Source organism: Streptomyces sp. MI02-7b (genome assembly GCF_033793585.1).
GTDB lineage: Bacteria > Actinomycetota > Actinomycetes > Streptomycetales > Streptomycetaceae > Actinacidiphila.
On sequence record NZ_JARAWX010000026.1, the window covers coordinates 1 to 56,711 of the forward strand.

Annotated in this window: 49 protein-coding genes and 2 pseudogenes; 27 read left to right on the top strand and 24 right to left on the bottom strand. The window is 73.1% G+C overall.

From position 1 onward, the window contains the following. From PV364_RS32580 to PV364_RS32590, 3 genes and pseudogenes are all read left to right on the top strand, one after another. Positions 1-240 (top strand): annotated as a pseudogene (locus tag PV364_RS32580) (electron transfer flavoprotein subunit beta); the annotation flags it as partial. Positions 241-286: 46 nt separating this feature from the next. Continuing rightward, positions 287-1,249 (top strand): electron transfer flavoprotein subunit alpha/FixB family protein, encoded by a 963-nt coding sequence (locus PV364_RS32585; protein WP_319664150.1) that lies wholly within the window; start codon positions 287-289, stop codon positions 1,247-1,249. Between the two features lie 124 nt (positions 1,250-1,373). Next, positions 1,374-2,654, top strand: a complete 1,281-nt coding sequence (locus PV364_RS32590) for a DUF6986 family protein (protein ID WP_319664152.1) — start codon at positions 1,374-1,376, stop codon at positions 2,652-2,654. A gap of 893 nt (positions 2,655-3,547) precedes the next feature. Here the strand turns inward: PV364_RS32590 and PV364_RS32595 are convergent. Next, positions 3,548-4,557, bottom strand: a pseudogene (locus PV364_RS32595) (acetylxylan esterase). A gap of 61 nt (positions 4,558-4,618) precedes the next feature. Further along, a complete protein-coding gene (locus PV364_RS32600; RefSeq protein ID WP_319664261.1) occupies positions 4,619-5,605 on the bottom strand; it encodes a LacI family DNA-binding transcriptional regulator in 987 nt (328 codons plus the stop codon). A gap of 86 nt (positions 5,606-5,691) precedes the next feature. Between PV364_RS32600 and PV364_RS32605 the strand changes: the two genes are divergently transcribed. Beyond that, entirely contained in the window at positions 5,692-6,699 is a 1,008-nt protein-coding gene (locus PV364_RS32605) for an ROK family protein (protein ID WP_319664153.1), read from the top strand. A gap of 539 nt (positions 6,700-7,238) precedes the next feature. After that, positions 7,239-8,279: an NUDIX hydrolase gene (locus PV364_RS32610; RefSeq protein ID WP_319664155.1), complete on the top strand. Its 1,041-nt coding sequence runs from the start codon at positions 7,239-7,241 to the stop codon at positions 8,277-8,279. 122 nt (positions 8,280-8,401) lie between these two features. Here PV364_RS32610 and PV364_RS32615 read toward each other — a convergent pair whose 3' ends face one another. After that, the gene (locus tag PV364_RS32615; protein WP_319664156.1) at positions 8,402-9,763 is read right to left on the bottom strand and encodes a dipeptidase; all 1,362 of its coding nucleotides are present in this window, start codon (positions 9,761-9,763) and stop codon (positions 8,402-8,404) included. A gap of 101 nt (positions 9,764-9,864) precedes the next feature. Here PV364_RS32615 and PV364_RS32620 point away from each other — a divergent pair, with 101 nt between their 5' ends. Next, the gene (locus tag PV364_RS32620; RefSeq protein ID WP_401977428.1) at positions 9,865-11,148 is read left to right on the top strand and encodes a geranylgeranyl reductase family protein; all 1,284 of its coding nucleotides are present in this window, start codon (positions 9,865-9,867) and stop codon (positions 11,146-11,148) included. Positions 11,149-11,223: 75 nt separating this feature from the next. Next, a complete protein-coding gene (locus tag PV364_RS32625) occupies positions 11,224-11,877 on the top strand; it encodes a DUF4230 domain-containing protein (protein ID WP_319664158.1) in 654 nt (217 codons plus the stop codon). Here the strand turns inward: PV364_RS32625 and PV364_RS32630 are convergent. Beyond that, the gene (locus tag PV364_RS32630) at positions 11,870-12,319 is read right to left on the bottom strand and encodes a nitroreductase family deazaflavin-dependent oxidoreductase (RefSeq protein WP_319664262.1); all 450 of its coding nucleotides are present in this window, start codon (positions 12,317-12,319) and stop codon (positions 11,870-11,872) included. The two genes, PV364_RS32625 and PV364_RS32630, sit on opposite strands and share 8 nt — an antisense overlap. Before the next feature lie 135 nt (positions 12,320-12,454). Here PV364_RS32630 and PV364_RS32635 point away from each other — a divergent pair, with 135 nt between their 5' ends. The 3 genes from PV364_RS32635 to PV364_RS32645 are packed head-to-tail and all read left to right on the top strand — an operon-like array spanning position 12,455 to position 15,178. Further along, positions 12,455-13,177: a TetR/AcrR family transcriptional regulator gene (locus tag PV364_RS32635; protein ID WP_319664159.1), complete on the top strand. Its 723-nt coding sequence runs from the start codon at positions 12,455-12,457 to the stop codon at positions 13,175-13,177. A gap of 58 nt (positions 13,178-13,235) precedes the next feature. Then, positions 13,236-14,516: a sensor histidine kinase gene (locus tag PV364_RS32640; protein WP_319664161.1), complete on the top strand. Its 1,281-nt coding sequence runs from the start codon at positions 13,236-13,238 to the stop codon at positions 14,514-14,516. Continuing rightward, entirely contained in the window at positions 14,513-15,178 is a 666-nt protein-coding gene (locus PV364_RS32645; RefSeq protein WP_319664162.1) for a response regulator transcription factor, read from the top strand. Before PV364_RS32640 ends, PV364_RS32645 begins: the two co-directional genes overlap by 4 nt. A 55-nt stretch (positions 15,179-15,233) precedes the next feature. Here the strand turns inward: PV364_RS32645 and PV364_RS32650 are convergent, their stop codons facing one another. Beyond that, positions 15,234-16,727, bottom strand: a complete 1,494-nt coding sequence (locus PV364_RS32650; RefSeq protein WP_319664163.1) for an MFS transporter — start codon at positions 16,725-16,727, stop codon at positions 15,234-15,236. Between the two features lie 86 nt (positions 16,728-16,813). Here PV364_RS32650 and PV364_RS32655 point away from each other — a divergent pair, with 86 nt between their 5' ends. Further along, positions 16,814-17,206, top strand: coding sequence for a MarR family transcriptional regulator (locus tag PV364_RS32655; RefSeq protein ID WP_319664164.1), 393 nt, complete (start codon positions 16,814-16,816; stop codon positions 17,204-17,206). Between the two features lie 35 nt (positions 17,207-17,241). Here PV364_RS32655 and PV364_RS32660 read toward each other — a convergent pair whose 3' ends face one another. The 4 genes from PV364_RS32660 to PV364_RS32675 all read right to left on the bottom strand — a co-directional run bounded on the left by PV364_RS32660 (position 17,242) and on the right by PV364_RS32675 (position 20,256). Then, positions 17,242-17,658 (bottom strand): DUF4442 domain-containing protein, encoded by a 417-nt coding sequence (locus PV364_RS32660; protein WP_319664165.1) that lies wholly within the window; start codon positions 17,656-17,658, stop codon positions 17,242-17,244. Between the two features lie 108 nt (positions 17,659-17,766). Next, positions 17,767-18,513 (bottom strand): maleylpyruvate isomerase family mycothiol-dependent enzyme, encoded by a 747-nt coding sequence (locus PV364_RS32665; protein ID WP_319664166.1) that lies wholly within the window; start codon positions 18,511-18,513, stop codon positions 17,767-17,769. Positions 18,514-18,561: 48 nt separating this feature from the next. Next, positions 18,562-18,918 carry an SCO4225 family membrane protein gene (locus PV364_RS32670; protein ID WP_319664167.1) on the bottom strand — a complete coding sequence of 119 codons (357 nt, stop codon included), beginning with the start codon at positions 18,916-18,918 and terminating at the stop codon, positions 18,562-18,564. Between the two features lie 84 nt (positions 18,919-19,002). Then, positions 19,003-20,256, bottom strand: a complete 1,254-nt coding sequence (locus PV364_RS32675) for an MFS transporter (protein ID WP_319664169.1) — start codon at positions 20,254-20,256, stop codon at positions 19,003-19,005. Positions 20,257-20,273: 17 nt separating this feature from the next. Here PV364_RS32675 and PV364_RS32680 point away from each other — a divergent pair, with 17 nt between their 5' ends. Next, complete coding sequence (locus PV364_RS32680) at positions 20,274-21,497, top strand: ROK family protein (RefSeq protein ID WP_319664170.1); 1,224 nt, start codon at positions 20,274-20,276, stop codon at positions 21,495-21,497. A gap of 14 nt (positions 21,498-21,511) precedes the next feature. Here PV364_RS32680 and PV364_RS32685 read toward each other — a convergent pair whose 3' ends face one another. Next, positions 21,512-22,321 (bottom strand): DUF2797 domain-containing protein, encoded by an 810-nt coding sequence (locus PV364_RS32685; RefSeq protein ID WP_319664171.1) that lies wholly within the window; start codon positions 22,319-22,321, stop codon positions 21,512-21,514. Positions 22,322-22,557: 236 nt separating this feature from the next. On the opposite strand from PV364_RS32685, the gene PV364_RS32690 reads away from it, so the two are divergent. The 3 genes from PV364_RS32690 to PV364_RS32700 are packed head-to-tail and all read left to right on the top strand — an operon-like array spanning position 22,558 to position 26,194. Continuing rightward, entirely contained in the window at positions 22,558-22,863 is a 306-nt protein-coding gene (locus PV364_RS32690) for an SHOCT domain-containing protein (RefSeq protein ID WP_319664172.1), read from the top strand. Continuing rightward, positions 22,860-23,630: an ABC transporter ATP-binding protein gene (locus PV364_RS32695; RefSeq protein WP_319664174.1), complete on the top strand. Its 771-nt coding sequence runs from the start codon at positions 22,860-22,862 to the stop codon at positions 23,628-23,630. The genes PV364_RS32690 and PV364_RS32695 overlap by 4 nt, the downstream gene beginning before the upstream one ends. Further along, positions 23,627-26,194 (top strand): ABC transporter permease, encoded by a 2,568-nt coding sequence (locus tag PV364_RS32700; RefSeq protein ID WP_319664175.1) that lies wholly within the window; start codon positions 23,627-23,629, stop codon positions 26,192-26,194. The genes PV364_RS32695 and PV364_RS32700 overlap by 4 nt, the downstream gene beginning before the upstream one ends. 67 nt (positions 26,195-26,261) lie before the next feature. Here the strand turns inward: PV364_RS32700 and PV364_RS32705 are convergent, their stop codons facing one another. Together PV364_RS32705 and PV364_RS32710 are read right to left on the bottom strand one after the other, a co-directional pair. After that, positions 26,262-26,813: an ATP-binding protein gene (locus PV364_RS32705; RefSeq protein WP_319664176.1), complete on the bottom strand. Its 552-nt coding sequence runs from the start codon at positions 26,811-26,813 to the stop codon at positions 26,262-26,264. A gap of 202 nt (positions 26,814-27,015) precedes the next feature. Continuing rightward, a complete protein-coding gene (locus PV364_RS32710) occupies positions 27,016-27,327 on the bottom strand; it encodes a hypothetical protein (protein WP_319664177.1) in 312 nt (103 codons plus the stop codon). Positions 27,328-27,439: 112 nt separating this feature from the next. Between PV364_RS32710 and PV364_RS32715 the strand changes: the two genes are divergently transcribed. The 3 genes from PV364_RS32715 to PV364_RS32725 all read left to right on the top strand — a co-directional run bounded on the left by PV364_RS32715 (position 27,440) and on the right by PV364_RS32725 (position 30,541). Next, positions 27,440-28,591, top strand: coding sequence for a PLP-dependent cysteine synthase family protein (locus tag PV364_RS32715; protein ID WP_319664263.1), 1,152 nt, complete (start codon positions 27,440-27,442; stop codon positions 28,589-28,591). Positions 28,592-28,683: 92 nt separating this feature from the next. Next, entirely contained in the window at positions 28,684-30,066 is a 1,383-nt protein-coding gene (locus PV364_RS32720; RefSeq protein WP_319664178.1) for a hypothetical protein, read from the top strand. 136 nt (positions 30,067-30,202) lie between these two features. After that, positions 30,203-30,541: a hypothetical protein gene (locus PV364_RS32725; protein WP_319664179.1), complete on the top strand. Its 339-nt coding sequence runs from the start codon at positions 30,203-30,205 to the stop codon at positions 30,539-30,541. A 265-nt stretch (positions 30,542-30,806) separates the two neighbouring features. On the opposite strand, the gene PV364_RS32730 is transcribed toward PV364_RS32725, so the two are convergent. Beyond that, complete coding sequence (locus PV364_RS32730) at positions 30,807-31,679, bottom strand: DeoR/GlpR family DNA-binding transcription regulator (protein ID WP_319664180.1); 873 nt, start codon at positions 31,677-31,679, stop codon at positions 30,807-30,809. 283 nt (positions 31,680-31,962) lie between these two features. Here PV364_RS32730 and PV364_RS32735 point away from each other — a divergent pair, with 283 nt between their 5' ends. After that, on the top strand, positions 31,963-34,269 hold the full coding sequence (locus PV364_RS32735; protein WP_319664181.1) for a hypothetical protein: 2,307 nt from the start codon (positions 31,963-31,965) through the stop codon (positions 34,267-34,269). On the opposite strand, the gene PV364_RS32740 is transcribed toward PV364_RS32735, so the two are convergent. From PV364_RS32740 to PV364_RS32755, 4 genes are all read right to left on the bottom strand, one after another. After that, a complete protein-coding gene (locus PV364_RS32740) occupies positions 34,239-36,671 on the bottom strand; it encodes a right-handed parallel beta-helix repeat-containing protein (RefSeq protein WP_319664182.1) in 2,433 nt (810 codons plus the stop codon). The genes PV364_RS32735 and PV364_RS32740 overlap by 31 nt on opposite strands. A 111-nt stretch (positions 36,672-36,782) precedes the next feature. Then, the gene (locus PV364_RS32745) at positions 36,783-37,388 is read right to left on the bottom strand and encodes a hypothetical protein (protein WP_319664183.1); all 606 of its coding nucleotides are present in this window, start codon (positions 37,386-37,388) and stop codon (positions 36,783-36,785) included. A gap of 148 nt (positions 37,389-37,536) precedes the next feature. Further along, positions 37,537-38,373, bottom strand: coding sequence for an MOSC domain-containing protein (locus tag PV364_RS32750; RefSeq protein ID WP_319664184.1), 837 nt, complete (start codon positions 38,371-38,373; stop codon positions 37,537-37,539). A 64-nt stretch (positions 38,374-38,437) separates the two neighbouring features. Next, on the bottom strand, positions 38,438-38,965 hold the full coding sequence (locus PV364_RS32755) for a DUF6643 family protein (protein WP_319664185.1): 528 nt from the start codon (positions 38,963-38,965) through the stop codon (positions 38,438-38,440). Between the two features lie 350 nt (positions 38,966-39,315). Here PV364_RS32755 and PV364_RS32760 point away from each other — a divergent pair, with 350 nt between their 5' ends. Further along, positions 39,316-40,431 carry a glycosyltransferase gene (locus PV364_RS32760; protein ID WP_319664187.1) on the top strand — a complete coding sequence of 372 codons (1,116 nt, stop codon included), beginning with the start codon at positions 39,316-39,318 and terminating at the stop codon, positions 40,429-40,431. Here the strand turns inward: PV364_RS32760 and PV364_RS32765 are convergent. Continuing rightward, positions 40,404-41,600, bottom strand: a complete 1,197-nt coding sequence (locus tag PV364_RS32765; RefSeq protein ID WP_319664188.1) for a glycosyltransferase — start codon at positions 41,598-41,600, stop codon at positions 40,404-40,406. The genes PV364_RS32760 and PV364_RS32765 overlap by 28 nt on opposite strands. A 135-nt stretch (positions 41,601-41,735) precedes the next feature. Between PV364_RS32765 and PV364_RS32770 the strand changes: the two genes are divergently transcribed. Further along, the gene (locus tag PV364_RS32770) at positions 41,736-42,530 is read left to right on the top strand and encodes a glutamate racemase (RefSeq protein WP_319664189.1); all 795 of its coding nucleotides are present in this window, start codon (positions 41,736-41,738) and stop codon (positions 42,528-42,530) included. A gap of 66 nt (positions 42,531-42,596) precedes the next feature. Then, positions 42,597-43,124 (top strand): hypothetical protein, encoded by a 528-nt coding sequence (locus PV364_RS32775; RefSeq protein WP_319664190.1) that lies wholly within the window; start codon positions 42,597-42,599, stop codon positions 43,122-43,124. A 57-nt stretch (positions 43,125-43,181) separates the two neighbouring features. Here the strand turns inward: PV364_RS32775 and PV364_RS32780 are convergent, their stop codons facing one another. Next, positions 43,182-44,582 carry a GH1 family beta-glucosidase gene (locus tag PV364_RS32780; protein WP_319664191.1) on the bottom strand — a complete coding sequence of 467 codons (1,401 nt, stop codon included), beginning with the start codon at positions 44,580-44,582 and terminating at the stop codon, positions 43,182-43,184. A 126-nt stretch (positions 44,583-44,708) separates the two neighbouring features. Then, complete coding sequence (locus tag PV364_RS32785; protein ID WP_319664192.1) at positions 44,709-45,752, bottom strand: LacI family DNA-binding transcriptional regulator; 1,044 nt, start codon at positions 45,750-45,752, stop codon at positions 44,709-44,711. Positions 45,753-45,916: 164 nt separating this feature from the next. On the opposite strand from PV364_RS32785, the gene PV364_RS32790 reads away from it, so the two are divergent. Further along, on the top strand, positions 45,917-46,408 hold the full coding sequence (locus PV364_RS32790; RefSeq protein ID WP_319664193.1) for a hypothetical protein: 492 nt from the start codon (positions 45,917-45,919) through the stop codon (positions 46,406-46,408). 79 nt (positions 46,409-46,487) lie between these two features. On the opposite strand, the gene PV364_RS32795 is transcribed toward PV364_RS32790, so the two are convergent. Further along, positions 46,488-47,555 (bottom strand): O-antigen ligase family protein, encoded by a 1,068-nt coding sequence (locus PV364_RS32795; RefSeq protein ID WP_319664194.1) that lies wholly within the window; start codon positions 47,553-47,555, stop codon positions 46,488-46,490. A 162-nt stretch (positions 47,556-47,717) separates the two neighbouring features. Between PV364_RS32795 and PV364_RS32800 the strand changes: the two genes are divergently transcribed. From PV364_RS32800 to PV364_RS32810, 3 genes are all read left to right on the top strand, one after another. Then, entirely contained in the window at positions 47,718-48,203 is a 486-nt protein-coding gene (locus tag PV364_RS32800; protein WP_319664195.1) for an NUDIX domain-containing protein, read from the top strand. An 85-nt stretch (positions 48,204-48,288) separates the two neighbouring features. After that, positions 48,289-49,083, top strand: coding sequence for a 3-hydroxybutyrate dehydrogenase (locus PV364_RS32805; RefSeq protein WP_319664196.1), 795 nt, complete (start codon positions 48,289-48,291; stop codon positions 49,081-49,083). Between the two features lie 132 nt (positions 49,084-49,215). After that, positions 49,216-51,114 (top strand): helix-turn-helix domain-containing protein, encoded by a 1,899-nt coding sequence (locus PV364_RS32810; protein WP_319664264.1) that lies wholly within the window; start codon positions 49,216-49,218, stop codon positions 51,112-51,114. Between the two features lie 87 nt (positions 51,115-51,201). Here PV364_RS32810 and PV364_RS32815 read toward each other — a convergent pair whose 3' ends face one another. Beyond that, a complete protein-coding gene (locus PV364_RS32815) occupies positions 51,202-52,578 on the bottom strand; it encodes an MFS transporter (RefSeq protein ID WP_319664197.1) in 1,377 nt (458 codons plus the stop codon). A gap of 333 nt (positions 52,579-52,911) precedes the next feature. On the opposite strand from PV364_RS32815, the gene PV364_RS32820 reads away from it, so the two are divergent. Next, on the top strand, positions 52,912-55,131 hold the full coding sequence (locus tag PV364_RS32820; protein ID WP_319664198.1) for an NADP-dependent isocitrate dehydrogenase: 2,220 nt from the start codon (positions 52,912-52,914) through the stop codon (positions 55,129-55,131). Positions 55,132-55,229: 98 nt separating this feature from the next. On the opposite strand, the gene PV364_RS32825 is transcribed toward PV364_RS32820, so the two are convergent. Beyond that, positions 55,230-55,961, bottom strand: coding sequence for an SRPBCC domain-containing protein (locus PV364_RS32825; RefSeq protein ID WP_319664199.1), 732 nt, complete (start codon positions 55,959-55,961; stop codon positions 55,230-55,232). Between the two features lie 83 nt (positions 55,962-56,044). Continuing rightward, positions 56,045-56,698 carry a helix-turn-helix domain-containing protein gene (locus PV364_RS32830; RefSeq protein ID WP_319664200.1) on the bottom strand — a complete coding sequence of 218 codons (654 nt, stop codon included), beginning with the start codon at positions 56,696-56,698 and terminating at the stop codon, positions 56,045-56,047. Between the last annotated feature and the right edge of the window lie 13 nt (positions 56,699-56,711).

Below are 56,711 nucleotides of genomic sequence, written 5' to 3' on the forward strand. Positions count from 1 at the left end.
TCGGGTGAGGCGCGGTATCCGTCGTTCAAGGGGATCATGGCGGCGAAGAAGAAGCCGGTGGAGTCGTTGGGTCTGTCGGATCTGGGTGTGGATGCGGGGGTGGTGGGTCTGGCGGGTGCGTGGTCGGTGGTGGACGAGGTGGTGGCGCGTCCGGCGCGGACGGCTGGTGTGATCGTGAAGGACGAGGGTGAGGGCGGCCGGCAGCTCGCGGAGTTCCTGGCGGGTCAGAAGTTCATCTGAGCAGTTTTCGCAGTCTTCGTTTTCCGATCCGCTGGGAGTGTTTCTGATGGGTGATGTTCTGGTCTTTGTGGACCATGTCGGTGGTGTGGTGCGTAAGCCGTCGCTGGAGTTGCTGACGATTGCGCGTCGGCTGGGTGAGCCGGTGGCGGTGGTGTTGGGTGTGGGTGCGTCTGCGGCGGCGGGTGTGCTGGGTGAGCATGGTGCGGTGCGGGTGTTGGTCAATGAGGGGGCGGAGTTCGCGCAGTATTCGGTGGTGCCGAAGGTGGATGCGCTGGAGGCGGCTGCTGGGGTGGTGAGTCCGGTGGCGGTGTTGGTGCCGACGTCGGGTGAGGGCAAGGAGGTTGCGGCGCGGTTGGCGTTGCGGCTGGGTTCGGGTCTGATCACGGATGCGGTGGATGTGGTGGCCGGTGATGGGGGTCCGGTGGCGACGCAGTCGGTGTTCGCGGCGTCGTTCACGACGAGGTCGCGGGTGACGTCGGGGGTGCCGGTGATCACGGTGAAGCCGAATGCGGCGCCGGTGGAGGCGGTGGCGGCCGGTGGTGTGGTGGAGGAGTTGGTGGTGGAGTTCGGTGCGTTGGCCAGGGGGACGAGGGTGGTGTCGCGGACGCCGCGGGAGTCGACGGGTCGTCCGGATCTGACGGAGGCGGCGGTCGTGGTGTCCGGTGGCCGGGGTGTCAATGGTGCGGAGAATTTCGTGGTGATCGAGGCGCTGGCTGATGCGCTGGGTGCGGCGGTGGGTGCGTCGCGGGCGGCGGTGGACGCGGGTTGGTATCCGCATGCCAATCAGGTGGGTCAGACGGGTAAGTCGGTGTCGCCGCAGTTGTATGTCGCGGCGGGTATCTCGGGTGCGATTCAGCATCGGGCGGGGATGCAGACGTCGAAGACGATTGTGGCGGTGAACAAGGATCCGGAGGCGCCGATCTTCGAGTTGGTCGATTTCGGCGTGGTCGGTGACCTGTTCAGTGTGGTGCCGCAGCTGACCGAGGAGGTCACGGCCCGCAAGGGCTGACCCCGACGGAGCCCCGCCGTGCCACGCAGGCACCGCGGGGCTCCGCGCGTCATTGACGGCCCGGCTGGACGGCCTTAGCGTTGTTTCAACGGTTTGTTGAATATGGAACGCTGGAGGGCGGCAGATGGCCCAGGACGGGACGGTCCGCACCTCACTCGGCGACGCGGTGCGCCAGGACATCGGCGCGTCCCTGGCCGGTGTCGACGCCGAACTCGCCCGCCGCTACCCCGGGGACCCCGGCACCCGGCAGCCCGTGCACACGGTCTACGTCCCCGCCGACGCCTTCGCGCACGACACCGTGCGGACCTGGGGCGACCGCGCCCTCGCCGCCCTCGACGAGCACGCGCCGGACGCCGCCTCCCTCGCCGAAGTCCTCGGTCTGCCGCCCGGGTCCGCGGCGGCGGTCCACGACCGCGTCCGCGCCAAGCTGCGGCGGGAGCCCGTCGAGGATCTGCGCATCGACTTCGAGGACGGCTACGGTCCCCGGCCCGACGCGGAGGAGGACGCGGCGGCGGCCGCCGCGGCACGCCTCGTGAACGCCGCCGTGGCGGACGGCAGCGCGCCCCCGTACCTCGGCATCCGTATGAAGTGCCTGGAGGCGGCGGTCCGGGACCGGGGCATCCGTACCCTGGACGTCTTCCTCACCGGCCTCATGGACGCCGGGGACCTGCCGCGCGGGCTCGTGCTCACCCTGCCCAAGGTGACGTTCCCTCAGCAGGTCACGGCGATGGTGCGGTTGGTGGAGGAGTTCGAGAAGGCCCGCGGGCTGGACGCGGGACGGATCGGCTTCGAGATCCAGATCGAGACGACGCAGTCCGTGCTGGGTCCCGACGGCACCGCCACCGTCGCCCGGTTCATCGACGCGGCCGGGGGCCGGGTCACCGGACTGCACTACGGCACCTTCGACTACAGCGCCGCCTGCGGCGTGAGTGCGGCGTACCAGTCGATGGACCACCCCGTCGCGGACCACGCCAAGGCCGTCATGCAGGTGGCCGCCGCCGGCACGGGCGTCCGGCTCTCCGACGGCGCGACGAACGTCCTCCCGGTCGGGCCCACCGCGCAGGTCCACGACGCCTGGCGCCTGCACTACGGGCTCGTCCGCCGCTCCCTCGCCCGCGCCTACTACCAGGGCTGGGACATGCACCCCGGCCAGCTGCCCACCCGCTACGCCGCCGTCTACGCCTTCTACCGCGAGGGCCTCCCCGCGGCCGCCGCCCGCCTCGCCGCGTACGTCGCCCGGGCCGGCGGCGACGTCATGGACGAGCCCGCCACCGCCAGGGCGCTGAGCGGCTACCTCCTGCGCGGCCTCGACTGCGGCGCCGTCGACCCGGACGAGGTCACCGCCGCCACCGGCCTCTCGCGAAGCGACCTCGACGCGCTGGCGGGAGTGCCCGGCCGGGGCTAGCCGTCGCTCCGGCCGTGGACGGCGCCCGCGCGCCCGACTGGCCGAGCTCTCGCGGCACTCGGCGACGTCGGCCGGGTAGGTCTGCAGCGCCCGCGGCCCGGCGGCGCGGCGGTCGCGGCGCAGGGCGATGTCCTCGGTCTGCTCCCGTACCCGTACGTCGTGCCGGACCTCGGCCGTACGGAGGCGGCGCTCGCAGGCGTCGTCCGTGAAGGCCGCGACGAGGTCGGGCCGGCGGGTGAATCCTGCGTCCGCCACGCAGCGGGACCACCTGTCCCAGGCCGCGCGGAGACGGGGTCGCGCTCGACAGCCTTGCCGACCTCGGGCGCCCGCTTGCGCGTAGAGCAGGTCCCGCCCGAGGCCGATGCCGCGCTTCAGCCGCCGGGCCGCGTCGGTGTCGCACGCGGGCAGGTCCGCGTACTCGGTGACGGTCATCCGGCGCCCCTCCGGCTCGGCGGTCGGGTGCCGTGCCGGGTACCAGCCGCGCCCCCGGCGGCGGACGGTGTCGAGGGCCGAGAACGCCGTAGCCGGTGACGACCGCGATGCCGACGACGGTGGTGGCGCCGGGGGAGCGTGGGTAGTGGGGGTGAGTGGGAAGTCCGGGTGGCCGTGGTCCGCCGTGCACGGCCGGACCGGCAACGCCGATGTCGGCCTGTACCGCCGGTGGTCCGCCGGCGTGATGTCGTACCGCGCGGTCGGGAGGGGGCCGAGGTCCGACGCCGCCCTGACGAACTCCTGGCGTTCGGGGCCCGAGGCCCAGATCGGCACCCGCACCGCCGCCTCCGGCCGCCGTCCCCGCCTCGCTGATGCCGACGGACACCGGCGGGCGGCGGTACGTCATCGGCCACCCCCCCCGATCGGGAGGGGCGTAGGCACGGCAACACGCGGACGGGTGGCTAGCGCACCGGGCCGTCCGGGGCGAGGCCGCGCCCGCTCAGCCAGCGCATCTGCTCCAGCGGCTGCGAACCACGGCCCCCGGCGTGGTCGCCGAACTGCCAGACGCGGATGTCCTTCTCGCCGGCGTAGCGGTTGTACGCCGCGTACACGGTCGAGGGCGGGCAGATCGGGTCCATCAGGCCCACGCTGAACAGCGCTGGGGCGCTCGCGCGCGGCGCGAAGTGGACGCCGTCGAAGTAGGAGAGCGTGCCGAACACCTCCTGGGGTCCACCCGCCGGTGCACCCCGAGATACTGCGCGAGCTCGGGATACGGGCCGTCGGCGGCCGTGTCCGCGCCGCGCCGGAAGTGGCACAGGAACGGCACGTCCACGAGCGCCGCCGCGACCGCGCCGCCCGTCAGCCCGGCGACCGCCAGTGCGAGCCCGCCGCCCTGGCTGACGCCGGAGACGACCACGCGCCGCGGATCGACGCGCGGGTGCTTGCGCAGGGCGTCGACCGCCCGCACGCAGTCCGCCATCAGGCGTCGGTAGTAGTAGTGCTCGGGGTCCTCGATGCCCCGCGTCATGAAGCCCCCGACGTACTGCGGCCCGGGCATCGCGTCCGGATCCGGGGTGTCGTGACCCTGGCCGCGGCTGTCCACGACGAGGTGGGCGTACCCGGCGGCACTCCACAGCAAGTGCTCGTGGTGCAGGCCGCGTCCACCGCTGTAGCCGATGTAGGTGACGACGCCGGGCAGCGGCTCCGTCGCCCCGCGCGGCAGCAGCAGCCACGCGGCGACGGGCTGACCGCCCCAGCCCGGGAAGCGCACGTCGAAGACCTCGACCGTCCGCAACGGCGAATCCGCCACGGGCCGGTACTCGGCGTCGCCCCCGGCGGCCTCCCGGGCGGTGGTGATGGTCTTGGTCCAGAAAGCGTCGAAGTCCTCCGGCTCCGCTGTCTCCGGTGCGTAGGTGCGCAGTACGTCCAACGGCAGGTCGGTGAGCGCATGGCGGTACGTCCCCTCCTTGATCGGCGGCCATCGGGCCGCCCGGCACCCGAGGTGTCAACGGCCCGTCGTCGCGGTGGGGCCGTCAGGTCATGGGCGGGAGTTCGCCCGAGCCGCGTGCGACGAGCCGGCAGGGGAGTACCAGGCGGTCGGGCGCACCGGCGGCGCCGTCGAGCCGCTGGAAGAGCAACCGCGCCGCCGTGCGGCCGAGTTGTGCCGGGTCCTGGGCGACGACGGTGATCGCGGGCCGGAGGAGGTCGGCGAGCTCGAAGTCGTCGAAGCCGACGAGCGCGACGAGCTGCGGGCGGTCGGCCAGCACCCGTACCGCGGTCACGGTGATCCGGTTGTTGCCCGCGAAGATCGCCGTGACGGGCTCCGGCCCGGCCAGCATCCGGTCGAGTTCCGAACGCACGCGGTCCGGCGCGGTCGTGCCGCAGGAGACCCAGCCGTCGTGGACGGGGAGGCCGGCGTCGGCCATCGCCTCGCGGTAGCCGCGCAGGCGCTCGGCGGCGGTGTGGATGCGGGGGAGGTCACCGATGAAGCCGATGCGCCGGTGCCCGTGGGCGATGAGGTGCGCGACGCCTTCACGGGTGCCGCCGGCGTTGTCGCTGACGACCACGTCCGCGTGGATGCCCCCGGCGGGCCGGTCGACGAAGACCGTGGCGACCCCTGCCGCTATCTCCGGTTCCAGGTAGCGGTGGTCCTCGCTCGCCGGGACGATGACCAGGCCGTCGACGCGCCGGGCACAGAACGCCAGCACCAGCTCCTGTTCGCGTTCGGCGTCCTCCGCGCTCGACCCCGTGAACAGCAGCGTGCCGTGCGCCCGGGCCAGGTCCTCGACGGCCCGGCTGAGCGGGGAGTAGAAGGGGTCCGCGAGGTCCTCCAGGACGAGCCCGATGCTGGCGGTCCGGCCCTTGCGCAGCAGGCGGGCGCTGTCGTTGCGGCGGAAGCCGAGGGCGTCGATGGCGGCCTGCACGCGGGCGATCGTGTCGTCGGTGACCCCCGGCTCCTCGTTGACGACGCGGGAGACGGTCTTCAGGCCGACACCGGCCCGAGCGGCGACGTCCTTCATGGTGGGCCGGGCGGTACGCGGAATATCGGTCACGCCGGGATCCTATGGGCTGGACAACGTTGTCAACAAAGGGCGACACTACGCCCATGCCGTTCGAGAGCACAGCTGAACCCATCGCACCGCCGTCGCAGGCCGCAGACCGGGGTCCCCTGGTCGCCGCCGTGGACGTCGGGGGCACGAAGATCGCGGGCGCCCTGGTGGACCCGCATGGGCGGCTGCTGCTGCGCGCCCTGCGTCCCACGAGGGCGGACCGGGACGCGGAGACCGTGATGGGATCGGTCGCCGAAGTGCTGGACGAACTGCGCGCGGCGGCCGAGTGGTCGCGCGTCGTCGCCGTCGGCATCGGCAGCGCCGGACCCATCGACGCCTCGCGTGGCACGGTCAGCCCGGTCAACATCGGCGCTTGGCGCGACTACCCGCTGGTGGCGGAGGTCGCCGCACGGGTGGACGGACTGCCCGTGGTACTGACCGGCGACGGCATGGCGATCACCGCCGCCGAGCACTGGCAGGGTGCGGCCCGCGGCCATGACAACGCGCTCTGCATGGTGGTCTCCACCGGCGTCGGCGGCGGCCTCGTCCTCGGTGGCGCACTGCATCCCGGACCGACCGGCAACGCCGGCCACATCGGCCACATCAGCGTGGACCTCGACGGCGACCTGTGCCCCTGCGGCGGCCGGGGCTGCGTCGAGCGGCTGGCGAGCGGCCCCAACATCGTGCGGCGTGCCCAGGAGGCCGGCTGGCTCCCCGCCGCGGGGGAGGCGGCCGACGCCGCCGCCGTGGCCCGTGCCGCCCGCGCCGGGGACGCGGTGGCGCTGGCGTCCTTCGACCGCGCCGCGCAGGCACTGGCCGCGGGCATCGCCGCGACGGCGACGCTGGTGGAGATCGACATCGCCGTGATCGGCGGAGGCGTCGCCGGCTCGGGCCCGCTGCTCTTCGATCCCCTGCGCACCCATCTGCGCCGGTACGCCACCCTGTCGTTCGCGGCCGGGGTGAAGGTCGTCCCCGCGGTGCTCGGCACGGACGCGGGCCTGGTCGGCGCCGCCGCGGCGGCCGGCGAGGCGCTGGGCCTGGAGGCGTTCGGCGCGGCCCGCTAGACGCGGGCCCAGTTGTCCGCGGGCGTCCGGCTCCCCCGAGCCGCCGGACGTCCGGGTCGGCGTGCGGCACGCCGGCAACGCCCGGCCGCGGGTCGTGGCGCTCACCCCCCGGCGCGGCGGCCGCCCCGTTCGTCAGGAAGCGGACGACGGGCCGCCCCCGGCGGGCGCGGTCGCGTGACGGGCGCCGGGAACGACCAGGAGCGCGTGGATCCCCGGTATCCGGGCCCGCGCGCGGTCCGGCATGCGCCGGGAACGTAACTGCGCTGTCCCGGGACACCCGGAGCGGTCCGGACCGAGGTCCTCCGACAGGTCGCGCTCGTGGCCGGATCGGCACTCTTGACGCTGCCGCGTTCCTGGTCCGCGCGCTGCCGTGCGATCGGTTCACAGCCCGTTCGCCCGGGACGCCGACACGGGCTGAGCTCGGGGTACGCGGGTTCTGAAGCCACCGGTATGCGCCGATGGCCGGGTCTGTGCGTTTGCCGACGCCGATGATCCGGGCAATTCGTAGGGGGCTACCGGGCAACGGAAGAGGGGGCACCGTGATCGTCTGGCTCAACGGCACGTTCGGCGCGGGCAAGACCACTGCGGCACGCGAACTGCTCGATCTGCTGCCGGGAAGCGTGCTCTACGACCCGGAACTCATCGGCACCGGGCTGCGGCTCATGCTCCCCGAGAAGCGGCTGGGCGAGGTCTCCGACTACCAGGACCTGCCCTGCTGGCGGCGGCTGGTGGTCGACACGGCGGCCGCGCTGCTGAGCGAGATCGGCGGCGGGCCGCTCGTCGTGCCGATGACCCTGCTGCGGCAGGAGTACCGCGACGAGATCTTCGGGGGCCTGGCAGCCCGCAGAATCGCGGTGCGGCACTTCGTGCTCGACGCTGAGGAAACGGTTCTGCGCGAGCGGATCGAGCAGCGTGCGGACATCCCCGGCGACCCGGTGGCGAACGCGGAGGTCCGCGGCTGGTGCCTGGAGCAGCTCGCCGCCTACCGAGAGGCGCTGCCCTGGCTGACCGCCGACGCCCATGTCGTCGACACCACCGGCATGGGCCCGCGCGCCACCGCGGAGCGCGTCGCCGAGGCGATACGCGAGGGCGCCGGCGTCTGCGACATCGTGCAGACCCCGGAGCCCACGGCGGAGACGCTCGCCGCGGGCGTGCTCCTCTTCGACGAGGAGGACCGCGTCCTGCTGGTCGACCCCACCTACAAGCCCGGCTGGGAGTTCCCCGGCGGGGTCGTCGAGCCCGGTGAGGCCCCCGCCCGGGCCGGGATGCGCGAGGTCGCCGAGGAACTCGGCCTGCACCTGCCGACCGTTCCCCGGCTGCTCGTCGTCGACTGGGAACCGCCCCTGCCGCCCGGCTACGGGGGCCTGCGGCTGCTCTTCGACGGCGGCCGTCTCGGGGCCGCCGAGGCCGAACGCCTCCTCCTGCCGGGGGCCGAACTGCGCGGCTGGCGCTTCGCCAGCGAGGACGAGGCCGCCGCCATGCTGCCGCCGGTCCGTCTCACGCGCCTGCGGTGGGCCCTGCGCGCCCGTGAGCGCGCCACCGTCCTCAACCTGGAGGCGGGCGTGCCCGTGGGCAGCTGATCGCTGATCGATGCCGGTGCGCGGCCTGCCCGGACGGTCGACCGGTCGACCGTCCGGGCAGGCCGCCGGAGAGGCGTGCCGACACCCGGCCGCACGGGCACCGGGTGTCGGCGGCCGGGGTGTCAGACGGCCTTGCTCTCGGCATAGCCGCGGAGGAACAGCGCCTCGGCGAGCGAGAGCTTCTCCAGCTCCGCCGGGGAGACGCTCTCGTTGACCGCGTGGATCTGCGCCTCGGGCTCGCTCAGCCCGATGAGGAGCATCTCCGCCTCGGGGTACAGCGTGGCAAGGGTGTTGCACAGCGGGATGGAGCCGCCCATGCCGGCGATCTCGAGCTCCTTGCCGTAGGCGGCGCGCATGGCCTCCGCCATGGCGGAGTACGCCGGGCTGGAGGTGTCGGCGCGGAAGGCCTGGCCCAAGCCGGTCTGGGTGACCTCGACGTGGGCGCCCCAGGGGGCGGCGGCCTTGAGGTGGGCGATGAGGAGATCGGCGGCCTCCTGGGCGTCCACGCCCGGCGGGACCCGGAGGCTGACCTTGGCGCCCGCGGTGGCCTGGACGGACGGCGTGGCGCCCACGACGGGCGGGGCGTCGATGCCGAGCACGGTGACCGAGGGACGGGCCCAGACGCGGTCGGCGACCGTGCCGCCGCCGACGAGGGAGACACCGTCCAGGACCTTGGCGTCGCCGCGGAAGTCCTCCTCCGGGTACTGCAGCCCCTGCCACGAGGCGTCCATGGCGAGCCCCTGGACCGCGGCGGCCCCGGTCTCGTCGTGCAGGGTGTGCAGGATGCGGATCAGGGCGCTGAGCGCGTCGGGCGCGGCGCCTCCGAACTGACCGGAGTGCAGGTTGCCCTGCAGCGTGCTCACCTTGACCTCGACCATCGCCATGCCGCGCAGCGTGGCCGTGGCGGTGGGCAGCCCGCAGCGGAAGTTGCCCGTGTCGCCGATGACGATCGCGTCGGCGGCGAGCAGCTCGGGGTGCTCCTCCGCGTAACGCTCCAGGCCGCCCGTGCCCTGCTCCTCGGATCCCTCGGCGATGATCTTCACGCCGACCGGCACCCCGCCGTTGTCGCGCAGCGCGCGCAGCGCCGTGAGGTGCATGATCAGACCGCCCTTGCAGTCGGCCGCACCGCGCCCGTACCACCTGCCGTCGCGCTCGGTCAGCTCGAAGGGCGGGGACAGCCAGCCGGCCTCGTCCAGCGGCGGCTGAACGTCGTAGTGCGCGTAGAGCAGCACGGTGGGCGCGCCCTCGGGGCCGGGCAGGTATCCGTAGACCGACTGCGTGCCATCGGGGGTGTCGAGCAGCGCGACGTCCTGGAAACCCTCTCCGGTCAGAGCGTCCGCGACCCACTGCGCGGCCTTCTCGCACTCGCTCCTCGGGAACTGCCTCGGGTCCGCCACCGAGCGGAACGACACCAGCTCGGCCAGCTCGGTCCGGGCCCGCGGCATCAGGGCGGCGACGGTTGCGGCGAGTGGTGCGGCGGACATGGGCGCTCCTGGTGGGTGCGTGTTCGGTCGAACGCGTGGTTCGTGTACTGGTGCTCGGGATCGATGGTGCCACAGCCGTGTCCGCGCACCCGCGGATTAGTATGCGGCTGAGCAGGGGTGACAGCAGCCTGCGGGTCGGACGGGAGCGGGAGCACGTGAGCAGCGAGTACCAGGCGCAGGACGGCGGTTCGGCGGACGGCGCCGAGGACGCATCGGTGTGGGATGTCGTCGTGGTCGGGGCGGGGCCCGCCGGGGCATCGGCGGCCTATGCCGCGGCCGCGGCCGGACGCAGTGTCCTGCTGTTGGAGAAGGCCGAGCTGCCCCGCTACAAGACGTGCGGCGGCGGCATCATCGGGCCGTCCCGGGACGCACTCCCGCCGGGCTTCGAACTTCCGCTCCGTGATCGCGTGCACGCGGTCACCTTCAGCCTCAACGGGCGCCTCACCCGGACCCGCCGGTCCCGGCACATGCTCTTCGGCCTGATCAACCGGCCCGAGTTCGACGCCCAGCTCGTCGAGGCGGCCGTTGCCGCGGGCGCCAAGCTGCGCACCGGTGCCGCCGTCTCGCGGGTCGAGCAGCACGGCACCTCCGTCCCCGACCGGCGCACGGTGGCGGTGGTCCTCAACAACGGCGAGACGGTGCTCGCGCGGGCGGTCGTCGGCGCCGACGGCTCCGCCAGCCGCATAGGCGCCCATGTCGGGGTCAAGATGGACCAGGTCGACCTGGGCCTCGAGGCCGAGATCCCGGTCCCCCCGGAGGTGGCCGAGGACTGGACAGGCCGGGTCCTGATCGACTGGGGCCCGCTGCCCGGCAGTTACGGCTGGGTCTTCCCCAAGGGCGAGACGCTGACGGTCGGAGTGATCTCCGCGCGCGGCGACGGCGGCGCCACCAAGCGCTATCTGGAGGACTTCATCGGCCGGCTCGGTCTGGCCGGGTTCGAACCGAGCATCTCCTCGGGCCACCTGACGCGTTGCCGTGCCGACGACTCCCCGCTGTCCCGCGGCCGGGTGCTCGTCTGCGGGGATGCCGCCGGCCTGCTGGAGCCGTGGACCCGCGAGGGCATTTCCTTCGCCTTGCGCTCGGGCCGTCTCGCGGGGGAGTGGGCGGTGCGGATCTCCGAGTCGCACGACGCGGTCGACGCCCGGCGTCAGGCGCTCAACTACGCCTTCGCGGTCAAGGCCGGTCTCGGTGTGGAGATGGGGGTGGGCCGCCGCATGCTCGGCATCTTCGAGAAGCGCCCCGGTCTGCTGCACGCGGTCCTCACCACCCTCCCGCCGGCGTGGAACACCTTCGCCCGGATCACTCGCGGTTCGACCTCGCTCGCCGAGATCGTTCGGACCCATCCCCTGGCCCGTCGTGCGCTAGAGTCATTCGACCGCTCCTGATCTTCATCTGTCCATCTACTGCCTGCCTTAAAGAGGGTGTTGAGGGGCAGACACCTTCTTGGAGGTAGCCCTGACATGCCGTTGAGGAATGAACAAGGCCGACTGCCCTGGTGGGCCCGGTGGTTGACCGGGCTCATAGTGCTGGCGGGCCTGCTGCTGCTGGTCGCCAAAGCCGACCTGATACCCGGCCTGCCCAACCCCTTCGCCGAGGAGACCAAGGACCGCACCGGCCCCGTGGTGCTCAAGGCGATCCAGGACATGAACCGCTTCGAGGGAGCCAGCGGCGACTTCCAGGTCGTCGTCGACCTGGAGAAGGACGCCAAGTTCCTGCCCGACGCAGTGCGTGGCCGGCGCACGCTCTATGTCGGCGCCGGCAGCGTCGACGCCTATGTGGACCTCGGGGACGTGGGCCCGAAGGGCGTGCAGGTCACCGAGGACCGCAAGTCGGCGGTGCTGACCCTGCCGCACGCCCAGCTGGAGCGCACCTCGCTCGACCCGGACCGCTCCTACATCGTCGCCGAGGAGCGGGGCTTCTTCGACCGGCTCGGCGACTTCTTCTCCTCGCACCCCAACGACGAGCAGCAGATCCAGCAGCTGGCCGCGAAGAAGATCCAGGACGCGGCCAAGAAGACGGAGCTGGCGCAGCGGGCGGAGACCAACACCCGCGCCATGCTGGAACGTCTGCTGATCTCGCTCGGCTTCGAGCGCGTGGAGGTGCGGTTCAGCTGACGGCCGTGATCCGGAAGACGGGGTGCTTGGGGGCTATCGCGCGCAGCTCCTCGTCCGTGGAATCGGGGCCGACTCCTCCGAAGAACACGCCGACCTCCGCCTTCCAGCGCTTGAGGTAGGCACGCAGCACCTCGGGCTTGGCGTCGTCGCCCACCTCGGCGGCGGTGAACTCCTCGACGCGCTTGCCCAGCAGGAGTTGACCGCCGCCGGCGGCCCGCATGTTGTGGGTCCACTGCACGTGGCCGCGGGGAGCGACGAGAAAGCGCTCCCCGCCCACGACGAGCAGGTTGACCGGTGTGCGGCGCCATTCCCCGCTCTTGCGCCCCTTGACGGCCAGCACGCGGGAACCCCACACACTCACACCGCGCCGGGTGAGCCAGCCGACGAAGCGGTTGAGGACATTGACGGTGATCCAACCGGGCTTCTTGACGTGCTCCGACATCTCGGACATGAGGACTCCTCCGTAAAGTGTGAGCGGTGCTCTCGCTTGAGAACAGTGTGCAGCAGCAGGGCCGTGAAAGCAAGAGCGGTGCTCTCAATCTTGGTCGCGCACTCCGATCCGTTTACACTGATCCTCATGAGCGTGATCAGGACGGCCAGGGAACGGGCTCGCGGTGAAGTGACCGCCGCCATCAAGGAAGAAGCGCGCCGGCAGCTCGCGGACGAAGGCGCGGCACGCCTCTCGCTCCGCTCGGTGGCCCGGGAGCTCGGCATGGTCTCCTCGGCCCTGTACCGCTACTTCCCCAATCGGGACGAGCTGCTCACCGCGCTGATCGTCGACGCCTACGACGCCGTCGGTGCCGCCGCCGAGACCGCGTTCGAGGGGGTGGGGGACGCCGACCCCGTCACGAGCTGGATCGTGGTCAGCCGGGCCGTGCGCGGCTGGGCACTGGAACACCCCCATGAGTACGCCCTGATCTACGGATCCCCGGTGCCCGGGTACAGCGCGCCGCTCGACACCATCGGCCCGGCCTCCCGCGTCGCGCTCGTGCTGCTCACGGTGGCCGAAAGGGCCCACGCCGACGGACGCCTGGCCCTGCCCGCGCCGGACGCGCCGCTGAGCGCGGGCGTGCACGCCGACGCGTGGCGGCTCGTCAAGGACCTCGACCAGGACCTGCCGCCGCAGGCCCTGCCGACGTTGATCGCCGCGTGGGCCCAGCTCTTCGGCCTGATCGGCTTCGAGCTCTTCGGCCAGTTCAACAATGTGGTCGAGGCACGGGACGAGTTCTTCGACCACGCCATGGCGAGCCTGGCGCACCAGGCCGGTCTCCGCCGTGATCCTGTACTCCCGGAGGAGTAGACGAGGTCACCGCCGTGATCGGACGCCGACCGCCGGTCCGTCGTTCTAGCGTGGCCGCATGAGCGACGACGCAGCCGGATCCGCGCCGCAGGGCGGTCCCCGATGGGGTCCGTCGTGGACACGCCACGGCGGACCCGGGCACGGCGGCGGTGACGGCCTCCCGCGCCGCCCCTGGATCGCGTCGATCGTGCTCGCGTTCGTCCAGGTGGTCGGCACGACCGCCGCGTCGCACAACGGCACCGGCCATGTCCCGCTCGACCACTTCGGCTACCTGCTGCTGATCGCGGGCCCCATAGCCCTGCTGTGGCGCCGGCGGGCGCCTGTCGTGGTCGCCGCCGCCGTGTCCGCGGTGACGCTGGTCTACCTTGCCGCGGGCTACGCCTACGGCCCGGTCTTCCTCAGCGTCGTCGCCGCCTACTTCTCGGCGGTGGCCGCCGGGCGGCGCCGGTCCGTCTTCGTCGTCGCGGCCTGCCTGTACACGGCTTACGTGATCGTCACGCTGTGCCTGTACCGCTTCCTGCCGCCCGCCGGGGACGGCCGGGCCTCGTGGGCGCAGGTGTCCGGCGCCGCGGCATGGCTGCTGGCCATCCTCGCCGTGGCCGAACTGTGGCGGCTGCGCCGTGAGCAGTACGTCCGCGAGCGACGGGAGCGGGCCGAGGCCGAGCGCCGCCGGGCGGACGAGGAGCGGCTGCGGATCGCCCGCGAACTCCACGACGTCCTCGCGCACAGCATCTCGGTGATCAACGTGCAGGCCGGTGTCGCCCTCGCCCTCATGGACGAACGTCCCGAGCAGGCCCGCCAGGCCCTCACGACCATCAAGGCAGCCAGCAAGGAGGCGCTCGGCGAGGTCCGCCAGGTCCTCGGTACGCTCCGTTCCCCGGGCGAGGCGCCCAGGTCCCCGGCGCCGGGCCTGGACCGGCTGCCGGAACTGCTCGAACAGGCCGCCGGCGCCGGTCTCGGCGTCGACGTGACCCGTGAGGGAACCGCCGTCCCCCTGCCTCCCGGCGTCGACCTGGCGGCGTTCCGGATCGTGCAGGAGGCACTGACCAACATCATCCGGCACTCGGGGGCGCGCACGGCGCGCCTGAGGATCGTCCACCGCGCACGGGAGATCGAGTTGTGCGTCGACGACGACGGTCCCGCCACGGCCGTCGCAGGGCAGTCCCCGTCCCCGGAGACCGGCGGCGGCAACGGGCTGCTGGGCATGCGGGAGCGTGCCGCCGCGCTGGGCGGAGAGGTGGTGGCGGGACCCCGTGCGGACGGGGGATTCCGCGTCCTGGCCCGGCTGCCCTTCGATACCGTCGCGGCCACGGCCGTCCTCGACAAGGAGATCCGATGATCCGGGTGGTGCTCGCCGACGACCAGGTGCTGGTACGCGCCGGCTTCGCCGCGCTGCTGGACGCCCAGCCCGACATCGAGGTCGTCGGGGAGGCTCCCGACGGTTCGCAAGCCCTGCGGCTGGTCCGTGAACTGGCCCCGGACGCCGTGCTGATGGACATCCGCATGCCGGTCATGGACGGTCTGGAGGCCACCCGCCGGATCACCGACGACCAGGCACTCGCGGACGTCAAGGTGGTCATCCTCACCACCTTCGAGCTGGACGAGTATGTCTTCGAGGCCATCCGTGCCGGCGCCTCGGGCTTCCTGGTGAAGGACACCGAACCCGAGGAACTGGTGCGCGCGGTCAGGGCGGTGGTGGACGGCGACGCGCTGCTCTCACCGGGCGTGACCCGGCGCCTGATCGCGGAGTTCGCGGCCCGTTCCAAGGCGCCCGCCGTCGCGACGGAGCTGGAACGGCTCACCGAACGGGAACGCGAGGTGATGGCACTGGTGGGGATCGGTCTGTCGAACGAGGAGATCGCCCGGCGCCTGGTGGTCAGCCCGCTCACCGCCAAGACGCACGTCAGCCGCACCATGGTCAAGCTCGGCGCCCGCGACCGGGCCCAACTGGTGGTCCTGGCCTACGAGTCCGGCCTGGTGCGGCCCGGCTGGCTCGGCTAGGCCGTCCGGACCCGCGCCCCCGTTCGTCGCGCGGGTCCGGACGGCGGTCCGGGTGTCATTCGCCCACGGTGACCCGCTCGGCCTCGGCGGCCTTCCGCGTGCCGTCGGACGAGGCGACGACGAATCCGTACGAGGACCGGCGGCGCAGCCCGGTCAGCGTGATCAGCAGTCCGGCCAGCGCGATGACGCTGACGACGACCAGTCCGGGCCGGAAGCTGTCGAGCACCGCCTGCGGGGTGGCGGCCCCGCGCCCGTCGCCTGCCGTGATCGCGGCCGTCACGACGGCCAGGAAGATCGCGCCGCCCACCTGGAACGAGGTGTTGAGGAGTCCGGAGACCATGCCCTGCTCCTCGTCGCGCACGCCGTTGGTGGCCTGGATGTTGAGCGACGGGAAGACCAGCGCGCAGGCGGCGCCGAGCAGCAGCATCGAGGGCAAAATGACGGCGGCGTAGTCCGGGGTCAGGTCGATCCGCAGGAAGAGCACGTAGCCGATGAACAGCAGGGTGAACCCGGTGGCGATCACCCGGGGCGTGCCGAAGCGGTCCACCAGCGGCCCGATGCGCGTCGAGGCGAGGGCGACCAGCGCGCCCGCGGGAAGGAACGCCAGAGCCGTCTGCAGCGCGGACCAGCCGAGCAGGGACTGCATGTACTGGGTGACCATGAACTGGAAGCCCACGTACGAGCCGAAGAACGCGGCACCGCCGAGGTTGGCGCGGATCTGCTGCGGGGAGCGCAGCACGCCCAGCCGGATCAGCGGGTGACTGCTGCGGTGCTCGATGACGCCGAACGCGGTGAGCAGCACGGCGACGGCGGCGAACGACAGCAGCGTGCGGGCCGAACTCCAGCCCGCCTCGGGGGCGGAGACGACCGTGTAGACCAGCAGCAGCATCGAGGCGGTCCCGGTGAGGGCGCCGGGCAGGTCGTAGCCCCGGCCCTCGCCCTTCTCGCGCGGACTCGACGGGATCAGCCGCAGTCCCGCGACCAGCGCCAGGATCGCGACCGGGGCGGGCAGCAGCATGGTCCAGCGCCAGCCCACCTCGGTGAGCAGTCCGGAGAGCACCAGGCCCATGGAGAACCCGGTCGCGCCGCAGGTGGTGTAGATGCTGAGGGCCCGGTTGCGGACGGGACCCTCGGGGAAGGTCGTGGTGATGATCGACAGCCCGGCGGGGGCGGTGAAGGCCGCGCTCAGGCCCTTGATGAACCGGGTGGCGATGAGCAGTTCGCCGGAGTCGACGATGCCGCCCAGCAGGGAGGCGGCGGCGAAGACGCCCAGCGCGATCAGGAAGACCCGGCGCCGGCCGAGCAGGTCGGCGGCGCGGCCTCCGAGGAGCAGCAGGCCGCCGTAGCCGAGGATGTAGCCGCTGACGACCCATTGCAGGGACGAGGTGGTCAGGTCGAGGTCGTGGGCGATCGACGGCAGGGCCACGCCGACCATCGAGACGTCCAGGGCGTCGAGGAAGAGCGCGGCGCACAGCACGAGCAGGGTGCCCCACTGGCGGGCGCTCCAGCGGCCTTCCGTACCGGGGACGGTGGTGTCGGGAGAGGTCATGCGGAGGACAGTACATGCATGTGCATCAAATGCAAATGCATTTAATGTGTGTACATGGATTGGCGGATTTCTGCTATCCTGCGCCCATGACCGGCGTGAAGAGTGAACATGCGCTCGTGGAGCGGTGGCGGGAGGTCCTTGCCCTGCACGCGCGGACCGCGTGCGAGCTCGACCGCGAACTGCACCAGCTGGGCCTCGGGGCGAGCGACTTCGAGGTGCTCGACATCCTCGCGGAGGGCGACGTGGTCGAGGGCTGCACCTTCCGCGTCCAGGAGCTCGCCGACCGCGTGCACCTGAGCCAGAGCGCGCTGTCCCGCCTGGTCGGCCGGCTGGAGAAGGAAGGGCTGGTCAGCCGCGGGAGCTGCAGCGAGGACCGGCGGGGGGTCCGGGTGGGGCTGACGGACGCCGGGCGCGCGCGTCACGAGGAGGCCAGGCCGGTCCAGCGTGCCGTCCTGGAGCGGATCCTCGGCGAGTCCTGACCGCTGGCCGGTCCTGTGCGGCCGGTGCTCGGGGTTCAGCGGGCGGCGGGCTTGCGCCGGACGTAGAGCTGCTTGCGCACCTGCGCCACGACCGTGCCGTCGTCGGCGACCACGTCGTTCTCGAACCACACCAGCGCCTTGTCGCCGTGTGCGGTGAGGTCGCGCATCTCGTCCAGCCGGTCCTCGGTGAGCTTGAAGTCGGCGAACACGTCGCCCCGGCCCGGCGAGAGGAAGTCGATCTCGGCGGCGCGGTCCCACACCGAATAGTCGCGGCCGAGGCGGTCCATCGTGAGCGGCATCCAGAACGGGTCGGCCATCGAGAAGAGCGAACCGCCGAAGTGGGTGCCCACGTAGTTGCGGTTGAACCGGTGCAGACGCAGCCGGACCCGGGCCGAACTCCAGTCGTCGGCGATGTCGAGCACCGGATGCCCGCGAAGAGGTAGGGCGGCCACCAGTTGATCGCGCGGCGAAGGCTTGCGGGGGTGAGGGAGCGTCGTGCCATGGGCGTGACGGTAGCACGTGAAGTTACTCGCTGGTAATGCGCTTTGCGCAGGCGTACGTCAGGTGATGGCCCCCGTGCGCCGCCACAGCGCCAGCAGCGAGGTGTCGCCGGTGACCTGGAGGTTCTCGTACGGAGCCCGGTTCCACAGGGCGAGGTACAGGTCGGCCGCGGTGCCGCTCACCGTGCAGTCCGCGTCGTCCTCGACCGCGTGCTCGACGATGAGGGGATCTGCCGAGACGTGGGCCAGCCAGTCCCCGCGCTCCGCGGGCACGTCGACGGCGCGCACGCGGAGCGTCCCCGGTATCTCGTTGCGTACGCGGCTCTTCGTTCGCGCATGGAAGCCGGTCAGCAGCTCGTCGATGCCGTCGGCCGCGAAGACGGGATCGACGGCCGTGGGCGTGCGGCCCGCCGCGATCTCCGCGTCGACACGGTGCACGGCGGTCTCGTGCGCCTGCCGCCGGGCCCAGAAGCCCAGCGGGGAATCGGCCCGCAGGAAGTGCCAGCACTCCATGTCGGGCGGGGCCGACTCCAGTACGGACACCAGACGCTCGTGCCCGTCCCGGAACCAGGCGAGCAACTCCGCGTCGCCGGCCGGTGTCCCGGCGGTGATCGGATCCGGCCGCATCCGCCCCTCGGCGACGAACCGGGTCGCCCAGCGGTGCACGATCCCCTGATGGAGGACCAGGTCGCGCACCCGCCAGCCCGGGCACGGCGGAACGGCTCCCTCCAGGCCGGCCCGCTCCGCCGCGTCGGCCAGCAACGTGCCATCTGTGCGGAGCGTCTCGATGAACTCGGCGGTCTCCATGGCGTGATTGTGGCACCGGGGTCGGACACCCCCCCCGCGCCGGGGTGGTCAGTGCAGTTGCGGACGCCGCTTCCTGGCCCGAGCGATGATCCCCAGCACCGCGGCGTTCAGCACGGCCGACAGCAGTGCCGCGAGGACCGCCGTCCACCAAGCGCCCCAGCCGTACGCGGCGTTCGCAGCCTCCTGCCCGCCGGCCGCGGCGAACAGCCGCCAGAACATGGGCATCCACGGCAGGGTCAACAGCACGAGCCAGACCCCGGAGAACGTCGCGTCCTCGTGCGAGACGAAGGCCGTGTCGACGAGCAGGAACACCAGGGCCGCGGTCACCAGGCCCAGGTAGACGCGTGAGACGCGCTCTCGGTACACCGACCGGGCCACTGCCCGGAGCCGGTGGGGAATCGACATGTCTCCTCCGGTGGCTGGGTGTGATCCACAGGGCATACCACCACCATGGCCCTCCCCGCCGTCCTCATGGGTGGAGATGACGCGTCAGTTTCCGTCGGATCCCGCGAGGCGCCGTGCCGCGCCGGCGATCATGGCCGCCGTCGCGGCGAGCACGGCGACCGTGGTCAGCGCGACCGGCAGACCGGAGGCGTCGGTGAGGAAGCCGATCGCCGGCGGACCCAGCAGGAAACCGCCGTACCCCAGGGTCGAGGCCGTCGCGACACCGCTCGGGCCGCCCAGGGCGCCGGCCCGGGCGATCGCCACGGGGAAGATGTTGGCCAGGCCGAGGCCGGTCAGCGCGAATCCCGCCAGTACCAGCCACACCGCCGGCGCCAGCGCCGCCACCAGCATGCCGGCGCACGCCGTCAGCCCGCCCAGGACGACGGCCCGGGTCGGCCCGAGCCGCATCAGCAGGGCTGTGCCCGACAGGCGGCCGACCGTCATGGCGAGCGCCACCGCCGCGTAGCCCGCCGCGGCCAGGGCGGGTCCGGTGTGCAGGTCGTCCTGCAGGTGCAGCGGGCCCCACTCGGCCAGGGCACCCTCGCCGTAGGCCGTGCAGAGGGCGATCAGCCCGAACACCGCGACCAGCCATCGGGTGCGTGCGCGGGACCACCCCGCACCGTCCGTGTCGCCCGCGCCGTTCCCCGCCGCGTCGGCCTCGTCGGCCGGACCGTCCGCGGGCCGTACCAAGGGGTGTGCCAGGAGCGCCCGCCCGAGGAACGCCGTCGCCGCCGAGCCGAACGCCGCGACCCCGAGGAGGTGCTGCGAGGGCGTCAGGTGCGCCGCCAGCGGCCCGCCCACGCCGGCGCCGACCAACCCGCCGAGGCTGTACGCCGCGTGGAAACCCGGCATGATGGGGCGCCGCAACGAGGCCACCAGGTCGACCGCGAGACTGTTCATCGCCACGTTCATGCCGCCGAAGCCCACGCCGAGGAGCAGCAGCACCAGGCCCAGTGCCAGAGGGGAGTGGGTCATCGGAGGCAGCGCCACGCTCAGTGACAGGACGACGGCCGTGGCGATCGTCACCGGAGCAGCGCCGAAGCGCCGGCACAGCCACCCGCTCGGGATCATCGTGCCGAGGGCGCCCGCCGACACGCCGAGCAGCGCGAGGCCGAGCGCCCCGGCGGACGCGCCCACCTGCTCCTTGACCGCCGGGATGCGCACCACCCACCCGGCGAAGACGAAGCCGTCGAGGGCGAAGAAGGCCGTCAGCGCGATGCGGAGCCGCCGGAGCGGCACCGGGGAGGTTGTGTGATCTTGTCCTGCGAGTACGCTCCGTATTTTGTTTAGGCTCGGCACAAAGTGAGAATAGGACTGTGACCCAGACTCGGACAAGGTTGGAGAGAGGCCGGGCTGCGCTCGGCCCCGCGCTGTCGCTCGTGCACACGGGACGTGCGCCCACCCGCGCCGTGCTCACCGCCGAACTCGGCGTGACGCGCGCGACCGCGGGTGCCGTCGCCTCCGAACTCGAGGCGTTGCGGCTGATCCAGGTCGACACACGGCCGGGCGGTCCGGTGGGGGCCCAGGGGCGTCCCTCGCATCGGCTGGCGATCAACCCCGAGGGCCCGGTCGTGCTGGCCGCGCAGATCCACACCGACGGATTCCGGGCGGCGCTCGTCGGACTGGGCGGTCACATCGTCGCCACGGCGCCGGTCAGCATGGCTGTGCCCGCCGACCCCGCGCATGTGCTCGCCGACGTGGTCGCGGCCGGTGCGCGGCTGTTGAGCGAGCACGAGCGGGTCTGCGTCGGGGCCGGTCTCGCCGTGCCGTCCGCGGTCGCCGAGCCCGAGGGCACGGCGCTCAACCCGTTGCACCTGGAGTGGCCGGCGGGCGCGCCCGTGTTGGACATCTTCAGGGAGCAGGTCGCCCGCGCCGGGATCATCTCGCTCGCGGGCACAGCGCCGTTGTGCTTCGTCGGCAACGACGTCAATGTCGCAGCGCTCGCCGAGCACCGCCATGGTGCGGGCAGCGGCGCCGAGCACCTCCTGGTCGTCGCCACCGGCCACCGCGGCGTCGGCGGCGCCCTGGTGCTGCACGGCAAGCTGCACACCGGAAGCTCCGGGCTCGCCCTGGAGGTCGGGCACCTCACCGTCAACCCCGAGGGACGTGCCTGCCATTGCGGCAGCCGCGGCTGCCTCGACGTCGAGGTCGACCCGCTGGCCTTCCTGGAGGAGGCCGGGCGGGCGCCCGGGCCGGAGGTCTCGCTGCTGGAGCAGTCGGTCACCCTGCTCCGTGAGGAGTACGACGACCCGGCCGTCCGCCGTGCCGCACACAGCCTGATCGACCGCCTGGGCCTCGGCCTTGCCGGTCTGGTCAACGTCCTCAACCCCGACCGGATCCTGCTCGGCGGCCTCCACCGCTCACTGCTCGACGCCGACCCGGAACGGCTGCGGGCCGTCATCGCCGACCGCAGCCTGTGGGGACGCAGCGGCAGCGTTCCGGTACTGGCGTGCGCCCTGGACCACAACAGCCTGGTCGGCGCGGCGGAACTGGCCTGGCAGCCCGTCCTCGACGACCCGCTGACGGCGCTCGGCGTCTGAGCCGGGGGCGGCGGTCAGAAGAGCGGCTCGGGGGGTTCGTCGGCCCTGCTCAGCGGCCGCATCGGCGGGGCGGGCCGGCCCTGGGCCGCGGCCGTGAGAGGCCAGCCCGACACCAAGTGGGCGTCCAGGAGCACCACATCGCCGGATGCCCCGGGCGCCCGGACGTAGAGGTCGGCGCCCGCCACCGCCTCCACCGTGCCGCCGAGGGCGGTGCCGGGCTGGAGGCCGGTGACCGCGGCCGTGGCCCGCGGCGCATCGGGTTCCAGCCCGAACACGGCCGCGTGGTCGACGACTTCGAAGGGGCAGGGAACCAGCGTGTCACGCCAGTCGGGCACGGCGAACGCCGCGTCGCGCACCGCCCGCAGCTCCGCGTGCCGTACGTCCGGCGGCGACAGCACATCACGGGCCGCGCGCTTGGTGGCCGCGGCCACCCGGTCGGGCACACCCAGGGCCGTGCCGAGGACCGACTCCGCGCGGCGGGCCGCCATCAGCGGTCCGCTGCCGAGGAACGAGAAGCAAACGGCGGCCTGTTCGAGCAGCCGGGCTGAGCCGCGCTCGGCGGCGGTGATGCCCACCTTGCACAACCCGGGTCCGAACCAGGCCAGATACAGCGCGTAGGGCCGGGGGTCGTCCAGCCGGGTGTCGGCCGCCACCGACCGCGAGCGGTCCAGCGCCGCGCACTCCTCGCACTGGTCGCGCCGGGCCTGCGACGGCAGCGTCCGCGCCCGCGGGCACGGCGTCCACCGTCCGGCCCGCCACACCCCCAGGCACGCGCGTTCCGCGCCCGGTTCCACCGCGAGGGCCAGCGGGTCGCCCAAGCGCACCGGACTGCTCCGGTCGCCGTGACCCGGGTGCCACCACGCCCAGGCCGGGCCCCCGGACCGCCATCGCAGACCTGTGCACCGCCACATGATCCGCATGCTAGGCGCAGCCACTGACAGCCCGCGTACTCCCCGCGGGGTACCCGCAGTGCCGCTGGCCGTACGACGACCCGGAGCGCTCCGCGGACCAGGCTCGGTGATGACACACGATCCCGCCGTCACCAAGGAGATGAGTCCGCATGGACACCACCGCACTGATCCCGCTCGCCGACCACTGGGACGGCGGCGGTCCCGGCCCCTGGGTCCTGCTCTTCCCGCTGGTCTGGGCGGCCGTCATCGCGGGTGTCATCCTGCTGCGCCGTAGCCTCTGGCGCACGTCCGGCCGTGGGCCGTGGCACCCCAGGGCCGCGCTCACCGAGCACTCTCCCCTCACGGTCCTGGGCCGCCGCTTCGCCGCCGGGGAGATCGATGAGGACGAGTACTGGCGCCGTCTGTCCGTCCTGGACGAACAGTTCGGCCGGAACGCCAAGGGCAGCGACCGATGACCGCCGCCCGCGTCGTCGACGCGGTCAGGACGTACGGGACGGGCGACGCCCGTGTCCGCGCCCTCGACGGGGTCACCGTCGACTTCCCCGCGGGCCGCTTCACGGCGATCATGGGGCCGTCCGGTTCCGGCAAGTCCACCCTCATGCACTGCGCGGCGGGTCTCGACACCCTCAGCTCCGGCAGCGCCTTCATCGGCGACACGGAACTCGGCACCCTGGGCGAACGGCAGTTGACACTGCTGCGCCGCGAACGGATCGGGTTCGTCTTCCAGGCGTTCAACCTCGTGCCGACGCTCGACGTCGCGGAGAACATCACGCTCCCGCTGGACCTGGCCGGTGCCCGACCCGACGGCGAGTGGGTGGACGCGCTGATCGACGTCGTGGGACTGCGCGACCGCCTGCGGCACCGGCCCGCCGAGCTCTCCGGCGGTCAGCAGCAGCGGGTGGCCGTCGCCAGGGCACTCGCCGGCCGCCCCGACGTCGTCTTCGCCGACGAGCCGACCGGGAACCTCGACTCGCGCTCCGGGGAGGGGGTGCTGCGGCTGCTGGGCCGGGCCGTCCACGAAATGGGCCGCACGGTCGTCATGGTCACCCACGACGCGGTCGCCGCAGGCCACGCCGACGAGGTGGTCTTCCTCGCGGACGGGCGCCTGGTGGACCGGATGCCCGACCCCACCGCGCAGAAGGTCCTGGACCGGATGAAGGCCTTCGACGGCACCGGGGACGCGGCTTCCGGCCTTCCGCTGGCCCAAGGAGCGGCGTCATGAGCGGCACCGCACGTGCCTCGCTGCGTCTGAGCCTGTCGTCCCTGCGGGCCCACAAGAGGCGCTTCGCGGGCACCTTTGCGGCGGTCTTCCTCGGCGTCGCCTTCCTCGCGGGCACCATGGTCATGGGCGACACCCTGAAGGCGAGCTTCAGCACTCTGTTCGCCGATGCCAACACCGGCACTGCGGTGGTCGTGCGCAGCGCGGACGTCGTGACCGTTCCGGGCGAGGGGCTGGGCACACGGGAACCGGTCGACATCGCACTGGCCGACCGGCTGCGCGGCGTCCCGGGCGTGGCCGCCGCTGCTCCCGACATCGAGGGCGCGGGTCAGCTGATCGGCCGCGACGGGGACCCGATCGGAGGACAGGGTCCGCCCACTCTCGCGGGGAACTGGATCGACGACCCGGGACTCAGTCCGTACGCCCTGGTCGAGGGCCGCGCCCCCAGGACGGCCGGAGAAGCCGTGGTCAACCGGGGAGCCGCCAAGGCGGGCGGTCTGCGCGTCGGTGACACCACTGTGCTGCGCACACCGGATCCCCTGCGGGTGAAGATCGTCGGCCTGGCGACGTTCGGCGGTGAGGACGGCATGGGGCAGACCACCTTCACCGGCCTCACTCGGAGCGACGCCGAGCGGTATCTGATGCCCGCGCCGGGCAAGGCGTCCGCCATCAAGGTGCGCGCGGGGCCGGGGGTCGGTCAGCGGCAGCTCGCCGACCGGGTGACGCGCACGCTGCCCGCCGGCGTGGAGGCGATCACGGGACAGCAGGCGACCGACGAGAACCTCGACCAGGTCTCCGGCCGCTTCCTGTCGCTGTTCACCACGCTGCTCACGGTGTTCGCCGGCATCGCGCTGCTGGTGGCGACCTTCAGCATCCACAACACCTTCGCGATCGTCGTGGCCCAGCGCACCCGGGATAACGCGCTCCTGCGGGCGCTGGGAGCCTCCCGCCGCCAGGTGGTCGGCGCGACGCTCACGGAGGCCGTCGCCGTCGCCTGTGCCTCGTCCCTGGCCGGGCTGCTCGGCGGGATCGGCATCGCCGCCGGGTTGCAGGCGCTGTTCCCCGCGGTGGGCTTCCCGTTTCCCGACGGCGGGCTGGTCGTCCATGCCGCCGCGCTGGCCGTGCCGTTCGCCGTGGGACTGGTCGTCTGCACCGGCTCGGCGCTGGTCCCGGCGGTCCGCGCCGGCCGCACCGCCCCGCTGGCCGCGCTGCGGGAGACCGCGGTGGACCACTCGGGCGCGTCGCGGGGCCGGGCCCTGCTGGGCGTGTTCCTCGGCGCCGCGGGTGCGGCACTGACGGTGGTGGGGGCGACCGGCGCACCGAATGTGTGGCTCGCGGCGGCGGGGGCCGCCTCGGTCCTGGTCGCGTTCGTGGTGCTGGGCCCGGTCGCCTCCTCCTACGCCGTACGGGTCCTGGGAGTCCCGGTGGCCCGGCTGCGGGGTGTGACCGGCGCCCTGGCGCGACGCAACGCGCTGCGCAGCCCGAAGCGCACGGCGGCCACCGCGACCGCTCTCATGATCGGCGTCGCCGTGGTGTCGCTGTTCACCGTGTTCGGCGCATCGCTCAAGGCGACCATGGACCGGACCGTTTCCCGTACCTTCGCGGGCGATGTCGCGGTGACGGCGTCTGGCTTCGGCGCGGGGGCGAACGGGCTGAGCCCGGGACTCGCCCCGGCGGTGGCCGCGCTCCCCGAAGTCGCGACCGCGGTCGGACTCGGAAAGGGAGTCGCCGAAGTCGACGGCGGTGGGCGCCGGCTGACCGTCACCGACCCCGGAGCGCTCCTGCGCGTCCTCGACCTCGGCGCCGTGGACGGCTCGCTCGGCACCCTGGGACGCGACGGCATCGCCGTCTCCCGCCACGAGGCCGACCGGCGCGGCTGGGCTCCGGGCAGCACCACGGTGCTCGCCTTCGCCGACGGCGACCGGCAGGCGTTCACGGTGCGCGCGGTCTACCAGGAGGCGGGGCTCACCGGTGACTACGTCATCTCGCGCGCCGCCTGGGCGCCGCACAAGGTGCAGGACTCCGACGACCTCGTCGCGGTCGCCTTCAAGAGCGGCGTCACCACGGAGCAGGGCAGAGCGGCGGTCACGAGGGTGGCCGACCGCTACGGCAACCCGCGGGTGCAGACCCGCGACGAGTACGCGGACTCCGCCGCCTCGGGGGTGGACATCATGCTCACCCTGGTCTACGCCCTGCTGGCGCTGGCCGTGCTGATCGCGCTGCTCGGCATCGCCAACACGCTCACCCTCGCCGTGCACGAACGCACCCGTGAACTCGGGTTGTTGCGTGCGGTCGGCCAGACCCGGGCCCAACTGCGCGCCATGGTGCGCTGGGAGAGCGTGCTCGTCGCCGCCTTCGGCACCGCGGGCGGAATGGCCCTCGGCGCCTTCCTCGGCTGGGCCCTGGTTCGGGCCTCCGACAGCGCCGGCACCGGGGCGTACGCGGTGCCCCCGGTGCAGCTCGCCGTCGTCCTGCTGGTAGGGCTGGTCGCCGGCGTACTGGCCGGCTGGCGTCCGGCCCGTCGGGCCGCCCGCCTGGACGTGCTGCGGGCCATCGCCGCGGAGTGACTCCGCGGGCGACAGCCTCGTGGTCCACGGCCGCCGTGCCCCGCCCGGGGTGCGGCGGCCGCGCGGGTCAGACGAGCAGCGGCACGGCGTCCGCGGCCTCGCGCTCGACCTCGGGGGTCCAGCGCTCCGACGGTTCCGGCAGGGCCGTCTCCGCACGCGGCGAGACCTTGCGCGCAGCCACGGCCGAGGGCTCGGCGACCTGCCGTGCCGGGACCGTGGTCTCCGCGCGCAGTGTGAACCACACGACCTTGCCGCCGTCGGGCAGCGACTCGGTCCCCCAACTGTCACTCATCGAGACGACCATCGCCAGGCCGCGGCCACAGGTGGCCAGCGGCTCGAAGTCGCGGACCCGCGGCAGGCGCGGATCGTTGTCCGAGACGGCGATGGTGAGCCACCCCGACGCGAAGCTCAGCTCGACGGAGCAGCGCTTGTCCGGCCGGGCGTGCCGGTGGACGTTCGCGAGCAGTTCGGTGATACCCACCAGGGTGGGGTCTATCAGGGGATGCAACCGCCAGTACCGCAGCTGAGCGGCCACGATACGGCGGACCTGCTGGATCCGGGACGGCAGTGCCTCCAGCTCCAGAGCGCACTGCCTGTGGTTTCCTTCGGTGCTGATCACGGCTGCGACTCCCTCCGCGGGAGAGCGCGGCCCCTTTGACCGGGGCCGTGCCCCGCCCCGCATGGAATGGGAACACCTTTGCGGGATTGCTGTGAGTGACTGCTGCAGTGACTCCGTGATGCCCCTACAGGGTCACCCCGATGGATGCGGTCCGCAACTCCGTGTACGCGGAGAGTCCCATTCCGTTCCTGGCGGGGTCCGGTCAGCGCCGACTGGTGACCCTCTGCCTCGCCGTGTGCAGCGCCTCCATGAAACGGCTCGCCGAAGTGGCGCCCTGCTGGCGCAGAGTGAGCAGATACCCCGTTCCGTTGAGCCTGGCCAGGGTCCGGCGCTTCACGGCGAAGCGGGTGGTCAGGGCCCGCACGTCCTCCACCGGAGCGCTGTCGATCTCCCGGCCGCGGCTGGTGAGCAGTACCAGCCGGCCGTCGCGGATCAGAACCTGCCCGCCGCGGGTCAGCGAGCGCAGCCGCCGTCCGATGCGCACTCCCGTCGCGGTGAACTCCGCCTCTGCCACGGTGATCCCCCTCCTCGGTCCGATCGCAGTCTGCCCGGCCGGGGCTGCCGTGCACCAGGGGCTGCCTATGATCGGCACACGGGGACCGAGGGAAGGCGAGCGGGTGAGCACCATCGAGACGGGCGACGAGGGCGCGGGTACGGCGACGGGGGCGGACGTGCCGTCGGCGTCCACGCTCGATGTGGACCGCACCGATCCCGCGTACCGGGCGTGGCTGAAAGACGCCGTGCGCAAGGTGCAGGCCGACGCCAACCGCTCCGCCGACACGCACCTGCTGCGTTTCCCGCTGCCCGAGGCATGGGGCATCGACCTGTACCTCAAGGACGAGTCGACCCATCCGACCGGCAGCCTCAAGCACCGGCTGGCCCGCTCCCTGTTCCTCTACGGCCTGTGCAACGGCTGGATCCGGCCGGGCAAGCCGGTCATCGAGGCGTCCAGCGGCTCGACCGCGGTGTCCGAGGCGTACTTCGCGGCGCTGATCGGAGTGCCCTTCATCGCGGTCATCCCCCGCACCACGAGTTGGGAGAAGCAGCGGCTCATCGAGTTCCACGGCGGGCAGTGCCACCTCGTCGACGATCCGCGGACCGTCTACGAGGTCTCCGCCCGACTGGCGCAGGAGACCGGCGGCCACTACATGGACCAGTTCACCTACGCCGAACGCGCCACGGACTGGCGAGGCAACAACAACATCGCGGAGTCGATCTACCAGCAACTGCGGCTGGAACGGAACCCCTGCCCGGCGTGGATCGTGGCCACGGCCGGCACCGGCGGTACCTCCGCGACCATCGCGCGCTACGTGCACTACATGCAGTTGGACACCCTGGTGTGCGTCGCGGACCCCGAGAACTCGGTCTTCTTCGACGGCTGGGTGAGCGGTGACGACGCGGTCGCCTGTGAACGCGGTTCGCGCATCGAGGGCATCGGCCGCCCCAGGGTGGAGCCCAGCTTCGTGCCCGGCGCCATCGACCGGATGATGAAGGTGCCCGACGCCGCGTCGATCGCGGCGGTCCGCACCCTGGAGGCGGCCATCGGGCGCAAGGCGGGGGGCTCCACCGGCACCGGGCTCTGGAGCGCCTTCAAGATCATTTCTGAGATGGTCGCCGCCGGGCGCACCGGAAGCGTGGTCACCCTCATCTGCGATCCGGGTGACCGCTATCTGGACAAGTATTATTCCGACGCGTGGTTGGCCGAACAGGGGCTCGACATCGCGCCGTACTCCGCGACCATGGAGACGTTCCTCGCCACGGGGGCCTGGCAGGGCTGAGGCTTACGTCCGTTCGGTTCTGTGACGTCGTGGTCACCTGAGCGCCGCCGGAGTTCCGCATTCCCTTCCCGCCGCGCTCCTAGTTTCCGAGTATGACGATCTCTCAGGCGGCACCTCCGGCGGTCGTCCCACCGGCCTCCGTCGTGGCAGGGGCGGCGTCCGCGCCGGCCGCCCGGAACGGACGCCGGCGCATGCCGCCGCCGGTGCGGCTCCTGGTGCAGACCGGCGTGACGCTGGCCGCCCTCGTCGCGCTGTGCGCGGCCACGGTGGTCGGCGCCCTCGCCGTGCGGTCCGACGCCCGGGAGTTGCGCGACTCCTCGGCGCACCGCGCGGCCGCCGCAGCCGAACTGCGCTTCTCGCTGGCCGACCTGGACGCGCAGCGGGCCAATCAACTGGTGCCCGGCTACGACCCCACCGACAGGAACGCGCTGGTCGGCAACCGGCTGATGGCCCTCATCACCGCCCACGAGCGCCGTGCCGAGATCAGCGACCTGCTGCGGCAGCTGGGTGGCGACGACGGGCACGCCGACCAGGTGCGCGAACTGCTGGACGCGCTGGGACGTTACGACGACGCCAGCGGTCGTGCCGCGTACCTTGACGAGAAGGAGCCCGATCGCGCGGCGGGCCGCCCGCCGAGGGTCGCCCTGAACTTCTCGGCGGAAGCCGGCGAAATCATGCACAGCCAGCTGCTTCCCGAAGCCTCCACCCTGGCGAAGGACTACGACGCGCGGGCCGCCGCCGCCGCCCGGGCGGCCAAGGACACGGCCCGGCGCTTCGCGCTCATCGTCGGCGGACTGGGCCTGGTCACCGTGCTCGTCCTGCTGTGGTGGCAGCGCGACCTGGCCCGCCGCCACCGCCGCCTGTTCAACCCGGCGCTCGTGGTCGCGACCGTCGCCGCCCTGGCCGTCACCGTCGCCGGGGTGGTGTCCTTCACCTCCTCCGCCGGCGATGTGGAGGCGGGAGTGTCCGAAGGCCTGCGGCCGTGGTCCCGGCTGGGACAGGCACGGGCCGTCGCGGCCGAGTCCGCCGCCGCGCAGAGCCGCTGGGTGGTCAACGACGCCGATCCGGAGCGCCGTGCCGAACTGGACTCCCTCATGCAGCGCCTGGACGGTCTGCTGGCACCGGGCACCTACGCCTCCGCCGGGGAACGGCCCGCCTATGCCGACGTCGCCGCGCGCTACGGCCACTTCCGGGCCGACGACCAGAAGCTGCGCGCGCACATGACCCGGGGGGAACTCGACAGTGCCGTCGACATCCTGACCAACGTCGGCGGGGGAAAGGTCGGATTCGACTTCTGGGACTTCGCCACCACCCTGGAGCGGCTCACGCGGGCGCAGCAGGCCGACTTCGCCTCCCGTACCTCCGAGGCCCGCTCGCAGCTGGACGGCTGGCCGGCGATCCCCTTGGGGGCACTGGGACTTGCCGCGGTGCTCGTCCTGGTGGGTGTCCGTCCGAGACTCGCGGAGTACAGGTAAATCCGCGGCGAACATTGCCGTCGGCGCTTGTGGGGAGCGTGTGCTCATCGGTACAAAGTGTTGACCATTCAGCATTCGATCACATGAAAGGGCGCCGGTGTCCGCCACGCCTCCTCACCCCGACGACGTTCCCTCCGTGCCCGACGACGTCTGGGACCGGTTCGTCGAAGACTCGGAGGCCGCCATCAGGGCTTCCGCGCCCAAGGAGCCGTCGGCCCGCGCCCGGATGGTCACCGAGCGCCTGCGGCAGCAGGACGCCCTGGCCGCGCGTGAGGCCAAGCGCCGGGGCCGCGCGACGAAGGCCGCTGTGCGGCAACCGCAGCCGGAGGCATGGCGTGCCGGGCCCGACCCCTTCGCCGAGGAGGTGCGCCGTCCCAGGCGGCGCAGGGGGCTCGGCATCATCGGCGTCCTGGTCACGGTGGCCGTCGTGCTCGTCGCCCTCAACCCGGGGGCCGCGCTGTCCTGGTTCCGGTGACCGGGCGGACTCCTCCGGTCAGGGGCTGCCGGCGTCGGAGTCCGAGCGCCCCGCAGCCCCGCTGGCGGAAGAGTCCTTTCCCGGCAGACCGGGGGTCGGCTTCCCGTTCCCGGGGTCTCGCGCCGAGCGCCACGTGGAGGGCCGCGCGGGAATCGTGTCGGGCACGGGCCCGGGCCGGGGTGCCGGAGTCCTCACCGATCTGAGGCGGCGCCGAAGGGCCACCTCGGCCGGTAGCGGCCGCCGTCGACGTTCGCTCGGCGATCCCTCAGCCGTCCGCGGCGTGGGTTTCCGCGGCCGCACGGTCGGGACCCTCCGGGTCGCCCGCGACGATCAGGTGGGAAAGATGCTCGGAGATCTCGGCGCGCAGCACCTCGGGGATGCCTGCGTCGGTGACCAGGGTGTCCACGTCCTCCAGAGTCGCGAACGAGCTCAGGCCCACCGTGCCCCACTTGGTGTGGTCGGCGATCACGACCACCCGGCGCGCGGAGCGCACGAAGCGGCGGTTGGTCTCCGCCTCGGCGAGGTTGGGCGTCGACAGGCCTGCCTCGACGGAGATGCCGTGCACCCCGAGGAAGAGCAGGTCGAAGTGGAGCGAGCCGATCGCCTGGTCGGCGACGGGGCCGACCAGTGAGTCGGAGGGCGTGCGCACACCTCCGGTGAGCACGACGGTCGCGGCGCCCTCGCGACCCGCGCCGCCCGCCGTACCGGCGCCGCGGGCGGCGGAGTGGAAGACATCGGCGACGCGCACCGAGTTGGTGACGACGGTGAGGTCGGGCACGTCGAGCAGATGGTGCGCCAGTGCGTACGTGGTCGTACCGCCCGAGAGCGCGATGGCGCTGCCTGGCACGACCAGCCGGGCCGCCGCCCGCGCGATGGCCTCCTTGGCCCCGAGCTCCAGCCCGGCCTTGGCCTCGAATCCCGGCTCGTGGCTGCTGGCGGGCGCGACGGGGACGGCGCCGCCGTGCACCTTCTCCACCACGCCCTGACGGGCGAGGGCGTCGAGATCGCGGCGGACGGTCATGTCGGAGACGTTGAGTTTCCGGGTCAGTTCGTTGACCCGGACCCCGCCGCGGCGCCGGACCTCGTCCAGGATCAGCGCGCGCCGCTGTTCCGCGAGCAGGTTCTGGTTGTCGCTCACCCGAGGTCCCGTCCCATCCTCCGACGTCCCGCGCCGTCCTGTACCTGTCCTGTCCAGGCACCGGCGGACTCGCCATCCTTCCACGCCGGCCCGCCGATGCGTGGGGGCGAGTCGCTCGGCGTGATGGGTCACACACACAACGCGCGTAACCCGATCGGGTGGGATCGGGACATACCCCTGTCCAATTCACGTACGCGTGCCCGATTCTGAGTACGCGCGTTGCCGTACACGCATGACGGGGAAAGTACGGAAAAGTACGTGAAAGTACGGGGAGGCGATCGCCATGCGGTCGGATGCGGTACAAGCCGAGCTCTCGCTCGAACTGCTGGTGCACGGCGTCGGGGGCACGACCCCGCAGACCATGCTCAACGACCCACGGATCACGCGGGTCTGCGGCGACGACACCGCCGGGATATACCGCCGCGCCGACGACGCCGACGCCGAGGGCCGCCCCGGCGACTACGCGGGCGCCCCTGTGCCCGACGCCTATTCATGGTGCAATCTGACCTCGGGGGACGGCAGTCGCGCCCTGTGGCTGCTGCTGCTCCCGTTCATGGTCGCCAATCTCGCCCACTGGATGCGTCCACCGGTCGGCCGCGGCCGGCTGGACCGGGCCTACGACGTGCTGGTGCGGCTGCTCGCGCTCTCGCTCACCGTGCTGCTGGTGGCCGCGGCGTGCGAGGTCGCGATGGATCTGGTGGCCTGGCAGTGCGCGGGCAACGCGGCGTGCGTGGGCGGGAAGAGCTGGCTGACGTTCCTCGCCGGCGGAGAGCCGGGGCGTCGCGTCGCCGCGGGCGCCGCGCTGCCGGTCGGTCTCACTCTCCTGCTCTGGTGGCTCTCCCGGCACACCTGGTACGCGTACGAGTCCCAGCGCCCGCTGCCGGTCCCGCCGACGGCCCAGGCCCCACCGGCGACCGGGGACGCCACCCCGCTGTCGCGGCGCGGCTTCTGGTACGGGCGGCGGCTGGTGGCGCGGCTGCGGGCCGCGCACACCGCGGCCGGGCTGCTCACGGTGGCGGTCGCGCTCGTCGTGCCCGCACTGCAGCACGACACGGCGCCGCGGGGCGGCGCGGTTCTCGCGGTCCTGGGATGGCTGCTCACCGGGGGTCTGGCCGGGCTGACCGTGGCTGTGGTCGCTGTGACCTGCGGGATGGGCCGCAGCGAGCACGCGCCGGACGAGGCGCTGGACCCCCGGCTGGCCCGGGCGATGATGGGTGGCACGGCCGCCGCGCTCCTGACCGCCGCCCTGTACGCGTGCTGGCACCGTCCGGGCTGGGTCTCCGTCGGCAGGCTCCCCGTCGGGGACGCCTTCGCCTGGATCGCGTTGCTCCAGGTGTTACTGCTGGCCGTCCTCGGCGCGGTCGCCCACCGGATGTACCGGGTCGGAGGCGGGCCGGGGGAACTGAGCGGACTGGCGGGCCCCGTTGTGGCACTGCTGGCCTGCGCCCTCGGCGGTGTGCTCAGCGGAGGCGTCGCCCAGCGCGTGGCGGACTGGCTGGACCGGGGCGGGATGCCGGGCGCCGCGGGCAGCACGGTGGCCGGACCACCGGTGCTGCTCTCCTGGCAGGCGGCGGTCATTCCGGTGCTGCTGCTCGTACTCACCGTGGTCGTCGTGCTGCGGCTGCGGCGGCTGTGGCGCCGTGCGCGGGAGTTGATGCCCTCGGTCGAGGCGGACTATCCGGGTGAGGAGCACGAGCCGGCCCGCACCCGGCAGATCGCCATGGCCCGCGCACGGGCCGAACTCACCGATCAGGCATCGGTGTTCATCGGTGTCACCGGAGTGGTGTCCTTCCTGCTCGGCGCGGGCGCGCTCGCCGGGGCATGGCTGAGCGACGCGGTGCCGGGCGAGGCGAGCGACGGAGCGCCCGCGGTGGTGCGCACGGCCGCGCAGACCGCCCAGGCCCTGGGTTCCTGGCTGGTGGGTGCGGGCGTGGTGGCACTGATCGCACTGGGCCGCAGGGCCTATCGCGACGCGGGGGCCCGGCGGACGATCGGGATCCTGTGGGACGTCGGCACTTTCTGGCCGCGCGCGGCACACCCCTTCTCCCCGCCGTGCTACGCCGAACGCGCCGTCCCCGACCTCACCTGGCGCATGACGACCTGGACCGCGGCGCATCGCGGCCCGATCATCCTCTCCGGGCACTCGCAGGGCAGCGTGCTGGCCGCGGCCGCGGTGTGGCAGCTCGATCCGGCGACCAGGGGCCGCATAGCCCTGCTGACCTACGGCTCGCCGCTGTCCCGGCTGTACGGGCGCTGGTTCCCCGCGTACTTCGGGCCCGGGGCGCTGACCGCCCTCCACCGGGACCTCCAGGCATGGCGGAACCTGTGGCGCAGTACCGACCCGATCGGGGGCCCGGTCCATCTGGACGAATCCGGGCCGCCGGTCGACCGCGGGCCGTTGCCGGACCCGGCGGCGTACGGGCGGACCGAGCAACATCCGCTGCCGGCACCGCTGCTGACGCACTTCGACTACCAGGCCGACCCCGCCTTCGCGGCGGAGCGCGGCGCACTGCTCGCGTGGGTCTCGGAGCACCGGAAGGAGGTCGTGCCCGCACAGGCTCAGGGCAGCGGCGGCAAATCCTCCGGGTAGAGAAGCTGCAGTTCCTCATGGCTCGGCTCGCTCACCTGGGCGAGGCGGCCCGCGTGGCGCTCCACCATGGCCTCGAAGGTCTGCCGCGCGGTACGTCCGTTGCCGAACGCCGGGCCCTTGGGGATGGCGGTGAAGTACTTGTAGAGCGCCTCGGCGGCATCGTCGGCGAGCTGGTACTCGTGCTCCTCCGCCTGCGCCTGCACAATGCGCAGGAGCTCGACCGGGGTGTAGTCGTCAAAGGTGATGGTGCGGGAGAAGCGGGAGGCGACACCCGGGTTGGCGGACAGGAAGTGCTCCATCTCGGCCGTATAGCCGGCCACGATCACCACCACCGCTTCCCGGTGGTCCTCCATCAGCTTGACCAGGGTGTCGATCGCCTCGCGCCCGAAGTCGCGCCCGGAGTCCTCGGGGGCCAGCGCGTAGGCCTCGTCGATGAACAGCACACCGCCGCGCGCCCGGTCGAAGGCCTCCTGCGTGCGGATCGCGGTGGAGCCGATGTGCTCGCCGACCAGGTCGACGCGGGCGACCTCGACCAGGTGGCCGCGTTCCAGGACGCCGAGCGCGGCCAGGATCTCCCCGTAGAGACGGGCGACGGTGGTCTTGCCGGTGCCGGGGGAGCCGGTGAAGACCAGGTGCCGGCGCGGCGAGGGCGCCTTGAGCCCGGCCTTCTGACGTCGACGGCCCACGGCGATCAGGTCGATGAGCGAGCGCACCTCGCGCTTGACGCTGTCCAGGCCGACCAGGGCGTCGAGTTCGCCCAGCACCTCCTCGGAGGGCCGGCTGTCGGGAGCCGGCGCCGCGGGCGCCGAGGACGCGGGCGTGGTGAAGGTGGGCTTCACCGGCACACCGCCGAGCAGCCCGAAGGACTGTGTCGCGGGCTGCCGTTCGGGCGCGGGCGAGGCGGAGGAGGGGGTTTCGCCGGTGGTCCCGATCTCGCCGCTCTGGTCGCCCGTGCAGTCCTCGGTGACCGGGCCCGGCTCGGCGAACTCGTAACCGCCGCGTGCGCAACGTTCGGTGCGGCAGCGGGTGAGGGTGGAGCGGCACCCGTCGATGATGTGGAAGCCGTAGCCGCGGCTGCCCGTGACCCGGCACCCGGTGAAGGTGCCGCGGCCGCCCGCGGAGACGTAGAAGCCGGCTTCCGCGGGGTTGGTGACGACGCAGCGGTCGATGGAGGGGTCGGCGCCCTTGGTCACGATGACGCCCGTGGCGGTGTCGTCCACGGTGCAGCCGGAGAGGGTCCCGCCGCTGCCGTGGTCGCGGAACCAGGCGCCGGTGGAGGCCTCGCGGATCCGGCAGTCGTCGAGCTGCACGGTGGCGCCGTCGCTGACCGAGACGGCGGTGTTGCGCACCTGGGTGATGTCGCTGTCGACGACGTCGGCGCGCGAACCCCGGTCCAGGACGAACAGGGCGTCGGGCACGTCGTGGACGCGGCAGGACTCGAGGACGGCCGCGGCGCCGTCGCTCACCCAGACCGCGGGGTAGTCGCCCTGACTGTCGTGGATCTCGCACTGGTTGGCGTCGGCGCGGGTGCCCGGGTCCCAGACGGACAGGCCGTTGCGGCCGAATCGGCGCACCGCGGTGCGGGTGAGGGTGAGCACCGAGCGCGAGCGCAGATCGATCGCGTTCTCGGGGATGTCGTGGATGTCGCAGTCGGAGAGGGTCAGCACGGCGTCGGTGTCCAGCGTGATGCCGTCGCCCGTGGTGCGGTGCACCTGGCAGTCGGTCAGGTGCCCGGCCGCGCGGGACGCGACCTGCACGCCCGTGCCCTTGACCTCGTAGATCTCGCAGCCGATCGCCTCCGCGGTGGTCCCCTCCCCGGTGAGGGCCAGCCCGGCGCCGGAAGTGTTGCGGATCCTGCAGCGCTCCAGCCGGGGGGACGCCCCACCGCGCACGGAGACGCCGCTCTGGCCGGCCGCGACGACCTCGCAGTCCTCGAAGAGCCCGCCCGAGGCATCCAGGACGCTGATGCCGAGCCCGGCGGGATTGTCCACCGTGCAGCGGCGCACCGTGGGGCGGGCGCCGCCGCGCACCTCTATGCCCACCGCGGAACGGGTGCTGACGCGCAGTCCGGACAGTTCGGGAGCGGCGGAGCCCTCGATCAGCAGGGCGGCCGCGGAGATGTCCTGGCCCTCGACCGACAGGTCCTGGACGGTCGCCGACGCGCACACGGTGAGCGCGACACCCGAGGGCGGGGCGATGCGCACCGATCCGGCGCCCTCGGCTCCGCGCAGCGTTATGGCCTTCTCCACGACGAGGTTTTCCCGGTAGGTGCCGGGGTTGATCGACAGCACGTCGCCGTCGGCGGCCGCTTCCAGGGCGGCGGCCAGGCTTTCGTACTCTCCCGTGCGGCGGCGCCACCGTGAGCTGCTGGTATGCGTCACCTGAACCACGCCTTGTGCCATGGAGATGCTGTGCCCCGTCCTCTTGCGCTGCGCCGACCTGGGGGCCTCCACGGTAGCGTGCGCCGGGTGCCCGTCAGCACCGAGATGGAGATGGATCACCTGGCGGATGCGTCAGCCGCCGGCGCCGGCCCGGCCCCAGCTCTGTCCGGCGGCGGCCCACTCCCGCTCCCACTCCGCGAGGCGCCGTCGCATCAGGTGCCACATGAGTGACTGGCGTGCCATGAGCCCCAGCACGCACGCGGCGAGGAAGGTGCCGATCCCGGCGAGCGTCGCATGGGTGTCCGCGGTCCCGGGGTCCAGAGGGGCGGGAGCCGGTGCCCGCCCGGCCCGGTCGGTCCAAAGGCTGATGCGGTCGCCCTTGCCCCGGTCGGCCGAGATCAGCACGTTCGCGGTGTGGGACCGGCCGTCGTCGGCGGTCCAGCGGACGACGGCGAGGCGGCGCTCCTCGCGCACCTGGCCGGTCTCCGGGTCGCTGTCGGACACTTCGCGGGGACCGGCCCTGAGGACCACGGCGGGACGCTGGGTCCGCTGCGCGTGCTCGGCGCGGACGGTCTCCCGCAACGTGCTGCCGACGGTGGCGCCCGCGGCCCAGCCCGCGGCGGGCGCGCCCAAGGCGATCACGCAGGCGGTGGTGAGCCCCGCCCAGGCCTCGAAGACATCCGACCGGCGGCGCAGCGGATTGCGCCGCCACCGCCATGCCAGCACGCTCCTGGCCATCGCACCGCACTCCTTCACCGTCCAAGTACCGCACATGGCACGGGACTTGCACGGCACCGGATGGGTCGGAGAGAGCCATATCACCCTCAGTCCGTCCGCAGCCGGTCCGCACGCATCCCCGGACAGCGCCGCAACCACGTGACGCGCATCACTCCATGATGAACAACGCGTCGCCGACCCGCAGTGTTCCGGTCCCGAGGGGCACGACATTCTGTCCGAACACCAGGCCCGCGCCGATCCTGCGGTGCCGGGCGAGCGACCGCAGGGGTTCCTTGCCGCGCTCCGCGGTCCGCTGGTCGGTCGTGGTGACCACACAGCGCCCGCACGGTTTCGCGACGCGGAATTCGACTTCCCCGATACGGATACGCCGCCATGTGTCCTCGGCCCATGCCTCCGTACCCGTAAGGACGGCGTTGGGGCGGAACCGGTTCATCGGGACCGGCCCCTCCTCCGCGTGATCGCCTTCGGCGATCAGCGCATTGAGGGCGTCCAGCGACGCCTGCGTGGTCAGCAGCAGCGGAAACCCGTCCGCGAAACTCACCGTCTCCCCGGGGCGGCCGAAGTTTGGGTCGACCGGTCGTCTGCGGGCCGGGTCGTCGAGGTGGACAAGGGCGACCTCCCTGCCCAGGTAGGCGCCGAACCAGGCGCCGGCCTCGACCCCCGCGGTCACGGCCTCCACCTTGTCGCGCCAGATCGTCACCGGAGCGGTCACCCCCGGGGTGGGCACGTCCACGACCAGCGGGTCCTGCCCCGGGGCATGCAGCAGCAACCCGCCGTGCGGCAGCGACTCCGCGCGTGCCAGAGCCAGCCGGGGCTGCTCCCGCTGCGTGACGAACTTCCCCGCAGCGTCCACGAGCATCCACCGGCGGTCCCCGGCGAGCCCCCACGGCTCCACCGTCGCCCGGGACAGCGGCACGCCCCCGGCCGACTTGACCGGGTAGACGTGCAGCGCGCTCAGGCGTGGTGGCGGCGTCGGCGTCGTCATGCCGCCATCGTGCCAGTCGGTGCGGTCACCCGTCGGCGGGCAACCGGCCGTCCGTCGTTCATGCTCAGCCCGGGTAGTAGCCCTGACCGAGGTTGCGCCGCTGCTGGTAGGGCTGCTGCTCGTCGTAGCCGCCCGGCGCCATCTGGCGCGGCGGCACGGGGCGGGGCGCCACCGGACGGGCCTGCTCGTAGCCGGCCGGGCCCTGGTACTGCTGGGGGGCCGACTGCTGCTGCGGGTAGCCGCCGTTGAACGCCGCGGGCCGGGGAGCGGTGGCCTGCTGCGGGATGTAGGGGGCCGGCGTCTGCTGCAGCGGGGGCTGCTGGTAACCGCCGGGTGCCGCCTGGTAGCCCGAGTACGTGCTCTGCGGCGGAGCGCTCGGGGCCTGGTTGTACGAGGAGGGGCCGGCGGGCAGCGCGGGGAGCGCTGCGGGCAGGGCCGGGAGATTGCTGCCGACGTCGTACGCGGACGGGACGCGGATCGGCGCGATCTGAGGGGTGCCCCGCTCCGCGACAAGACTGTCGTAGATGGGCGTGTCGGGAAAGAACGGCGACGTGTAGTAGCCACCGCCGTAAGAACCGCGGGGGGAGGTCATAGCCCATAAGTTAAGCCCACGATGTGCTGGTTGGGGAGACCGATTAGCGGGTCATTTCATGTGCAGTGAGTGACGTGTGAAGCCGATTGTGAGCGAATGGGAGAAAAACGGGCCACGGTCGCCGTTTCGATCGCGTAAAAGCCCTGGGCCTGGGGTGTTACCGGCCGTCCGGGCGGCTGCACGAGCGGCCCCTTCGCGGCCTTTCCGGAAGCGTTTCCGTTCCTTGCCCTGCGTGACGGAACGGCCACTCATTCGGTCCAACAGCTCACCCGCACGAGGGAGCTGTCAAGGCTTCGGGGTGACTCCGGCGAACTTCCCCGGGCCCCGCGTCCGGTGTGCCACAGTGGGCCATGCGCGTCGCCATGTTCTTCGGGCAGGCACGGCCCGTCAGGCCGGAGGAGTGGCACAAGGCCGCGGCCACCGTCGCCGAGGTCGTGGACGTGGTCGCGGTGCGGGAGCTGACGCTCCCCACCGTGCCCGGGCTCCCCTACGCCGGCCGCGATCCGGAGCGGCCCCACCACTACCAAGTGGTCCTTCCCCTGGGGGGACTGGCCGCGCGTCGTGTCACCGTCGGGCGGATCGGGGGTGTCCTGCGGCACGAGACGGCCGAGTGCGGCCGGGTCGACGTCCTGCACGGCCATGTCCCCGGAGCCGACGACCTGTTGCCGTGGGTCGCGCGCGCCGCACGGCTGCCCTACGTCCTCACCGACGACGACGCCCGCTGGTTCGGCAGCCCCTCGCGCATGCGCCGCGGGCGGGCCCGCGCCTACCGCGAGGCCGCCTCGGTGCTCGCGGTCAGCGACGCGCTCCTCCTGCGCCTCGGGGAGCAGCGGATGCCGGGGCGGCACCGCGTCGTGCCGCACCCCGTCGGCCCCGACACCCTGCCCCGCGTCCCGGCCCGCGCCCGGATCAGCCAGGACCCGGTGCGAATAGCCGCCGCGGGGAGCTTCGGGCCGCACGAGGGGTGGGAGACGCTCGTGCACGCCTTCGCCGCCGCCCGGTTGAAGGACCCGAGGCTGCGGCTGGACATCATCGCGGAGGGGCACGCCGAGGTCCCCAGCGAGCTGCGCGGCCTCCTGCGCCGGTGCGGGGCGGCGTCCGCCGTCACCGTGCGCCGGGCGCGCGGGCGCGCCGAGGCGCTGCACGCGGTCGCCCACGCCGATCTCTACGCGGTCGCCGGCGAGGTCGAGAGTTTCTGCCTGCGGGCCCTGGACGCCCTGGGCTGCGGCACGATGGTGGTGGGCACGCGGACGGGTGCCCTGCCCGAACTCATCGGCCACGACGGGGGGTTCCTCGTGGCCCCCGGGGACCCCGCGGCCTTCGCGCACGCCCTGGTGGAGGCTGCCGCGGCGCTGCCCCGGCACCAGCCCGCCGCCCTCGCCGAGCGCACCCTGCGCAAGTTCGGTACCGCCGCCGTCGGCGCCCGCCTTGCCGTCGCCTACGCCGAGGCGTCGGGCCGCGCATAGGTGCGGCCCTTCCAGGCCGCGCCACGGCCGCGGTGGTGCTGCACGGCGGAGTCGACCGTCATCAGCAGATAGAGCACCGCCGTGAAGGGCAGCACCGGGGCGAGCCACAGCGGCTGCCGGTAGTAGCGCAGCATCGGCAGATAGGTCCCGCACATCACCGCCCATGCCGCCGCCCCGGCGGCGCACAGCCACCGCGCCCCGGCGAGCGCCCCGCCGAGGGCGGCGACCGGGGGCAGGACGTAGATCAGCAGCAGCCCCAGCACCGTGCCCGTGAGCAGGGCCGTGCTGTGCCGCAGTTGGGCGTACGCGCTCCGCGAGACCATCCGCCACAGCTCGGACAGCCCCGGGTAGGGGCGGACGCTGTCCACCTCGTCGGCCAGCCCGAGCCAGATCCGGCCGCCAGTGCCCTTCACCGCCCTGGCCAGCGCCACGTCGTCGATCACCGCGTGCCGGATCGAGGCGGGGACGCCGGCCCGCTCGACGGCGCTCCGGCGGATCAGCACGCAGCCGCCCGCGGCCGCCGCGGTCCTCGCACGCTCGCGATTGACCCAGCGGAATGGATACAACTGGGCGAAGAAGTAGACGAAGGCGGGCACGATCAGCCGCTCCCACGGCGTGGCCACCCGCAGCCGCGCCATCTGCGACACCATGTCGAGCCCGTTGACCCGTGCCGCGGCGGTCAAGTGACGCAGGGAGTCCGGGGCATGGGCGATGTCGGCGTCCGTGAGCAGCAGGAACTCCGGCACCACGGCCGACTGCCCGGCCACCTCGATGCCGTGCCGGACCGCCCACAGCTTGCCCGTCCACCCGGCGGGCGGAGGCCCGGGCGAGACCACCCGCAGCGGCAGTCCGCCCGTCTCCTCCGCCAGCCGTTTCGCCAGCTCACCGGTGCCGTCCGTGCTGCCGTCGTCCACGAGCACCACCTCGGCCCGGCCCGGATACCGCTGCCCCAGCACGCTCGGCAGGCTGAGCGGCAGCACCCCGGCCTCGTCCCGTGCGGGCACGACGACGGCCACGTCGGGCCACTCGTCGCCCCCGCCGGCGTCCGCCGGGGGGAGCGGAGGAAGCGGAGGAAGCCGTACGTCGGTTCGCCAGAACATCCCCTGCGCCAGCAGCAGCCACAGCCATGCCAGCAGCGACACCACGGTCGCCCACGTCAGCCACGTCACCCCCGCAGTCTGCCGTCACGGCCCCCACCCGCGCGGCATTTCCCCGGGGGGCACCGCCGCCCACCCGGGAGCACCCCGCCCCCCGCCCCCGCCGGGCCGCTGGTCCGACCATCGCATCACGTAAAGTGGTGCTCCGTGAAGATCGCGCTGATGGACTCCGGAATCGGGCTGCTCGCCGCGGCCGCCGCGCTCCGCCGGATGCGGCCCGACGCCGACCTCGTGCTCTCGAGCGACCCCGACGGCATGCCCTGGGGCCCGCGCACCCCTGAGGACGTCACCGAGCACGCGCTGGCCTGCGCACGCGCGGCCGCGGCGCACGGCCCCGACGCGCTGATCGTCGCCTGCAACACCGCGACGGTGCACGCGCTGCCCGCGCTGCGCGCCGAACTGGAACCCTCCATCCCGGTCATCGGCACCGTGCCCGCGATCAAGCCGGCCGCCGCCGGTGCCCGCACCGTCGCGATCTGGGCGACCCCGGCGACCACCGGCAGCCGCTACCAGCGCGACCTGATCAGGGACTTCGGCAACGGCGCCTCCGTCACCGAGGTGCCCTGCCCCGGTCTCGCGGACGCCGTGGACAGGGCCGACGAGGCCGCCACCGCCGCCGCCATCGCCGCCGCTGCGGCGCTCACGCCCTCCGACGCCGAGGCCGTCGTACTGGGCTGCACCCACTACGAACTCGTCGCCGACCGCATCCGGGCGGCGCTGGGCACCGCGGCCCCGCTGTTCGGCTCGGCCGACGCCGTCGCCGCGCAGACGCTGCGGCGGATCGGAGCCGCTCCGGCCCCGGCCTACGCACCGACCGGCGGGCTCGCGGTCATCCTCAGCGGCCGGCCGGGCGCGGTCACGCCGCAGGCCCTGGCCTACGCGGAGGGACGGTACCTCTCCGACACCGCCTCCGCCGCGTCCGGCGCTGCGCCCGTCCTCTGACGGCCCGGCGCCCCCGCTCCCGTTCGCACGGCTGCCATCCGCCCCGCGGATGAGTACCCTGCTCACATGACGGACGCGCAGTGTGACGACGCGCGTACGCCCCAGGTGTGGACGGGCCACGCCAGCAACCGATTCCAGTGGCTGCTGGCGGGCGTGGGTGCTGCCTGCATGGCGCTGGGCATCGAACTCGCCGTGGACTCCGCCTACACCTCCGGCGTCGCGCCGCTGATCATGTCGGTGGTGGGCTGCATCGCGGCGGGGCTCCTGGTGCTGTTCGGCACCGTCGCGTTCACGCATGTGCGCGTGAAGGTGGACCGGGACGGGCTCCAGGTGCGCTGCGGCCACATCGGCGTGCCGCGCCGCAGCATCCCGTGGAACGAGATCAACGACGCCCACCTCGCACCCCTGGTGAGCCCGCGCCACTGGGGCGGCTGGGGCTACCGCTGGCGCCCCGAGCAGGGCACGGCGGTGGTCGTCCGGCGCGGCCCCGGTGTGGTGATCGACCTGGGCAATGGGCGGCACTTCACGGTCACCGTGGATGACGCCGAGGGCGCCGTCCGGGCCATCCGCACCCGGCTGGGCCCGCGGCCGTAGGCGGGCGGCCGCCCGCCCACGGGTTCACCCGGGTGGCCCAGCGGGCCCCTGTGCGCGTCAGGAGCGCCGCTTCCCGGTCCGCGCGCGGTGGGCGGCGATCAGGTCGCGGTACCAGGCGTAACTGGACTTCGGGATCCGCTCGGCCCCGTTGTCGTAGTCGACGTGGACGATGCCGAAGCGCTGCCCGTACCCGCGGGCCCACTCGAAGTTGTCCAGCAGCGACCATACGTAGTACCCGCGCACGTCCACGCCCGCGTCGATCGCGTCGGCCAGCGCGTGGAGGTGGTCCGCCAGGTACGCCACCCGGTCCGGGTCGTCGACGCGGCCGTCGGCGGAACGGACGTCGGCCTCGGCCGAGCCGTTCTCCGTGATCAGGGCCGGGGGCAGCGACGGGTAGCGGTCGCGCAGTTCCAGCAGGAGCGCCGTGAACGCCCGCGGTACGACGGGCCAGCCCATGGTGGTGTGCCGCGTCCCGTACGGATCGGTCTCGCGCACACCGATGTCGACGGCAGTGCGCCGCGCCGGGTCGGTCTCGCGGTGCGGAGCGTCCTCGACGGTGAGCGGGCGGTAGAAGTTGAGGCCCACGAAGTCCAGTGGGGCCCCGATGACCTCAAGGTCGCCCTCGCGGCGGTACGAGCCGTCGGCGAGCGCGCCCCACGTCTCGGCCTCGCCTGCCGGGTAGCGGCCCGCGAACAGCGGTTCCGTCCAGGTGTCGTTGTGCAGCGTCACCGCCCGGCGCAGCGCGCCCTGGTCGGCCGCCGAGTCGCTCGCGGCCTCGATCCGGTCGAGGTTGAGGGTGATGCCGATCTCGCGCGCTCCCGCGGCGCGCAGGGCCGGCACCGCGAGGCCGTGGCCGAGCAGCAGGTGGTGGGCGGCGGCCAGCGCGCCCGTGCCCTCGCGGGCGCCGGGGGCGTGCCGGCCCTCGGCGTAGCCGACGAACGCCGAGCAGTAGGGCTCGTTCAGGGTGATCCACCGCCCGACGCGGTCCCCGAGCCGCTCCGCGACGACCGCCGCGTACGAGGCGAAGTGCTCGGCGGTCGCGCGGCTGCGCCAGCCGCCCTCGTCCTCCAGGGCCTGGGGCAGGTCCCAGTGGTAGAGGGTGATGGCGGGGGAGATGCCCGCGGCGAGCAGGTCGTCGGTCAGACGGTCGTAGAAGTCCAGGCCCTTGTCGTTGATCCGCCCGCGGCCCTCGGGCAGCACGCGCGACCAGGCGACGGAGAAGCGGTAGGAGTCGACGCCGAGGCCCTCGAGGAGCGCGACGTCCTCGGCGTGGCGGTGGTAGTGGTCGCACGCGACGTCACCGGTGGCGCCGTCCGCCGTACGGCCCGGGGTGTGGCTGAAGGTGTCCCAGATGGACGGCCCGCGGCCGTCCTCGTCGTGGGCGCCCTCGATCTGGTAGGCCGCGGTCGCGGCGCCGAAGAGGAATCCGGGCGGGAAGGACGGGAGTTCGGTGGGCACGGGAAGGGTCTCCCTCGGCTCGGTGCTGCGGGTGCGGGTGCGGGTGCGGGTGCGGGTGCGGGTGCGCGTGCGGGTGCGGGTGCGGATGCGGATGCGCGTGGGGCGTGACGGTACGACCGGGTCGGTTCAGCGCCCGGCGGGGCGCGGACGCGGGTGGGGCGGTGCGACGCGTTCGCGCGCCAGCAGGACGGGCGCGATCAGCCGGCCGCCGGAAGCGAGGCCGGCCGGCACGCCTTGGGCGTGGGCGTCGATCGTCTCCACGGCCAGGCGCACGACTTCGGCGGACATCTCCTCCACCGGCAGCTCGATGCGCGGCAGTTCGTGGCCGCCGACATCGTCCGGGAGGTTGCCGACCGCCACGACCGACAGGTCCTCCGGGACCCGCAGCCCCTCGGCGGTGACGGCGCCCAGGATGTGCGGCAGCGCGGCGACGTGCTGCACGACCAGCGCGGTCGGCGGCCGTTCGCCGCAGAGCAGGGCACGGAGCACCTGCGGCAGCCGCGGGATGTCGCCGGTCGACTCGCGGACGGCGACGTCCGCACCCGTCTCCGCGGCGGCCCGGCGGGCGCCGGCGACCCCGCGGACCGCGTAGCCCCGCCGGGCCCGCAGTTCGTGGTCGGTGGTCGCGAGGAAGGCCACGTCGCGGTGCCCGGCCGCGACGACCGTACGGACCGCCAGCGCGGTGGCGGCCTCCCAGTCCAGATCGGTCCACGGCTGCGTGTCGTCGGCCGACCGGCCCAGCAGGGCGGTGGGGAAGGCGAGTTCGCGAAGGGCCTCGATGCGGGGGTCCTCCATCTCGACCGCCATGAGGATGGCCGCGTCCGCCTGCCGGCCGCCCGCGATCCGGCGCAGCCCCGGGACGCCCTCCCGCGCGGTCGTGAGCAGCACGTCGTACCCGTGCGCGCGGGCCGCGTCGCTGATGCCGATGGCGAAGCGCCCGTCCACCGCCCGGTAGCCCCCGGCGACCCGCGGCAGCGCGAGGGCCAGCACCTGAGTCCGTGTGCTCCGCAGCGTCCGCGCGCTCGCCCGCGGGTGGTAGCCCAGCTCGTCGATCGCCTGCCGCACGGCGCGGCGCGTGTCCTCCGAGATCTTGCGGGACCCGCTCAGGACGTACGACACGGTGCTCGGCGCGACTCCCGCGCGAGCCGCGACATCCTTGATCGTGGCCATGCGGCTCCTCTCGGCGGCGGGGTCGTGGTGCCGATGATGTCGAATCGATTCGAAGCGCCACCGATCGTAGATCGCCTTCCCGACCCGCGGCAACTGCCTGCCGTGGGATCGGCTGCCGCCTAGGCTTGAGTGCTCGGCTTGTGTGGGGGTGGGGGGAGATCGTGATGTGGTCGGCGGCCGGAGACGCGTCTCTCGCGGGTGAGTTGGTCATCGCGGTGGTCGGATTCGCCGCGGGTGTGGTGCTGGCGTCCGTGAACGCGCTCCATGCCCGCCGCAACGAGGACCGCCGCCAGCGCGCCGAACGCGCCGGCGACGCGCTGGTCGACTTCATGCGCGGCATCGCCGAGAACGCCCAGTACCGCGGACGCCTCCACGGCGCCGGACAGGCCGTGACGGCGGAACGGTCAGCCGAATTGGAGGACCGGATCACCGAGTCCCTGGTGCTCGTCTCCTCCGCGAAGGCACGCCTGGCCACCTACGGCAACGCCGAGGCCGGCCGGCTCCTGGCCGCCATCGAGCGGGACGGCGGGTTCGTCGGTTCCGATCCCGTGGTGCAGCGCCGCATGTCCGAACTGGTCGCGGCGCTGCGCACGGAGCTGCGGCTCAGCGGCAAGCTGGAGGCGGAGGACATCCGCGTCGTCCTCTTCGGTCCGTGACCGGGTCCGTCTCCCGCCCGGGAAGGCCGTGCCGCCCCCGTCCTCGGCAACGGCAACCGCAACGGCACCGTGAGCGTGCTCAGCGGACCGGTGGTGGGCCGTCGCGGGTGGGGCGGGAGGTGGCGAGGCCGGCGAGGAGGCCCGCGCCGGCGGTGACGGCGGCGTAGCTGAGCACGTGGTCGACGGCCGACTGCATGGCCAGGCCGGAGAGCGCGGCCGCGGCGGTGAGCACGACGGACGTGATGCGGGGGGAGCGGCGCAGGGCCCACAGGACCCAGGCGTAGGAGGCGGCGAGGAGTGCGACGCCCGGGGCGCCCTGCTCGGCGGCGAGCTGGAGCGGGGCGGACTGCGGTGTGCCGCTGCCGACGGTGACGTCGGTGTCCGACCTGACACCGGTGCCCTCCACCTCCACGAACCGTCCGGGACCGACGCCGCGCAGCGGGCTGGTCCCGGCGATGTGCAGGGCCTCGTGCCAGAGCCTGACGCGCGCGGGGGTGAGCTGGCCGGCCAGGGACGCGGACAGTCCTGGCGGCAGGGCGTCCACGGCGACCGCGTACGTGCCGCCGACCGCCACGACGGTGGCCAGCGCCAGTCCGGCGAGCCCGATCACTCGGGGGGTGCGGTCGGCGGCGAGCGAGCACAGGAGTACGCCGAGCGAGGCGGCGAAACCGGCCGCCGAGCCGAGGCCGAGGGCGAGCAGCGCCGCCAGGGCGCCGAGCAGCCGCAGTCCGAGACGCGGTGGGCCCGGGCGGGCGGCCCAGGCGGCGCAGCACGCGGCGCCGGTGGCGAGCACCATGAGGGCGGCGTCGGCGTTGACGTATCCCAGCGGAGGGGTGTGCGGTCCGCGCGACAGACGTCCGGGCAGGAGCAGTGTCAGCGCGACCGCGGCCACGGCCGTGGTGGCGGGCACCGCGACCGGCCGCAGGGCCCCGCCGATCCTTCCGGCGGCGAACCCGGCGGCGACGGCGAGCACCGCGAGCAGGACGCCTTCGGGACGTGCGGGGCGGCCGACCGCCGAGACCAGCGCCCAGACCGCGCTCGAGGCCAGGAGCGCCGCTCCGACGGCGTCGGCCCGGCCGGATCGCGGGCTGTCGGGCGGGGCGTCGTCACCGGCGATGCCGGCCGCGTCTCCCGTTGTCGTGTTCATCCCCGAACCCCCTGACGCCACCCCGCGCGGGCGGGACTCCCCGGGCTCACGGTAACCGCTGTGACGTGGTGGTGTGGATATGTCGTGCGGTAACACCGTGCACCCGCGCCGGCCCGGCCGCCTCGGCGGACATGATCCACCCGAGCCCGTAGGCTCGAGGGCGTGCCGATTCCCGAATTCATCCGTGAGCTGCGCGCCCTCGTCGGCCACCGGCAGCTGCTGCTGCCCGGTGTCACGGCGGTCGTCCTCGACGACGACAACCGCGTCCTGCTCAACCGCCGTGCCGACAACGGGCGCTGGTCCCTGATCGGGGGGATCAGCGAACCCGGTGAGCAGCCCGCCGAGACGGCCGTCCGGGAGGTACTGGAGGAGACCGGCGTGCGGGCGGTGGCCGAACGCGTCGTCCTGGTGCAGACGATCAAGCCGGTCCTGTATCCCAACGGCGACCGCTGCCAGTACGTCGACATCACCCTGCGCTGCCGTGCCGTGGGCGGCGAGGCGCACGTGGCGGACGACGAGTCGCTGGAGGTCGCCTGGTTCGGCATGGACGAGCTGCCCGAGCTCGGCGGTCACGGCCGGCTGCGCCTCAAGCACGCGCTCACCGAAGGGCCCACCTGGTTCGAGCCGGCGGGGCCGCCGGAAGAGTGAGTGTGGAGCGCGCCCACCAGCTCGGAGGCGACTGTGGGCGTTGCCCACATCGGTGCGGGGGCCGTCGTTGCCTAGCCTCGTGGCCATGACGGACTCCACCCCCCAGCCGGGCGTCCCCGACCTGGGCGGCCGCACCGCTCTGGTCACCGGAGCCGCGGGCGGCATCGGACGCGCGTGCGTGCTGCGGCTGGCCGCCGCGGGCGCCAAGGTGCGCGCCGTGGACCGCGACGCAGAAGGCCTGGCAGCCCTCGTCGAACGGGCCACGGGCGACGGCCGCCCCGGCACGGTCGAGGCGCTCACACTGGACCTCACCGACCTCGACGCCGCCGAGCACGCAGCCGCCGGCACCGACATCCTCGTCAACAACGCCGGGCTCCAACTGGTCCGGCCCATCGAGGACTTCCCGCCGGAGGTGTTCTCCACGGTGCTGCGGGTGATGCTGGAGGCCCCGTTCCGGCTCATGCGCGGCGCGCTGCCGCACATGTACGGCCAGGGCTGGGGCCGCATCGTGAACATCTCCTCGGTGCACGGACTGCGCGCCTCGCCGTACAAGAGCGCCTATGTAGCCGCCAAGCACGGCCTCGAAGGGCTCTCCAAGACGGCCGCGCTCGAAGGCGCCGCGCACGGCGTGACCTCCAACTGCGTGTGTCCCGGCTACGTACGCACCCCGCTGGTCGAGCGGCAGATCGCCGACCAGGCGGCCGCGCACGGCATCGACCCCGAGCGGGTGGTCGGCGAGATCCTGCTCGCGGACACGGCCGTGAAGCGACTGGTGGAGCCGGAGGAGGTCGCCGAGATGGCCGCGTATCTCTGTTCCCCGCAGGCGTCCTTCGTCACCGGCGCGTCCCTGACCATGGACGGCGGATGGACGGCGCACTGATCTGCCGGTATCCCTGACAGCGTGCCCGACCACCACGACCCGCCCGGCTCCCACGACCCGTCCGGCTCCCACGACCCGTCCGACCGCCACGACCCATCCGCCCGGGACGACCACGAGGACACCAGCGGACCCATGCCTGCGTACGGACCCGCCGACGCGCCCTACCTGCGGCTGCTGGCCCGGGGTGCCCCGGCGGAGGAGTACGAGCGCCCGGTGCTGGCCGCCCGCGCCGAGGGTGCCGCGCCCACCGTGCTCGCCGAGTTGGAGCAGGCCAAGATGCTGGCGCTGCGGGTGCGCGCGGAAATGGAGGGCAGGCGGCGGCGCGAGGCCGAGCTGTCGGCGCTCTTCGAGACGGCCGGCGACCTCGCGGGGCTGCGCGACCTGGACTCCGTGCTGCAGGCCATCGTGCACCGGGCGCGGTCCCTGCTCGGTACGGACGTGGCCTATCTGAGCCTGATCGACCGCAAGGTCGGCGACACCTACATGCGGGTCACCGAGGGCTCGGTCTCGGCGCGCTTCCAGCGTGTGCGGCTCGGGATGGGGGAGGGGCTCGGCGGGCTGGTCGCCCAGACCGCCATGCCCTACGTCACCGAGTCCTACTTCGAGGACGAGCGGTTCTGCCACACCTCCCCGATCGACTCCGCGGTGCACGACGAGGGCCTGGTCGCGATCCTCGGGGTGCCGCTGGTGCTCGGGACCGGGGTCATCGGCGTGCTGTACGCGGCCGACCGGCGGGCCCGCGTCTTCGAGCGGGAGCAGATCGCCCTGCTGGCCTCGCTCGCCTCGCTCGCGGCCGTCGCCATCGACACGGCCAACCTGCTGGAGGAGACCCGTTCGGCCCTCGCGGACCTCGGCGCGGCGAACGAGACCATCCGCACCCACAGCGCGGCGCTGGAGCGCGCCTCCGAGGTGCACGACCGGCTGACCGAACTCGTGCTGCGCGGCGGCGATGTGGACGACGTCGCACACGCGGTCGCCCAGGTGCTCGCCGGAACGGTCCGCGTGGTGGGCCACGACCACGAACCCGTACCCGGCGACCTGGCCGCCGCCGTCGCCCGCTCCCGCAAGGACGGCCGCGCCGTGCGCCAGGGCGACACCTGGGCCGCCGCCGTCACCGCGGGCGGCGAACTCCTCGGCGCACTGCTGCTGCGGGGCCACCCCGAACTCGATCCCGTCGACCAACGCACCCTGGAGCGGGCCGCGATGGTCACCTCCCTGCTGCTGCTCGCCCGCCGCAACGCGGCCGAGGCCGAGCAGCGCTTCCGCGGCGAACTGCTGGACGACCTGCTCGACGCCCCGCACCGCGACCCGCGGTTGCTGCGGGAACGCGCCGGACGGCTCCGTGCCGACCTGGACGCCCCGCACATCGTGCTGGCCGCGCGCATCGACGACGAGACCGACGGCAGTTCCGACCGGCTCCGCCTGTGGTCCGCCGCCTCCCACATCGCGGCCACCCACCGGGGCCTGGCGGCGGCGAGGGACGGCGGCACCGTGCTGCTGCTGCCTCTGGAGCCGGACGCCGACGCCTCGTCCACGGCGCGCCGCATCGCCCGCCAGCTCGGCACCGCGGTCCAGGCCGCCGTCACCGTGGGAGCGTCCAGCCCCGTTGCCGCGCCTGCCGGCCGTCCCGGATCCGTGGCACTGGCCTACGCCGAGGCCCAGCGCTGCGGCGACGCCCTGCGGGCCCTCGGCCGCGCGGGAGAGGGCGCCGCCGGGGCCGACTTCGGATTCCTGGGCCTGCTGCTCACCGACGCACGGGACGTCGACGGATTCGTGCACCGCACCATCGGGACCGTCGCCGACTACGACGTACGACGCGGCACCGAGCTCGTCCGCACCCTCGACGCCTACTTCTCCAGCGGCATGAGCCCGGTGCGCACCAAGGACGCCCTCCATGTGCACGTCAACACCGTCGCCCAGCGTCTGGAACGGATATCCCACCTCCTCGGTCCGGACTGGCAGTCACCGGACCGGGCGCTGGAGATCCAGCTCGCGCTGCGCCTGCACCGACTCTCCTCGGCCCAGGACTGATCCACGCCCTGGTGACGTCTCGTTCACGGTGACGACGCCGGACCCCGCCACCGACGGCGGTGACGGGGTCTCACGGTCGAGGCGGCCTCAGCTCGCGGGCGCGGAACGGGCGAGGGGCGCCTCGTCCGCGGTCTCGGGTTCGACGGCCGCGAGGTCGCGGCCGCGGGTCTCCTTGGCCACGGAGACCGCGACCAGGGTGATGACGGCGGCGAGGATGACATAGAGGGCGATCGGGGTCGCGCTGCCGTAGTCGGCCAGCAGCGCCGTCGCGATGAGCGGCGCCGGGGCGCCGGCCGCGACCGAGGCGAACTGGGCGCCGATCGAGGCGCCCGAGTAGCGCATCCGGGTCGCGAACATCTCCGAGAAGAAGGCGGCCTGGGGCGCGTACATGGCGCCGTGCAGGATCAGGCCGACCGTCACGGCCAGCAGCAGCGCCGGGAAGCTCTTGGTGTCGATCAGGGCGAAGAAGGGGAACGCCCACAGGCCCACGCCGGCCGCGCCCAGCAGGTAGACCGGCTTGCGGCCGATCCGGTCCGAGAGGGCGCCCCAGGCGGGGATCACCGCGAAGTGCACGGCGGAGGCGATGAGCACGGCGTTGAGCGCGGTCTGCTTGCCGAGGCCCGCCTGTGTGGTCGCGTACACCAGGACGAAGGCCGTGATCACGTAGTAGCTGATGTTCTCGGCCATGCGCGCGCCCATCGCCACCAGCACGTCGCGCCAGTGGTCGCGCAGCACGGCGACCAGCGGCATCCGCTCCACGGCCGCGGTCTCGGTCTTGCGGGCCTCGGCCCGCGCGAGGGCCTCCTTGAAGACCGGGGACTCGTCCACCGAGAGCCGGATCCACAGGCCGACCAGGACCAGGACGCCGGACAGCAGGAAAGGCACGCGCCAGCCCCACGAGGTGAAGGCGGCATCCGACAGCAGGGCGGTCAGCGCCGACAGCACACCGGTGGCCAGCAGCTGTCCCGCGGGGGCCCCGGTCTGCGGCCAGGAGGCCCAGAAACCGCGCTGCCGGGCGTCCCCGTGCTCCGACACCAGCAGCACCGCGCCGCCCCACTCGCCTCCGAGCGCGAATCCCTGCACCAGGCGCAGCGCGGTGAGCAGCACGGGGGCGGCCGAGCCGAGGGTGGCGTGGGTCGGCAGCAGGCCGATGCAGAAGGTCGCGCCGCCCATGAGCAGCAGGCTGAGCACCAGGAGGCGCTTGCGCCCGAGGCGGTCCCCGAAGTGCCCGAAGACCAGCGCGCCGACGGGCCGCGCGGCGAAGCCCACCGCGTAGGTGAGGAACGACAGGAGGGTGCCGACCAGCGGGTCCGAGCCCGGGAAGAACAGCTTGTTGAAGACGAGGGCGGCGGCGGACCCGTAGAGGAAGAAGTCGTACCACTCGATGGTCGTGCCGATCAGGCTCGCGGCGACGATCCGCCGGAGGCCGGCCGGCGGTGGGGGAGCGGTTGCGGGGGAAGCCATGTGCACCACTTCCAGGCGGTTGTCGGGGACGTTTCCGTGTCGGCACAACGTAGAAAGACGCAGGTCACCGGCCCATGTGGTGGGACACCATAGTTAACGTGGCCGATATCCCCGCGACCACCACGGCCGGCCGTCCGCCGGAGGGCTGGGGAGCCGGGGGGCCGGGAAGAAGGGAAAAGGGGGAACGGGACAGGGGTCGCCAGGAGGCCGTCGGCGGAGTCCGGCCGTCGGGTGTCGCCGCCGTGGGCAGGGTCCCGTCGAGACGGATGCGCTCACGAGATATCTTGATGTCGAGCAATGTTGCAATGTTGCAGACGTGGAGCGGAGCACCCGGTGACTGACTCGACCATCATCTATACGCACACCGACGAGGCGCCGGCGCTGGCGACGTACTCGTTCCTGCCCGTGATCCAGGCGTACGCCTCCACGGCCGGAGTCGCCGTGGAGACCCGCGACATCTCCCTGGCCGGCCGGATCATCGCCAGCTTCCCCGAGTACCTGGAGGAGGGCCAGCGCATCCCCGACGCCCTCGCCGAGCTCGGTGAGCTGGCCAAGACCCCCGCGGCCAACATCATCAAGCTGCCGAACGTCTCGGCCTCGATCCCGCAGCTGAAGGCCGCCATCGCGGAGCTGCAGGAGCAGGGCTACGCGCTGCCGGACTACCCGGACGACGCGAAGTCCGACGAGGACAAGGACGTGCGCGCCCGCTACGACAAGATCAAGGGCAGCGCCGTCAACCCGGTCCTGCGCGAGGGCAACTCCGACCGCCGCGCCCCCGCGTCGGTCAAGAACTACGCCAAGGCGCACCCGCACCGCATGGGCGCCTGGTCGGCCGACTCCAAGACGAACGTCGCGCACATGACCGGTGACGACTTCCGGTCCACCGAGAAGTCCGCGGTCATCACCGAGGACGGCTCCCTGCGCATCGAGCTGCTCGGCGACGACGGCACCACCACGGTGCTGCGCGAGTCGGTGCCGGTGCTCGCGGGCGAGGTCGTGGACGCGTCCGTCATGCGCGTCGCGGTGCTCCGCGAGTTCCTGGGCGAGCAGGTCGCCCGTGCCAAGGCCGAGGACGTGCTGTTCTCCGTGCACCTGAAGGCCACGATGATGAAGGTCTCCGACCCGATCGTCTTCGGCCACGTGGTGCGCGCCTTCTTCCCGAAGACCTTCGCGCAGTACGGCGAGGCCTTCGCGGCCGCCGGCCTGACCCCGAACGACGGTCTCGGCGGCATCCTCAAGGGCGTCGAGGCGCTTCCCGAGGGCGCGGCCATCAAGGCGTCCTTCGAGGCCGAGCTCGCCGAGGGCCCGGCCCTGGCGATGGTCGACTCCGACCGCGGCATCACCAACCTGCACGTCCCGAGCGACGTCATCGTCGACGCCTCCATGCCGGCCATGATCCGCACTTCCGGCCACATGTGGGGCCCGGACGGCCAGGAGGCCGACACCCTCGCGGTGCTCCCGGACAGCAGCTACGCCGGCATCTACCAGGCCGTCATCGACGACTGCCGCGCCCACGGCGCCTTCGACCCGGCCACCATGGGCTCGGTGCCCAACGTCGGCCTGATGGCGCAGAAGGCCGAGGAGTACGGCAGCCACGACAAGACCTTCGAGATCCAGCACACCGGCACCGTCCGCCTGGTCGACCTGGCCGGCAACGTCGTGCTGGAGCAGGCCGTCTCCGCCGGCGACATCTTCCGCGCCTGCCAGACCAAGGACGCGCCGATCAAGGACTGGGTCAAGCTCGCCGTCACCCGCGCCCGTGCGACCGGCGACCCGGCGGTGTTCTGGCTGGACGAGGAGCGCGCCCACGACGCGAACCTCATCGCCAAGGTGACGCAGTACCTGACGGAGCACGACACCGAGGGCCTGCAGATCGAGATCAAGTCCCCGGTGGAGGCGATCAAGTTCTCCCTCGACCGCATCCGCCGCGGCGAGAACACGATCTCGGTCACCGGCAACGTGCTGCGCGACTACCTGACCGACCTCTTCCCGATCCTGGAGCTGGGCACCAGCGCCAAGATGCTGTCGGTCGTCCCGCTGATGAACGGCGGCGGCCTGTTCGAGACCGGCGCCGGCGGCTCCGCGCCCAAGCACGTGCAGCAGCTGGTCAAGGAGAACTACCTGCGCTGGGACAGCCTGGGCGAGTTCCTGGCCCTGGCCGTCAGCTTCGAGCACCTGGCGACCACCACGGGCAACGCCCGCGCCCAGGTCCTGGCCGACACCCTGGACCGCGCCACCGGCACGTTCCTCAACGAGGACAAGTCGCCCAGCCGCAAGCTCGGCGGCATCGACAATCGCGGCAGCCACTTCTACCTGGCCCTGTACTGGGCCCAGGAGCTGGCGGGGCAGACGGACGACCCGGAGCTGGCCAAGGCCTTCGCCCCGCTCGCCCAGACGCTGGCCGAGCAGGAGGAGACCATCGTCGGCGAGCTCATCGCCGTCCAGGGCTCCCCGGCCGACATCGGCGGCTACTACCAGCCCGACCCGGCGAAGGCCTCGGCCGTCATGCGTCCGTCGGCCACCCTCAACGAGGCGCTGGCGATCCTCGGCTGACCCGGCCGCGGCCCGTACGACGCGAACCGCCCCGGCCGGAATCCGGCCGGGGCGGTTCGCGTCGTCGTGGTGGTCCGTGCAACGAGCTCCGGCGCGCGTCAGGCGAAGACGCCGTCGAGCCAGCGCTGCCAGCGTTCCGCGGCATCCTTGCCGTCCGCGCCGGCGGAGAAGTCGTGCACGCTGACGCCGACTGGTGCTCCGAAGTGGTTGCGGCCGAAGACCCGGTACATGGCGTCGGCGGTGCGCAGGCCGACGAAGTACGGATTGCGGAAGTCCACGACGGCGTCCACGGGGTCCGCGGTGCCGGGCAGCCGCAGGTGGACCGCCGCGCCCTCGGCGGCCTCGTCCGGGACGCCGAGGGCGCGGCTGGCGGCTTCCAGGGCGTCCGGCGCGGTGGAGGCGCCGGGGCCGTTCACGGTCGCGAAGGCGGCGGGGCGGCCCGCGAAGTGCGCCAGGTACTGGCGCAGGGTGTGCAGGTAGAAGTCGGTGTGCTTGCTCGCGCCGTCGTACTGGTTGTCCCAGTCGTCCACGAAGATGCCGCTGTGCACGTAGCGCACCAGGGAACCGCCCCCCTCGCGCGCCTCGATGACGTGCTCGAGCTGGTTGAAGACCTGGTTCTGGACGGCGTCGGTGAACTCGGCGCGGGCGGTCAGGTGGTGCGGCGGGTCCCAGACGGCGAGGACGCCGCCGAAGGGCGCCGCGCCGCCCTGGCGTGGCTCGAACTCCTGGGGCCACAGCCAGCCCGCCGAGCCGGTGGTGACGGCCTCCCAGACCTCCTCCGGTGCCGCCTCGACCTCGAACTCGCGGACGATCTCGAATTCCTTGCCCATGGTGCTGCTCTCTCCTCGTGCGCGCTGGTGCGGGGACGATGCGGTGGATGCGGTGGATGCGGTGTGCGCCGCGGCCGGTGCGCTCACGGCGCCTGCTCGATGGCCGGGGCGGACTCCGGGGCCGACTCCGGCGCCGACCGCGGCCCGGGTGCGGGCTCCTTGACGGTGGGATGGAGCGCGACGACGATGCGGTGCTCGCGGCCGCCCTCGGCGCCCGCGTCGTGATACTTGGCGATCAGCGCGCTGACGCCGCGGGTCAGCTCCTCCACGAAGGCGGCCCGGTCGGCGGCGGAGGCGAAGCGCACCTCGCCGTCCAGGGCGTAGGTGGCCAGCCGCTTGCGGGCCTTGGCCGCACCGGTGATCAACGTGCCGACGTCGCGCACCAGGCGGGCGGCGACGGCCAGCAGCCAGCGGGCGGACAGCTGGTCCCGGAAGCGGCCGGGGTCCGGCTGCACGGCGGCCAGCGCGAGGGGCGAGATGACGTACGAGGCGGCGGTCGCCTGCATCAGCCGCTCGGTGACGTTGCCCTTGCGGCGTTCCCCGGCCAGCTCCACCAGGCCGTGCGCCTCCAGAGCCCTGAGGTGGTAGTTCACCTTCTGCCGGGGCAGCCCGACCCGCGCGGCGAGCATCGTCGCCGATGCGGGGCCCCCGGCGAGCTCGGCCAGGAGCCGGGCCCGTACGGGGTCCAGGGAGGCGGCGGCCGCCGCGGAGTCCTCGATCACGGTCACGTCCAACATGCCCCCAGGCTCT

Coding starts and splice junctions, on each gene's coding strand:
- PV364_RS32585 (WP_319664150.1), top strand. CDS start 287: ATGGGTGATGTTCTGGTCTTTGTGGACCATGTCGGTGGTGTGGTGCGT.
- PV364_RS32590 (WP_319664152.1), top strand. CDS start 1,374: ATGGCCCAGGACGGGACGGTCCGCACCTCACTCGGCGACGCGGTGCGC.
- PV364_RS32600 (WP_319664261.1), bottom strand. CDS start 5,605: ATGAAGGACGTCGCCGCTCGGGCCGGTGTCGGCCTGAAGACCGTCTCC.
- PV364_RS32605 (WP_319664153.1), top strand. CDS start 5,692: ATGCCGTTCGAGAGCACAGCTGAACCCATCGCACCGCCGTCGCAGGCC.
- PV364_RS32615 (WP_319664156.1), bottom strand. CDS start 9,763: ATGTCCGCCGCACCACTCGCCGCAACCGTCGCCGCCCTGATGCCGCGG.
- PV364_RS32620 (WP_401977428.1), top strand. CDS start 9,865: ATGCGGCTGAGCAGGGGTGACAGCAGCCTGCGGGTCGGACGGGAGCGG.
- PV364_RS32625 (WP_319664158.1), top strand. CDS start 11,224: ATGCCGTTGAGGAATGAACAAGGCCGACTGCCCTGGTGGGCCCGGTGG.
- PV364_RS32630 (WP_319664262.1), bottom strand. CDS start 12,319: ATGTCGGAGCACGTCAAGAAGCCCGGTTGGATCACCGTCAATGTCCTC.
- PV364_RS32635 (WP_319664159.1), top strand. CDS start 12,455: ATGAGCGTGATCAGGACGGCCAGGGAACGGGCTCGCGGTGAAGTGACC.
- PV364_RS32640 (WP_319664161.1), top strand. CDS start 13,236: ATGAGCGACGACGCAGCCGGATCCGCGCCGCAGGGCGGTCCCCGATGG.
- PV364_RS32645 (WP_319664162.1), top strand. CDS start 14,513: ATGATCCGGGTGGTGCTCGCCGACGACCAGGTGCTGGTACGCGCCGGC.
- PV364_RS32650 (WP_319664163.1), bottom strand. CDS start 16,727: ATGACCTCTCCCGACACCACCGTCCCCGGTACGGAAGGCCGCTGGAGC.
- PV364_RS32655 (WP_319664164.1), top strand. CDS start 16,814: ATGACCGGCGTGAAGAGTGAACATGCGCTCGTGGAGCGGTGGCGGGAG.
- PV364_RS32665 (WP_319664166.1), bottom strand. CDS start 18,513: ATGGAGACCGCCGAGTTCATCGAGACGCTCCGCACAGATGGCACGTTG.
- PV364_RS32670 (WP_319664167.1), bottom strand. CDS start 18,918: ATGTCGATTCCCCACCGGCTCCGGGCAGTGGCCCGGTCGGTGTACCGA.
- PV364_RS32690 (WP_319664172.1), top strand. CDS start 22,558: ATGGACACCACCGCACTGATCCCGCTCGCCGACCACTGGGACGGCGGC.
- PV364_RS32695 (WP_319664174.1), top strand. CDS start 22,860: ATGACCGCCGCCCGCGTCGTCGACGCGGTCAGGACGTACGGGACGGGC.
- PV364_RS32700 (WP_319664175.1), top strand. CDS start 23,627: ATGAGCGGCACCGCACGTGCCTCGCTGCGTCTGAGCCTGTCGTCCCTG.
- PV364_RS32720 (WP_319664178.1), top strand. CDS start 28,684: ATGACGATCTCTCAGGCGGCACCTCCGGCGGTCGTCCCACCGGCCTCC.
- PV364_RS32735 (WP_319664181.1), top strand. CDS start 31,963: ATGCGGTCGGATGCGGTACAAGCCGAGCTCTCGCTCGAACTGCTGGTG.
- PV364_RS32740 (WP_319664182.1), bottom strand. CDS start 36,671: ATGGCACAAGGCGTGGTTCAGGTGACGCATACCAGCAGCTCACGGTGG.
- PV364_RS32745 (WP_319664183.1), bottom strand. CDS start 37,388: ATGGCCAGGAGCGTGCTGGCATGGCGGTGGCGGCGCAATCCGCTGCGC.
- PV364_RS32750 (WP_319664184.1), bottom strand. CDS start 38,373: ATGACGACGCCGACGCCGCCACCACGCCTGAGCGCGCTGCACGTCTAC.
- PV364_RS32755 (WP_319664185.1), bottom strand. CDS start 38,965: ATGACCTCCCCCCGCGGTTCTTACGGCGGTGGCTACTACACGTCGCCG.
- PV364_RS32760 (WP_319664187.1), top strand. CDS start 39,316: ATGCGCGTCGCCATGTTCTTCGGGCAGGCACGGCCCGTCAGGCCGGAG.
- PV364_RS32775 (WP_319664190.1), top strand. CDS start 42,597: ATGACGGACGCGCAGTGTGACGACGCGCGTACGCCCCAGGTGTGGACG.
- PV364_RS32785 (WP_319664192.1), bottom strand. CDS start 45,752: ATGGCCACGATCAAGGATGTCGCGGCTCGCGCGGGAGTCGCGCCGAGC.
- PV364_RS32790 (WP_319664193.1), top strand. CDS start 45,917: ATGTGGTCGGCGGCCGGAGACGCGTCTCTCGCGGGTGAGTTGGTCATC.
- PV364_RS32795 (WP_319664194.1), bottom strand. CDS start 47,555: ATGAACACGACAACGGGAGACGCGGCCGGCATCGCCGGTGACGACGCC.
- PV364_RS32805 (WP_319664196.1), top strand. CDS start 48,289: ATGACGGACTCCACCCCCCAGCCGGGCGTCCCCGACCTGGGCGGCCGC.
- PV364_RS32810 (WP_319664264.1), top strand. CDS start 49,216: ATGCCTGCGTACGGACCCGCCGACGCGCCCTACCTGCGGCTGCTGGCC.
- PV364_RS32815 (WP_319664197.1), bottom strand. CDS start 52,578: ATGGCTTCCCCCGCAACCGCTCCCCCACCGCCGGCCGGCCTCCGGCGG.
- PV364_RS32825 (WP_319664199.1), bottom strand. CDS start 55,961: ATGGGCAAGGAATTCGAGATCGTCCGCGAGTTCGAGGTCGAGGCGGCA.
- PV364_RS32830 (WP_319664200.1), bottom strand. CDS start 56,698: ATGTTGGACGTGACCGTGATCGAGGACTCCGCGGCGGCCGCCGCCTCC.